Origin of the sequence: Limosilactobacillus mucosae (assembly GCF_046939755.1) — a bacterium.
Taxonomy (GTDB): Bacteria; Bacillota; Bacilli; order Lactobacillales; family Lactobacillaceae; genus Limosilactobacillus; species Limosilactobacillus mucosae_A.
The window spans coordinates 57,672-107,907 of record NZ_JBKZAY010000004.1; the positions used below are offsets into that span (position 1 = coordinate 57,672).

Annotated in this window: 46 protein-coding genes and 1 pseudogene (1 of these 47 running past the window's edge); 20 read left to right on the top strand and 27 right to left on the bottom strand. The window is 46.1% G+C overall.

Annotation, left to right across the window (positions count from 1 at the left end; all coding sequences use genetic code 11):
- Window positions 1–5,144, top strand: the end of a protein-coding gene (locus ACLUWI_RS02535; RefSeq protein WP_412146029.1) for a mucin-binding protein. The gene continues 13,420 nt to the left of window position 1, outside the view; the window shows 5,144 of its 18,564 coding nt (coding positions 13,421–18,564); the start codon falls outside the window, past its left edge; its stop codon occupies window positions 5,142–5,144.
- 289 nt (window positions 5,145–5,433) lie between these two features.
- Here ACLUWI_RS02535 and trpA read toward each other — a convergent pair whose 3' ends face one another.
- From trpA to ACLUWI_RS02575, 8 genes are all read right to left on the bottom strand, one after another.
- Window positions 5,434–6,210, bottom strand: a complete 777-nt coding sequence (gene trpA / locus ACLUWI_RS02540) for a tryptophan synthase subunit alpha (protein WP_412146030.1) — start codon at window positions 6,208–6,210, stop codon at window positions 5,434–5,436.
- Window positions 6,203–7,387, bottom strand: a complete 1,185-nt coding sequence (gene trpB, locus ACLUWI_RS02545) for a tryptophan synthase subunit beta (protein WP_412146031.1) — start codon at window positions 7,385–7,387, stop codon at window positions 6,203–6,205. The genes trpA and trpB overlap by 8 nt, the downstream gene beginning before the upstream one ends.
- 25 nt (window positions 7,388–7,412) lie before the next feature.
- Window positions 7,413–8,039: a phosphoribosylanthranilate isomerase gene (locus ACLUWI_RS02550; protein ID WP_412146032.1), complete on the bottom strand. Its 627-nt coding sequence runs from the start codon at window positions 8,037–8,039 to the stop codon at window positions 7,413–7,415.
- A 30-nt stretch (window positions 8,040–8,069) separates the two neighbouring features.
- Window positions 8,070–8,864, bottom strand: coding sequence for an indole-3-glycerol phosphate synthase TrpC (gene trpC / locus ACLUWI_RS02555; protein WP_412146033.1), 795 nt, complete (start codon window positions 8,862–8,864; stop codon window positions 8,070–8,072).
- Window positions 8,861–9,883 carry an anthranilate phosphoribosyltransferase gene (trpD, locus tag ACLUWI_RS02560; protein WP_412146034.1) on the bottom strand — a complete coding sequence of 341 codons (1,023 nt, stop codon included), beginning with the start codon at window positions 9,881–9,883 and terminating at the stop codon, window positions 8,861–8,863. Before trpD ends, trpC begins: the two co-directional genes overlap by 4 nt.
- Window positions 9,876–10,460: an anthranilate synthase component II gene (locus tag ACLUWI_RS02565; protein ID WP_412146035.1), complete on the bottom strand. Its 585-nt coding sequence runs from the start codon at window positions 10,458–10,460 to the stop codon at window positions 9,876–9,878. Before ACLUWI_RS02565 ends, trpD begins: the two co-directional genes overlap by 8 nt.
- Window positions 10,457–11,938: an anthranilate synthase component I family protein gene (locus ACLUWI_RS02570; RefSeq protein WP_412146036.1), complete on the bottom strand. Its 1,482-nt coding sequence runs from the start codon at window positions 11,936–11,938 to the stop codon at window positions 10,457–10,459. The genes ACLUWI_RS02565 and ACLUWI_RS02570 overlap by 4 nt, the downstream gene beginning before the upstream one ends.
- Window positions 11,939–12,076: 138 nt before the next feature.
- Window positions 12,077–12,238, bottom strand: coding sequence for a hypothetical protein (locus ACLUWI_RS02575; RefSeq protein ID WP_412146037.1), 162 nt, complete (start codon window positions 12,236–12,238; stop codon window positions 12,077–12,079).
- A gap of 539 nt (window positions 12,239–12,777) precedes the next feature.
- Here ACLUWI_RS02575 and ACLUWI_RS02580 point away from each other — a divergent pair.
- Entirely contained in the window at window positions 12,778–14,151 is a 1,374-nt protein-coding gene (locus ACLUWI_RS02580; protein ID WP_412146038.1) for a glutamate--cysteine ligase, read from the top strand.
- Between the two features lie 294 nt (window positions 14,152–14,445).
- Here the strand turns inward: ACLUWI_RS02580 and ACLUWI_RS02585 are convergent, their stop codons facing one another.
- From ACLUWI_RS02585 to ACLUWI_RS02595, 3 genes are read right to left on the bottom strand one after another with little or no spacing between them, the layout of a single operon-like run.
- Entirely contained in the window at window positions 14,446–14,952 is a 507-nt protein-coding gene (locus ACLUWI_RS02585) for a YbhB/YbcL family Raf kinase inhibitor-like protein (RefSeq protein WP_412146039.1), read from the bottom strand.
- Window positions 14,953–14,982: 30 nt separating this feature from the next.
- Complete coding sequence (locus ACLUWI_RS02590; RefSeq protein ID WP_412146040.1) at window positions 14,983–15,744, bottom strand: SDR family NAD(P)-dependent oxidoreductase; 762 nt, start codon at window positions 15,742–15,744, stop codon at window positions 14,983–14,985.
- A gap of 1 nt (window position 15,745) precedes the next feature.
- A complete protein-coding gene (locus tag ACLUWI_RS02595) occupies window positions 15,746–16,462 on the bottom strand; it encodes an IclR family transcriptional regulator (RefSeq protein ID WP_412146041.1) in 717 nt (238 codons plus the stop codon).
- A 367-nt stretch (window positions 16,463–16,829) separates the two neighbouring features.
- Here ACLUWI_RS02595 and ACLUWI_RS02600 point away from each other — a divergent pair, with 367 nt between their 5' ends.
- The 3 genes from ACLUWI_RS02600 to ACLUWI_RS02610 are packed head-to-tail and all read left to right on the top strand — an operon-like array spanning window position 16,830 to window position 18,703.
- Complete coding sequence (locus tag ACLUWI_RS02600) at window positions 16,830–17,162, top strand: metal-sulfur cluster assembly factor (RefSeq protein ID WP_412146042.1); 333 nt, start codon at window positions 16,830–16,832, stop codon at window positions 17,160–17,162.
- Complete coding sequence (locus ACLUWI_RS02605; RefSeq protein ID WP_169461744.1) at window positions 17,143–17,379, top strand: DUF1858 domain-containing protein; 237 nt, start codon at window positions 17,143–17,145, stop codon at window positions 17,377–17,379. The genes ACLUWI_RS02600 and ACLUWI_RS02605 overlap by 20 nt, the downstream gene beginning before the upstream one ends.
- The gene (locus ACLUWI_RS02610) at window positions 17,372–18,703 is read left to right on the top strand and encodes a DUF438 domain-containing protein (RefSeq protein WP_412146043.1); all 1,332 of its coding nucleotides are present in this window, start codon (window positions 17,372–17,374) and stop codon (window positions 18,701–18,703) included. Before ACLUWI_RS02605 ends, ACLUWI_RS02610 begins: the two co-directional genes overlap by 8 nt.
- Window positions 18,704–18,804: 101 nt before the next feature.
- Here ACLUWI_RS02610 and ACLUWI_RS02615 read toward each other — a convergent pair whose 3' ends face one another.
- Together ACLUWI_RS02615 and xerS are read right to left on the bottom strand one after the other, a co-directional pair.
- Window positions 18,805–19,788 (bottom strand): asparaginase, encoded by a 984-nt coding sequence (locus tag ACLUWI_RS02615; protein WP_412146044.1) that lies wholly within the window; start codon window positions 19,786–19,788, stop codon window positions 18,805–18,807.
- Window positions 19,789–20,453: 665 nt separating this feature from the next.
- Window positions 20,454–21,536 carry a tyrosine recombinase XerS gene (gene xerS / locus ACLUWI_RS02620; RefSeq protein ID WP_412146045.1) on the bottom strand — a complete coding sequence of 361 codons (1,083 nt, stop codon included), beginning with the start codon at window positions 21,534–21,536 and terminating at the stop codon, window positions 20,454–20,456.
- A gap of 164 nt (window positions 21,537–21,700) precedes the next feature.
- Here xerS and ACLUWI_RS02625 point away from each other — a divergent pair, with 164 nt between their 5' ends.
- Window positions 21,701–23,296: an SEC10/PgrA surface exclusion domain-containing protein gene (locus tag ACLUWI_RS02625; protein ID WP_412146046.1), complete on the top strand. Its 1,596-nt coding sequence runs from the start codon at window positions 21,701–21,703 to the stop codon at window positions 23,294–23,296.
- An 18-nt stretch (window positions 23,297–23,314) separates the two neighbouring features.
- The gene (locus tag ACLUWI_RS02630; protein WP_412146047.1) at window positions 23,315–24,136 is read left to right on the top strand and encodes an HAD-IIB family hydrolase; all 822 of its coding nucleotides are present in this window, start codon (window positions 23,315–23,317) and stop codon (window positions 24,134–24,136) included.
- A gap of 50 nt (window positions 24,137–24,186) precedes the next feature.
- On the opposite strand, the gene ACLUWI_RS02635 is transcribed toward ACLUWI_RS02630, so the two are convergent.
- From ACLUWI_RS02635 to ACLUWI_RS02645, 3 genes are all read right to left on the bottom strand, one after another.
- Window positions 24,187–25,566, bottom strand: a complete 1,380-nt coding sequence (locus tag ACLUWI_RS02635; protein WP_412146048.1) for an aspartate ammonia-lyase — start codon at window positions 25,564–25,566, stop codon at window positions 24,187–24,189.
- A gap of 270 nt (window positions 25,567–25,836) precedes the next feature.
- The gene (locus ACLUWI_RS02640) at window positions 25,837–26,688 is read right to left on the bottom strand and encodes an alpha/beta hydrolase (RefSeq protein WP_412146049.1); all 852 of its coding nucleotides are present in this window, start codon (window positions 26,686–26,688) and stop codon (window positions 25,837–25,839) included.
- Window positions 26,689–26,793: 105 nt separating this feature from the next.
- On the bottom strand, window positions 26,794–27,639 hold the full coding sequence (locus ACLUWI_RS02645; RefSeq protein WP_412146050.1) for a DegV family protein: 846 nt from the start codon (window positions 27,637–27,639) through the stop codon (window positions 26,794–26,796).
- A 176-nt stretch (window positions 27,640–27,815) separates the two neighbouring features.
- On the opposite strand from ACLUWI_RS02645, the gene ACLUWI_RS02650 reads away from it, so the two are divergent.
- Window positions 27,816–28,373 (top strand): DUF1836 domain-containing protein, encoded by a 558-nt coding sequence (locus tag ACLUWI_RS02650; RefSeq protein ID WP_412146051.1) that lies wholly within the window; start codon window positions 27,816–27,818, stop codon window positions 28,371–28,373.
- Between the two features lie 147 nt (window positions 28,374–28,520).
- Here ACLUWI_RS02650 and ACLUWI_RS02655 read toward each other — a convergent pair whose 3' ends face one another.
- The gene (locus tag ACLUWI_RS02655) at window positions 28,521–29,315 is read right to left on the bottom strand and encodes an alpha/beta hydrolase (protein ID WP_412146052.1); all 795 of its coding nucleotides are present in this window, start codon (window positions 29,313–29,315) and stop codon (window positions 28,521–28,523) included.
- A 156-nt stretch (window positions 29,316–29,471) separates the two neighbouring features.
- On the opposite strand from ACLUWI_RS02655, the gene ACLUWI_RS02660 reads away from it, so the two are divergent.
- The 3 genes from ACLUWI_RS02660 (at window position 29,472) to ACLUWI_RS02670 (ending at window position 33,362) form a co-directional block, all read left to right on the top strand.
- Window positions 29,472–30,350: a YitT family protein gene (locus ACLUWI_RS02660; protein ID WP_412146073.1), complete on the top strand. Its 879-nt coding sequence runs from the start codon at window positions 29,472–29,474 to the stop codon at window positions 30,348–30,350.
- Window positions 30,351–30,440: 90 nt separating this feature from the next.
- On the top strand, window positions 30,441–31,394 hold the full coding sequence (locus ACLUWI_RS02665) for an aldo/keto reductase (protein WP_412146053.1): 954 nt from the start codon (window positions 30,441–30,443) through the stop codon (window positions 31,392–31,394).
- Window positions 31,395–31,406: 12 nt separating this feature from the next.
- A complete protein-coding gene (locus ACLUWI_RS02670; protein ID WP_412146054.1) occupies window positions 31,407–33,362 on the top strand; it encodes a GTP-binding protein in 1,956 nt (651 codons plus the stop codon).
- Window positions 33,363–33,783: 421 nt separating this feature from the next.
- Here the strand turns inward: ACLUWI_RS02670 and pepI are convergent, their stop codons facing one another.
- The 3 genes from pepI to ACLUWI_RS02685 form a co-directional block, all read right to left on the bottom strand.
- A complete protein-coding gene (gene pepI, locus ACLUWI_RS02675) occupies window positions 33,784–34,662 on the bottom strand; it encodes a proline iminopeptidase (protein ID WP_412146055.1) in 879 nt (292 codons plus the stop codon).
- Window positions 34,663–34,884: 222 nt separating this feature from the next.
- Entirely contained in the window at window positions 34,885–35,058 is a 174-nt protein-coding gene (locus ACLUWI_RS02680; RefSeq protein WP_412146056.1) for a hypothetical protein, read from the bottom strand.
- A gap of 184 nt (window positions 35,059–35,242) precedes the next feature.
- Window positions 35,243–35,788 (bottom strand): PepSY domain-containing protein, encoded by a 546-nt coding sequence (locus ACLUWI_RS02685; RefSeq protein WP_412146057.1) that lies wholly within the window; start codon window positions 35,786–35,788, stop codon window positions 35,243–35,245.
- Window positions 35,789–36,014: 226 nt separating this feature from the next.
- Here ACLUWI_RS02685 and ACLUWI_RS02690 point away from each other — a divergent pair, with 226 nt between their 5' ends.
- Window positions 36,015–36,941 (top strand): linear amide C-N hydrolase, encoded by a 927-nt coding sequence (locus ACLUWI_RS02690; protein WP_412146058.1) that lies wholly within the window; start codon window positions 36,015–36,017, stop codon window positions 36,939–36,941.
- A 66-nt stretch (window positions 36,942–37,007) separates the two neighbouring features.
- Here the strand turns inward: ACLUWI_RS02690 and ACLUWI_RS02695 are convergent, their stop codons facing one another.
- The gene (locus ACLUWI_RS02695; protein ID WP_412146059.1) at window positions 37,008–37,511 is read right to left on the bottom strand and encodes a hypothetical protein; all 504 of its coding nucleotides are present in this window, start codon (window positions 37,509–37,511) and stop codon (window positions 37,008–37,010) included.
- A 634-nt stretch (window positions 37,512–38,145) separates the two neighbouring features.
- Here ACLUWI_RS02695 and ACLUWI_RS02700 point away from each other — a divergent pair.
- Window positions 38,146–40,155, top strand: coding sequence for a cation:proton antiporter (locus ACLUWI_RS02700; RefSeq protein ID WP_412146060.1), 2,010 nt, complete (start codon window positions 38,146–38,148; stop codon window positions 40,153–40,155).
- Between the two features lie 383 nt (window positions 40,156–40,538).
- Here the strand turns inward: ACLUWI_RS02700 and ACLUWI_RS02705 are convergent, their stop codons facing one another.
- From ACLUWI_RS02705 to ACLUWI_RS02715, 3 genes and pseudogenes are all read right to left on the bottom strand, one after another.
- Complete coding sequence (locus ACLUWI_RS02705; RefSeq protein WP_160248891.1) at window positions 40,539–40,709, bottom strand: hypothetical protein; 171 nt, start codon at window positions 40,707–40,709, stop codon at window positions 40,539–40,541.
- A 189-nt stretch (window positions 40,710–40,898) separates the two neighbouring features.
- Window positions 40,899–41,579, bottom strand: coding sequence for a hypothetical protein (locus ACLUWI_RS02710; protein ID WP_412146061.1), 681 nt, complete (start codon window positions 41,577–41,579; stop codon window positions 40,899–40,901).
- 138 nt (window positions 41,580–41,717) lie between these two features.
- Window positions 41,718–41,891: pseudogene (locus ACLUWI_RS02715) on the bottom strand (glycosyltransferase); the annotation flags it as partial.
- Window positions 41,892–42,062: 171 nt separating this feature from the next.
- Here ACLUWI_RS02715 and ACLUWI_RS02720 point away from each other — a divergent pair.
- The 3 genes from ACLUWI_RS02720 (at window position 42,063) to ACLUWI_RS02730 (ending at window position 46,118) form a co-directional block, all read left to right on the top strand.
- Window positions 42,063–43,193, top strand: coding sequence for a glycerate kinase (locus ACLUWI_RS02720; RefSeq protein ID WP_412146062.1), 1,131 nt, complete (start codon window positions 42,063–42,065; stop codon window positions 43,191–43,193).
- Window positions 43,194–43,431: 238 nt separating this feature from the next.
- Window positions 43,432–44,586, top strand: coding sequence for an ArgE/DapE family deacylase (locus tag ACLUWI_RS02725; protein WP_412146063.1), 1,155 nt, complete (start codon window positions 43,432–43,434; stop codon window positions 44,584–44,586).
- Window positions 44,587–44,600: 14 nt separating this feature from the next.
- Window positions 44,601–46,118 (top strand): YfcC family protein, encoded by a 1,518-nt coding sequence (locus tag ACLUWI_RS02730; RefSeq protein ID WP_412146064.1) that lies wholly within the window; start codon window positions 44,601–44,603, stop codon window positions 46,116–46,118.
- A gap of 97 nt (window positions 46,119–46,215) precedes the next feature.
- On the opposite strand, the gene ACLUWI_RS02735 is transcribed toward ACLUWI_RS02730, so the two are convergent.
- The 3 genes from ACLUWI_RS02735 to ACLUWI_RS02745 are packed head-to-tail and all read right to left on the bottom strand — an operon-like array spanning window position 46,216 to window position 47,337.
- Window positions 46,216–46,446 (bottom strand): hypothetical protein, encoded by a 231-nt coding sequence (locus ACLUWI_RS02735; protein ID WP_412146065.1) that lies wholly within the window; start codon window positions 46,444–46,446, stop codon window positions 46,216–46,218.
- Window positions 46,439–46,867, bottom strand: coding sequence for a hypothetical protein (locus tag ACLUWI_RS02740; protein WP_412146066.1), 429 nt, complete (start codon window positions 46,865–46,867; stop codon window positions 46,439–46,441). Before ACLUWI_RS02740 ends, ACLUWI_RS02735 begins: the two co-directional genes overlap by 8 nt.
- A 23-nt stretch (window positions 46,868–46,890) precedes the next feature.
- On the bottom strand, window positions 46,891–47,337 hold the full coding sequence (locus tag ACLUWI_RS02745) for an ABC transporter ATP-binding protein (RefSeq protein ID WP_412146067.1): 447 nt from the start codon (window positions 47,335–47,337) through the stop codon (window positions 46,891–46,893).
- Between the two features lie 313 nt (window positions 47,338–47,650).
- On the opposite strand from ACLUWI_RS02745, the gene ACLUWI_RS02750 reads away from it, so the two are divergent.
- The 4 genes from ACLUWI_RS02750 to ACLUWI_RS02765 all read left to right on the top strand — a co-directional run bounded on the left by ACLUWI_RS02750 (window position 47,651) and on the right by ACLUWI_RS02765 (window position 50,182).
- Entirely contained in the window at window positions 47,651–49,048 is a 1,398-nt protein-coding gene (locus tag ACLUWI_RS02750) for an APC family permease (protein ID WP_412146068.1), read from the top strand.
- A 361-nt stretch (window positions 49,049–49,409) separates the two neighbouring features.
- The gene (locus ACLUWI_RS02755) at window positions 49,410–49,790 is read left to right on the top strand and encodes a hypothetical protein (protein ID WP_412146069.1); all 381 of its coding nucleotides are present in this window, start codon (window positions 49,410–49,412) and stop codon (window positions 49,788–49,790) included.
- Window positions 49,780–49,959: a hypothetical protein gene (locus tag ACLUWI_RS02760; RefSeq protein WP_412146070.1), complete on the top strand. Its 180-nt coding sequence runs from the start codon at window positions 49,780–49,782 to the stop codon at window positions 49,957–49,959. The genes ACLUWI_RS02755 and ACLUWI_RS02760 overlap by 11 nt, the downstream gene beginning before the upstream one ends.
- Window positions 49,960–49,975: 16 nt before the next feature.
- Window positions 49,976–50,182 (top strand): hypothetical protein, encoded by a 207-nt coding sequence (locus ACLUWI_RS02765; RefSeq protein WP_412146071.1) that lies wholly within the window; start codon window positions 49,976–49,978, stop codon window positions 50,180–50,182.
- Window positions 50,183–50,236: the final 54 nt, after the last annotated feature.

Sequence of the window (50,236 nt, forward strand, 5' to 3'; positions counted from 1 at the left end):
TTGAATATTCTGCCTTTAGCGGTAACAATGTGACGTTTAATCCCGAAACCACTGATGTTGTGGCGGGTTACCACGTTGCCGAAACTGCTAAGACAGTTGGTGGATTAACGGCCACGCCTGATGATCCAAATCCTGACACGACCGTAACCTATCTGCCAAATGGTTCATTACGGTTCACGGATCAAAGCCAGACGTTGAGTTCCGCGCAGCTGCAAAGTATTCAGTACACTACTGATGCCAAGGACCCAAGCAGAGTTACGGTAACGATTCCGCTTTATTCAGGCTATACGGCCAAAATTGGCGATCAAATCATCACGAGCGCCAATAATAAACGGGAAATGACCGTGACAACCGGTGCCGGCTCTGATATGGAAGTTGTCTACACGGCTAATACTCAAAAAGCTCAAGTACAGATCTTTGACGATGACGTGGACTCGAAGACACTATTATGGACTTCGGCATCGGATGATCTAAATGGTTATACTGATGCGCTAATTGACTTTAGCAGCAGTCAAAAACAGTTAGACTACTATCTGAGTCATGGCTACCAGCTTGCCGCTAATGCCAATGACGACCTTGATGGCACGCAGTTTAAGTCTGCATTCTATGACAATGTCGATGGTGTTGACCAAACGTTTGTCGTTCATCTCGCTCACCGCTTGGAGACGGTTGGCGTAACCGACCCATATCAAGCTGGTCAAAAGATCTATGCTGACACGGACGTTACCTGGCCAGCATTAACGTTAACCAAAGATGCCAGCCAGACGATTCATTACCAGGGAATCGATGGGCAAAATCCTGCTGACCATGTTGATCAAGCAGTCGCTGTCTTTACGCGAACGGCAACGATTGATCTGGTAACCGGCACGGTAACTTCATATTCTGAATTTACCGGCCAGCAAACCTTTGAAAAGAACGTTGCGACCCCGGTTGTACCTGGCTATCACGTTGATGAAAAGGATCGGCTGGCAGGTGGATTAACGGCCACGCCTGATGATCCAAATCCTGACACGACCGTAACCTATCTGCCAAATGGCTTTTTGAAGGCTTTGGATGTCTCGGGTCAGGCAATGAAGGGCTTTGTTCCAGTTCAATACACGACTGATCAGACTAATCCAAGCCAGGTCACAGTCATCATTCCAACTTTTGCGGGCTATACGGCCACAATTAATGGAGCTGCCGTTGATCAAGGAATCCAGTATCAGATTGTTAATGCTGATTGGGATACGGAAGTCGTTTATACTGCCAACCTGCAAAAATTGACCGTGGAATTTATCGATCAGACTGATCATCACGATCTCGCTAAGGTTGACCTAACCGGTAAAACCGAGCAAGCAGTTGACTTTAGCGAAGCAGCGAAAAAACTGTCAATTTATTTGACCAAGTATGTGCTCAGCGACAATAATCCAGGTCTTGACCAGGGAAAGTTTAAAGGTGTCGCCTATGATGCGGTTGATACCCAAGATCAGATTATCAAAGTCTATCTTGAGCACGGGCATGAGACAGTCACTGAATCCAAAGCCGTTACTGAAAACATCGCCTATGTCTACCAAAATGCTGACCAGCAAATCGCTTTTAAAAACGCTAAGCAGACGAAGCAGGCAGTTAGAACCGGTATTCGGGATTTAGCAACCAATCAGATAGTCTGGTCAGACAAGATTGAACCAATCATCTTTAATTCGGTTGATTCGCCATTGCTTATCGGCTATCAAGCTCAGATCAAGCAGGTGCCAGTTACTAATGTTACGGTTACCAACGATAATTGGGCCGTTGACTTGGACCAAAATATCAAGGTGGTTTACGAACCAATCGCGCAGACGGCCATTGTCTCGTTTGTCGATCAGGATGACTTAAAGCAGACTTTCCCAACCATTACGATTAACGGATTGTCTGATCAGCTAATTGATTTCAAAGCTGCCCAAGCACAGTTGCAAAACTATTTGGCATCAGGCTACGTCTTGGCTTCTGATGCAGATTTAGCTGACGCGAAATATGATCGGACTGATGATCCTCAATTCTTTACGATCTATTTAAAGCATGGTCAACAACCTGATCAGCGGACCAAGCAGGTTACTGAAACGATCAAGTATGTTTATGCCGACCAGACTCAAGCCGCCTTACCAGTTGTCGAAACGATCACGGCAACCCAGTCTGGCATTAAGGATCTGGTTACTCAGCAGACTGACTGGAACGGTAAAATCACGTTCTCGGCTGATTTTACCGCGGTGACCTCACCACTAATCGAAGGCTACACGCCAGATCAGGCCGTCATTGAACCTAGTCATCCCAACGATCCTGATTGGAATCAGCTGGATATCGTTAAAATCGTAACCTATGCTGCTGACCCACAGAAATTGACCTTTACCATATTTGATCGGACGGCCAATACAAACCTGTCCGTGCCAAATGACCTGCTGACCTCAATTGGCATCAGTGATCACGTTTTGGCAACCGGAACCAGTGATGCCAAACTGTATCAGGCAGCCGCGGCTCGCTATCAGCAGCTGATCAAGACCGTGACTGAATATTTTGCGGCACAAGCATACGGTGACGTTCAGTCTGAGCAATTGCCTGTCGTATTTGATCATGATGACACGACTGATCAGAACGTGGTCATTTCTTTGGCTCATGAAACGGGAACGGTCAGTCACATGGTTGATCAGCAAAAACCAACTGACGATCAAGGCCATCAGCTGCCAGACTCGCTTGATCCGCTTCTCTACAAGGAAGAAAGCTTCTGGGACTATCCAACGTCAACGCGAAAGATCAGCTACAATTTCCAAACCAACGATGCCACTAACGTACCTCAAGTACAGCAGGCGGTCCAAACCGTTACGTACCGGCGAACTGTCAGCTACACGGTTGATCTGGTTACTGGCCAGCTTGTCGGCGAGCCAATCTATGGTGAGCCAGCCTACTATACCAGCTCAACGACCGCAGTTTTTGCCAAGCAAGATCATGGTTCGAATGTGGTTCAGACCAGCGGCGCCAATGACTCGCTTGGCACCAACCAAATTCCTGGCGTTACGGGTGAATTTAACGGTTGGTATGAAGAACTCGCTGATAATAATGGCACTGAAACGGTTCTCTTTGACGGCAGTCGCTGGTATGTGGAAGTCGCTGGTCAAAAACGGTTTGTTTCAGCCGACCAGCTTGGCAAGATTGTCTTTAAGCGCTATCAAAAGGCGCGTGCCGAAATCATTGACGATGATGATAATGGCAAGCAGCTTTTTATCGAAGACTTGATCGGCAAACAGCAGGCAGCGGTTGATTTTCAAACGGCCGCGGCTAAGCTGGATGAGCTGCTTAGTGATGGCTATCAGCTTGCCAACCAAGCAGCTGCAGCGCCAGTTTCATCAAAACTGTTGCAGCGCTTTGGATTGATGCTTTTTGCCAGTCTGCGGGTTAAGACGTCCAGCATAGGACAAAAAGCATTTGGCAGTGCCGCGTATGACACGGACGATACCAACGTTCAAGTATTTACGGTGCATGTCACGCATCAAAAAGAAACTCGGCAGGAAGCAAAGACGATTACCAGAACCATCAATTACCATCAGCCAGACGGGACCGTGATCACGGTTACTCAACCGGCAACGATTACGCGGACCGTTTTATTTGACAAGGTAACCAAACAAGCCACGCCAACTACGGCTTGGACCGTGACTGCACATGCGGAGCAGGAAACGCCACAAATTAACGGTTATACGCCGGATAAGACTAAAGTAGATGTTGCATCGGTTGATGGCACCTCGCAAAATTCCAGTGTCGATGTGGTTTACTACCGCGACCAGCAAAAGGCGATCATCGATTTTGTTGATGATGATCGTGGACAAACGTTATCAACTTTAACCGTGGATGGCAAACTGAATGATTCGATTGACTTCAGCCTGGCCAATCAAGCACTCGAAAGCTATCGCAACCACGGCTATCAATTGGCTTTCAGCGGTAATGATGACTTAAATGACGCTCAGACGGCCTTTAAAGCTGCTAAGTATCATGCAGTAAATGGGGTTCAAAACTATGTGGTTCATTTAACGCATGTCTGGCAAGATGCTACGGAAGACAAAACCATCATTCGGACAATCAACTACCATCTGCCTGACGGTACCTTGAAGACGATTACCCAACCAGCCACAATCAACCGTTCTGTAAAGATCGACAAAGCGGTTGGTACCAAAATTTGCGGAAATTGGTCACAAGCTTCTTGGCCAGCAATTCAAGTGCCTAGTCTAGCCGGATACTCACCAAGCCAAGCCGTGATTTCTGCTGAAACAGTTGATGGAACGAGTATTGATAAGACAGTCGATATCTACTACCAAGGCCATGAACAGACTGCCAGCGTGCGGATTATTGATCTGACGGCTGGCAAGCTATTGACTGAAGAAAAACTGCATGGCTTATCCGGCAAACCAATTAATTTTGCTGAGGTCAATGCTGAATTAACAGCTTATCTAGCAGTTGGCTATATTTTGACACCAGACAATCAAGATATTGACGATCTTGCAATGAAACCGGCTGATTTTGATAGTGATGATCAATCAGACCAGCTGTTTATGGTTTATCTGACGCATCGAATCGATGAAGTGCCGGAAAGCAAACCCGTTACGCGCGTTATTAAATATCGTCAGCCAGATGGGAGCGTTAAGACGGTTCAAGAAACCCACCTCAGCAAGCGGCTCTTACGGATTGACGCGGTAACTGGGCAGAAAGTTGCAAGCGGCGACTGGACCCCAATCAGTTGGCCTGAGATTGTGCCGCCGATTTTTAAGGGCTACACAGCCACGGTCAGCCAGAATATCCCGCAAAATGACGGTACGGTGCTGGTTGAGGTTAGTTATCAAGCAGAACTAAATGATGATCATAACCATGAACAAGATGATCACGATCAAGCCGCTGATCAGCAAAGCAGTCAAGCAGTTGATCAAATTGATCAGCCTGACGCGCATGTTGCGGATTCTGCTGCAGTTAGTTCAAGCTGGTCACGGACTGATAAGCCAGCCACTTCGCAAACAAACAACCAGCGCCTGGTGCAGACCGGTAATCAAGCTACTGGCAAACAAACCGTCTTAGGGGGCCTGTTGCTTGGCTTGGCAGGAATGTTGAGCGGCTTAGGACTTAAAAGAAAGAAACGAGGGGATAAATAACATCATAATAAAAGCGACCACTTCCATTTACGGAAGGTGGTCGTTTTTTGTTCAAGACAATTTTACATAATATATATAAAGTAATATTTTTGATTTCATACAAAGCTGGCCGCTGACAAAAAGGCCGGTTCAAATTAATCAGCTATGGTCGACATGAAACATCACATTTGGCTTTAGCTAGCACGTGACCTTCACTGGCATGCCGCAGCTCATTTAGCCAGAATCTATTTCAATAATTGCCACTGGCGAAACTGAATTTCTTTGCTAAGTACTACTCGATCAATGCCCATCAAAGGTCGCGAATGGCGTCTTTCATTGACCGTACATAGTCGGCAACCGGCTGAACGCAGTCTTGACCGTATTTTTCACACAAGCGGACAATCGCCGAACCTACAATGACGCCATCAGCCTGCTGAGCCATTTTACGGGCCTGAGCTGGCGTGCTGATCCCAAAGCCAACCGCACAGGGAATATCTTGTTCATGCTTAACCAACTTAACCATGGCACTGATATCAGTGGTGATGGTATTACGCACGCCGGTAACCCCTAGTGATGAGACACAGTAAACAAAGCCGGCCGCGTCTTGGGCAATCATTTTTATTCGATCATGTGAGGTGGGCGCGATCATTGAGATCAGTTCAACGCCCAGTTCTTGACCAACTGCGGCAAACTCGGCCTTTTCTTCATAAGGAACGTCAGCCAGGATCAAGCCGTCAATACCAAGATCCGCGGCTTTTTGCAAAAAGCGGCGCGTGCCATAGTGATAGACGACATTGGCATAGGTCATGAAAACCAGGGGGATCTGTGTCTTTTGACGAATCCGCGCGACCATTTCAAAGATCGCATCGGTAAGCGCGCCGGCATGCAAAGCTCTAAGATTGGCCGCTTGAATAACGGGGCCTTCCGCGGTAGGATCCGAAAATGGAATCCCCAGCTCAATCAAGTCAGCACCAGCAGCCTCCATCGCGTAGACCAATTGTTCAGAAATCGCCAATGAAGGATCGCCACAAGTAATAAATGGAATGAATGCCTTGCCATTTGCAAAGGCGTTTTTAATTTTAGTCATAGATCTTCTCTCCTCGATAACGGGCAATTGCAGCAACGTCTTTATCACCACGGCCGGAAAGCGTGACGATGATGATCTGGTCAGGACGCATCTTTGGCGCAAGCTTCATCGCATAGGCAACGGCATGCGCGCTTTCGATGGCAGGGATGATGCCTTCAGTGCGGGACAGGTACTCAAATGCATCAACGGCTTCATCATCAGTGATCGGAACGTATTGCGCTCGACCATTATCGCGCAGCATGGCATGTTCAGGACCAACGCCTGGATAATCCAGTCCAGCTGAGATGGAGTAGACAGGGGCAATCTGACCAAACTTATCTTGGCAGAAATACGACTTCATACCATGAAAAATGCCGCGCGTACCAACTGCCAGCGTGGCCGCTGTCTTTGGCGTATCAATTCCCTTGCCAGCCGCTTCACAGCCAATCAGCTGGACGGATGGATCATTGATAAAGTTGTAGAAGCTGCCAATCGCGTTGGAGCCGCCGCCAACACAGGCAATTACGGCATCCGGCAGGCGGCCCTCGTCTTCAAGAATCTGCTGACGGCTTTCCTTAGAGATCACGGCTTGAAAATCACGCACGATCGTTGGGAAAGGATATGGTCCCATGGCCGAACCCAAGACATAATGCGTATCGTCAATTCTTCTGGTCCATTCGCGCATGGTTTCGGAAACCGCGTCCTTCAGCGTGCCGGTGCCGGACTCAACGGCATGAACCTTAGCCCCCAGCAGTTTCATACGGTAAACGTTTAAAGCCTGGCGCTCACAGTCGACCTTGCCCATGTAGATCTCGCATTCCATCCCCATCAATGCCGCAACCGTCGCGGTAGCAACCCCATGCTGGCCAGCACCGGTTTCGGCAATTACACGGGTCTTGCCCATTTTCTTAGCCAGCAGGCACTGGCCGAGCACGTTGTTGATCTTATGAGCGCCGGTATGATTAAGGTCTTCGCGTTTCAAGTAGATTTTGGCGCCCCCCAGATTCTCAGTCATATGCTTGGCATAGTAGAGCATTGAGGGACGGCCGGCATATTCGTTGAGTAGCTTGGTGAGCTCTTGTTGGAACGCGGGATCGTTTTGATAGTGGCGGTAGGCATTTTCAAGCTCAATTACCGCGTTCATTAAGGTTTCTGAGATATATTGACCACCAAATTCGCCAAATCTTCCTTTTGTCATTTATTTTCCTTCTTTCTAAATCGCTTTAAAAATTCAAGTTATGTCTTCTGACGATCGCAATTACTTTTTTAACCTTGACTGGATCCTTAATTCCTTGCGTCTCAACGCTGCTGCTGAGATCGACGGCGTTTGGATGCAGCGCTTCGATTGCCCGATCCAGATTATCGGCATTCAATCCGCCTGCCAGAATAAACGGCCGCTTGATTGCGACATCGCTGACCAGCTGCCAGTCAAACGGCTGACCGCTGCCAAGCCCCTGATCAAGCAAAATCAAATCGGCTGGCGAATTCAGTGCCACGATCAAGTCTTGGCGCTCGTGAATCAGATAGGCGCGGATCACTGGACGGTGCGTAGCTTGTTGAATTCTGCGCACATCGGCATCAGTTTCGTGACCATGCAGCTGGGCCATGTCGATAACACCATCATTAAGCAGGCGGATAATTTTTTCTGCCGGCGCGTCGACAAATACGCCAACTGATCTGATGCTGGGATTCAACTGACTCGTCAGCAATCGCAGCTGTTCTTCAGTTATAGAACGGTGACTGCGCGGAAAGTCAACGATAAAACCAGCCAGATCAGGTTGATAGCAATTAACCATTGCAATGTCTGCCGATCGTTTCAGTCCGCATATCTTGATTTGGCATCCAGACAATTCAATCAACTCCTTTCAGTGATGATTCAGCTAATCAAGGGGCCCACCATTAAGCTTTTTTAGCATCCGCGCCTTATCAGGACTGCGCATCAAAGTCTCGCCAATTAGGACGCCATTGACGCGATTGTCCTTCAGCTCTTGAATGGCTGCCGCGTTTTTAATGCCGCTTTCAGAAACGAATAAAACGTTATCGGGAACCAGCCCGCGCAATTGAATGCTGGTGTGGGGATCAACCGTGAAGTCGTTCAGATTGCGATTGTTGACGCCGATAATCCGCGCGCCGCTTTTAAGAGCCCTTTGCAGTTCGGATTCATTATGAGCCTCAACCAATGCATCCATACCAAGACTTTGTGCCAGTTGTCGATACTCAGTCAGCTGCTCAACGGAAAGCAGACCTGCAATCAGCAGAATCGCCGCCGCGCCCAATCGCCTTGCCTCATAGATCATATAGGGATCAACGATAAAGTCCTTACGCAGCACTGGAATCGTTACTGTCTGAGCGATCTCTTGCAGATATTGATTCTTACCCTTGAAATAAAATGGTTCCGTCAAACAGGAAATCGCTGCTGCCCCCGCGTTCTGATAGTCAAGCGCGATCTGACGGTAGGGGAAATCTGGCGCGATCATCCCCTTGGAAGGCGAGGCGCGTTTGACTTCGCAGATATAGGCCAGGCTGGCATTCTGCAGTGCCTGATAAAAAGAGGGAACCGGTGAAGTCTGGGCTAAAAGCCGCGCTGACCGAGCAACATCAGCCAGGGGATGCTTCTGCTCAGCGGCAACTACTCGCTGTCTGGCCTTGGCAGCCAATTCATCTAAAATGCTCATGCCAACGCCTCCTGATTGGTTATAGTAATAAACTGCTGGAGCTTTTGAGCGGCCGCGCCACAGTCAATCGTTTGTTCCGCCAGCTTGACGCCTGCTTTGAGATCAGGCGCTGCGCCAGCAATATACAGCGCAGCCCCGGCATTCAGACAGACGGCTTGGCGTTTGGGTCCTTGTTCTTGACCATCTAAAATGGCACGCGTGATTGCCGCGTTTTCTTCCGGAGTACCACCGATCAGATCAGCAGATGTACAGAATGAATAGCCAAAATCAGTCGGCTTGATCACATAATTAGTAAATTGATTGCCATTGATCTCACAGACGGTTGTTGGCGCGCTCAGTGAGATTTCGTCGAGTCCATCCTGGCCAAATACGACCATGCCGCGCTCAACGCCCAGCTGATGCAAAACGTGGGCCAGCGGTTGAACCAGCTTTTCATCAAAAACGCCCATGACCTGGCAGCTGGCACTGGCAGGACTGGTCAGCGGCCCTAGAATGTTAAAGATCGTGCGGATACCGAGCTCTTTGCGAACCGGACCGACAAAACGCATGGCACTGTGATAGCGCTTGGCAAACAGAAAACAGATGTCGGTGTTTTTAAGTACCTGCTCATTTTGCTGAGGCGCCAGATCAATCTTGACGCCCAATGCTTCCAGACAATCGGCCGCGCCAGATTTTGAAGAGGCGGCGCGATTGCCATGTTTGGCAACCGGGACGCCGGCTGCGGCAACGATCAATGATGCCGTCGTTGAGATGTTGAATGAATTGGAGTGATCGCCGCCAGTCCCAACGATCTCAACAACTGGGTGATCGGGATGAATCTTGGTGCCAGCTGCGCGCATTCCTTCTGCTGAAGCCGTAATCTCCGTAACCGTTTCGCCTTTCATTGCCAGCGCAGTCAGATAACTGGCGGTCTGCACGGCTGACGCTTGACCACTCATCAGCTCGTCCATTACTTGACGGGCTTGACTGTAGGTGAGATCTTCTCGGTTGACTAATTTTTTAATTGCCTGTTCAATCATGATTTACTACCTCCAAAAAATTTTTGATTATCTGCAGTCCGTCAGTCGTCATAACGGACTCAGGGTGAAACTGAACGCCAAAAAGCGGCGCGGTAACGTGTTCTACAGCCATGACTTCTTGATTTTCATCATCAGATACTGCCGTCACTTTTAGATCAGGCGGCAGAGTAGCTGCATCGGCGACTAATGAATGATAGCGGGCCGCCTTAAAGGTTGGGGGGAGTCCCTTTAGCAACCGGCTTGCTGACAGCTGACGGATGGGCTCTCGTTTGCCATGCATCAGCTGCTTGGCATAGGTAATCTGGCCGCCCAGTGCCTCACAGATTGCCTGGTGTCCCAAACAGACGCCTAAAATCGGAATCTTGCCGGTAAAATGACGAATCACGGCTAGGCAGATACCGGCATCTGCTGGCCGGCCGGGTCCTGGTGAAAGAACGATTGCTTGAGGATGCATAGCCGCAATCTCCTGAACGTCTTTTTCATCATTGCGGATGACTTTAACGTGTGGATCAACCTTGCCAATTAAATGGTAGAGATTATAAGTAAAGCTGTCGTAGTTATCGATTAAAAGAATCAATTTTCTAAACCTCCTTCAGCTGCCAAAACGGCCAGTTTAACGGCGCGGGCCTTATTTTGGCATTCCTTGAATTCCTGGCGCGGAACCGAGTCGGCAACGATCCCCGCGCCCGACCGAATGCCAAGCTGATTGCCTTGTTTGGATACGAAGCGAATTGCAATGCAGATATCCAGATTGCCGGCAAAATCCAGATAGCCGATCCCGCCGCCATAAACGCCCCGCTGATCCTGCTCCAGTTCTTCAATAATCTGACAAGCGCGGAATTTAGGTGCTCCGGAAAGTGTCCCTGCCGGCAGTACGGCATCCACCACGTCAATCGCGTCATGATCAGGACTAAGCTGACTTTTGATGGTGGACCCCAGATGCATGACTTGAGAGAAATATTGAATCTGCAGGTATTTTTCCAGATGAACAGTGCCAATCCTTGAGACCTTGCCTAAGTCATTACGTCCCAAGTCAACCAGCATGTTGTGCTCAGCCAGTTCCTTTTTATTGGTCTGCAGCTCTTTAGCCATGGCCTGATCCTCAGCTGGTGTATGACCGCGGCGGCGCGTGCCAGCCAATGGAAACGTGCTTAGCTCACGACCATTTACCCGAGCCAGCGTTTCTGGCGAGGCACCCGCCAATTCCAAATCATCACTGGCAAAGTAGAACATATAAGGGGAGGGATTGCTGGCACGCAAAATGCGATAGGTGTCAAACAGACTGCCAGAAGCTTGAGCCTGCAGTGGATTGGAAAGAATCATCTGAAAAATATCGCCTTCATGAATATAGCGTTTAGCGCGTTCGACTTTCCGACAATATTCATCAAGATTAAATCTGGGCGTCAGCGGCGTTTTCAGCTGCAGAGGGGGAAACTCTTTTTTGACGGCACTGGCCAGGTCGTCTCTCATCTGATTGATATTAGCCTGCGCTTGTTGGTATGAATTTTCAAAATCATCGGTCATGACACCGCTGATCAAATAGATTTTCTGCTGATAATGGTCAAAAGCAATCACATCATTAAACAGCATCAGGTCCAGATCTTTAAAGCTGCCATTCCCGGCAAGGCTCAGCTTGGGTTCGCTGTATCTCAGATAGTCGTAGGCAAAGTAGCCGACCAGACCGCCAGTAAATGGTGGCAGTTCTTTCATAACGGGACTGTGATAGTTTTTGATGATCTTTCTTAGCGTATCGCCAGGATGCTTGACTAAAAAGGCATTGGATTTCTCCCCGCCAGCGTATTTTTGTCTGATGGTCATCAAGCCGTTTTGACAGGTGATTTCCATTTGGGGATGGTAGCCTAGAAACGAGTAGCGGCCACGACTGCCATCCTGACTGGCGCTTTCCAGCAGATAGCAATGCTGACTGTGGGCGCATAGCCGCTGCATGGCTGCGACCGGCGTAATCTGATCAGCAAGCATTTCTTGATAGACGGGGATTCGCTGATATTCATGGGTCTGCATGATTTCTTTGATTTTCTTGATTTCTGGCTGCATAGTTTTGATTCTCCTTTGCATGATAGGGTTCTGATCGGGACCAATAAAAAAACTCGTCCCCACCAGAGTCGTGCTCTTGGTCAAGGACGAGCTGTCTGCCCGCGGTGCCACCTTGTGTGACGATTTATCATCGTCCGCTCATTGCAAAACAGATAACGCCTGCTGCTGCGTCGTGGAATACTCAAGCGACTGCTTTTTCACCACGCCCTCAACGGTCCATTTGGCAAGCAGCTGTTCGGTCTGGCTCTCAGTTCCCCAGGCTCCCTGTGCGCGCTTGACTTGCTTTGATCTCCGTCTCATTGGTTTAGGATGAAAACCCAGCAGATACTTGAAAATAAAAAACCGCATTGGCCTGATTGGCTATGCGGTCGCTCTTTGATTGAAGATTGTACCGGCATAGGTCTTCTTTGTTTACAGTGTAAAACGAAGCAAACCTACACCTTTGAAATGTAAGTCTACTTTAACCGATGCCAGCTTTGCCATGATTGACTCATAAATTTCATGTTTACAATCTTCCTTTCGTTTGGTTTTTATCATGATATTTTAATTTCAAGCAGATGTCAATCAAATTTTTTATAATTTTGTTTTAATATTCTGGAATCGTTTTCGCTGGTTGTCTCGGCACAAAACGGACTTTAATTTTTATATACATGGCTTTAAATTATAAAGTCCCCGGTTACCCAACGACAATTACTGTACGACATCCGAGCAGGCGCTTGATTTCAATTCCAAGCTGCCATTATTAAAATAATTAAAGAAAATCGTTAAGACGGTTGAAAAAGATAAGATTTTCGTTATAATAGACCAAATTTAGTTAATAAACGCTGGGAGGCGAGCCAATGTTTAGCAAGATTGGACAGATTATATTTGACAATGAGGCCGTTTTAGAGGCATCCGACTTTAAGATGGGGCTGGAGATCGAGATGCAGCGGGTGGATGAAACCGGTCATCTGAGTCAAGAGCCATATCCCGACACGATTGGCGATGAAAAGGTCAATCCATGGATCACCAATGATTTTTTGGAAACCATGTCAGAGATCGTAACGCCACCGGCTGACAATGCTACTGATGCAATACATTATCTGTACAGCATTAATACTGTTTTAAGAACCGCGCTGTCACCGGGAGAATTGCTCTGGCCATTATCGATGCCACCAATTCTGCCTAAGGATCGTGCCAAGATTCAAATCGCGCACGCTGGTCCCAAAAAAGAGGCCTACTTTAAAGAATGGCTTAAGCACCATAGCATTTCAGAAGGAGCTCCATCGGGCGCGCATATCAACATGAGTATCAATGATGATCTGGTCGAGTTGGTTTATAAGCAGCTACCACAGCGTTTTGAAAACAAGGTCGCTGCCCAGAACTATCTTTATCAGATCATCGTTCAAGGCTTTATGCGCTATCGCTGGTTTTTGACTTATTTATTTGGTGCTAGTCCGATTGCTGAGGCCAACTTTTTTGAAAATGGCGAGCAGCCGTTAAAACGCCCCGTCCGTAGCATTCGTCAGAGCCAAAAGTATGGTTTTGAGAATAAATTCCCCGGCGACTACTCCTCAGTTGAAAACTATGCTAAAAAGGTCATGAACGCGGTTAAGGCTGGCAAGCTGCAGTCAGCGGCCGAATTTCATGGACAGGTTCGCTTTAAGGGCAACAGCGATTTAAACAAGATGGTCAAAGAAGGCGTTGACTACATCGAACTGCGCATGCTGGATCTGGATCCGACCAGTTCCGTGGGGATTCGAACGGGGACTTTGCGCTTTATTCGCCTGTTGGCCGGCTACTTTATTATGAGCCCATCATTAAAGGAGAGCGAGGCTGGTCGCGTGATTGCCCGTGCTGATGAGATGAATGAGCACGTGGCCTTGGAGGACCCGACCGCGCCGTGCGAGTATGCACCAACTGCCAAGGCTTTGATTCGTCATCTGCAGCTGTTTGTCAACCAGATTCAAGCAGGTCCTGAATATCAAGAAATTCTGGATGATCTGGAATATCGGATCAACCATCCTGAAACCACACCAAGCGGTCAGCTGGTCGAAAAAATCAAAAACAATTCCTTGGTTGACTATGCGCTGCACCAAGCACGCAAATACCAAGATGGTGCCATTCAAGCCCTGCGTCCATTCCGCGGCTTTGAGGAAAACAATGGCAACATCAGTGCTGATGAACTAGCCAAGGAACTCTTTGAAGGAACTTGGCGTCTAAATAAGTCATAAATAAAGATAAAGTCGGTTTGGAAATCATGTGATCTTCAAACCGACTTTTTTATATCATTTTAAATTGTTGTTCATTGAATCCAGTCACTGCGCATTATTGAGAAACGAGCTAAATCGTCAATGAGCGTTAAATCACTTATACAAAGGGCCCAAAAAAAGATTATGGTCTATAAAAGCATTCTCAAAAGGAATCCTGATCATTCAGCGAATCGTTGCTGGAGATTGCCAAGACCGTTTATTTTAACCTTGCTGATCTTTTAAAAATCTTCGTAAAGTGTTCAAAGAAATGACTGATTATGGCCGACAGGGAACGTCACATTTTGCTTTAGCCAGAACATGACCTTCGCTGGCATGCAACAGCTCATTCAGCCAAAAACCATCCTTTAAGTCCAGTTCACTATCTAGCGCGTAGACGGTCAAAGTATAGTGATGAATGGTTGCTGGCGGCTGTGGTCCAATATATCCTTTGGCTACGCTAGGATCAGCATTGGCCATGGGACTGGCATTACTGTTTCTGCCTTGAATGAACATATCATTTGACTGACGACTGGCATTAGCCGGTAAATCAGTAATGGAAGCTGGCAAGTTGGCGCCTAGCCAATGAATCCAAACAAAGCCGCATTCAGACACTGCATCAAAATCGACAAACGTCCAGGCAAAGGTTTTAGTTCCTTGCGGTAGATCTTCAATATGGATTGGAAACGATTGGTTGGGGCAGCCAGCGGTTTTAAGTTCAATTGATGCGTGCTTACTGTATTCGTCTGGCAAAAAGCCATTTTTAATGGGAACCGAAATTTTCATTTTACCTTACCTCAACATTATTTTTATATTTTAGTCTTGAACGGGTTGGTTGCTGTATACTTCGTAGCCAGTTGATACTGGCAGATTAACCCCAGTAATTGAAGCTGACTCACCATTAACCAGGAACCAGACAGCTTGAGCGATATCCTGAGGTTCAACGATATGACCAAGGGGACTGGCTTCGTTAAACTTCTTAATTACAGCCGGTGGATTAGCCTGAAACATTGGGGTATTGGTAGGCCCTGGGCAGATATTATTTACACGAATCCCTAGGCGACCATAATCTAGGGCCATTGACCGAACCAGATTTACAACGGCTCCTTTGGCTGCACTGTAGGCCGCCATGTTATAATCACCACGCAGACCAGAGATCGATGCAATATTTACGATCGAACCTGATTTTTGTTGAATCATTTGCGGTACAAACGCTTTCGCCATCAAGAAAATCGATTTTACATCAACATTCATGACCATATCCCAAGTCTCTTCCTTAATTTCATGCAGAGCACCCTCTGCAAAGACGCCCGCATTATTAAGCAGGGCATTGATTTCAGGATATTTGGCATATGCCTGCTGGGCCATAGCCATAACAGAAACGGAATTAGCAACGTCAGTCTGGACAAAAAGAATCCGTTCCTCACCATATTGTTGTACCAGCTGTTGTGCAACTTTTTGTGCTTTTTGCTGCCGGTTCAGATCAGCCATCACAACATTCCAGCCACGTGCCAAAAAAAGTTTAGTTGTGCTGAGTCCCATTCCAGAACCAGCACCAGTAATTACGATCGTTGACATTTTATTCCTCCATCATTATATTGCTGAGTTGTCGACTGTAAGTCTTTAATGAATTCACAATTTGACTAATTTTACGACGGCTCAGATTTTTAATTGGGGCGGAAGTTCCTAAACAGGCAACGGCTTGATTCTGTACACAGATTGGCACGGCCAGACAGCGCAAGCCAATTGCGTTTTCCTCATCATCAAGCGCATAGCCTTTATGACGGATAACGGCAAGATTTTGTTTTAATAAAGCCTCTTCACGAATTGCGTAATTGGTTCCACATTGTTGACTAAGCTGCGGCAGAGGATCTTCGCCAAATGCGATCAGACACTTGCCCATGGCGCTGATATTGACTGGCAATCGTTCGCCAAGCTTGGTCGAATCATCAGGATGCTGTGACCGGGGGACTACTTGAACGATTAAAACCTCATCATCATCAAGTACGCCAACATAGATTGGCAGATTGAATTGACTGACGAATTTCTGCATAATGCCAAAGCTTCGCCAACTGTTCATGATGGGATGATGCAATGGTTGCTTTTTTTGCCAGTTAGCGCGATATTGCGGACCAACTTTTTGCAAAACCTCCAACTCAACCAGCGTTTCTGCCAATCGATATACGGTTGCCTTGGGAAGATCAAGTGCCGTCATAATCTGCTGTAGCGGACTTGGTCCATTTATAGATAGATATTCTAGAATTCGATAGGCTTTAATAACCGTTGTAGATGTCATATTTCTTCCACCTCATATTGAGCATATCAAAATATTAAATGACTACAATTTTTCGTTTATTTTCTCATTATTTGAAACAAAAGCCCAATTAAAAAACGAAAGATCAGCAAACAAAAACGGTGCTGATTTAAACAAACCTGAATCCAGATATTAAGTTAGTTTGGAAATCATGTGATCTTCAAACCGCCTTTTTTTATATCATTTTAAATTGTTGTTCTTTGAATCCAGTCCCTGCGCATTATTGAAAAACAGGATAAATCGTCAATAAGCGTTCGATCAGGACTGAACTTGAGTGGCAAAAAATTAATAAGGAAGTCAGCAAGCCATGCTAAAATAAAGCGCGAAGAAAAGGATTAGGAGGGATGAAATGACCCCAATTGAGCAACAAGTATGGGACGCGTTAACCGCTGTAATTGACCCTGAGCTTGGCGTCAGCATCGTTGACCTCGGCTTAATATATGAAGTTGAGGTTGATGACCAAGGATTTTGCAGTATCAAGATGAGTTTAACGACACCTGGCTGTCCCTTAAGCAGTTTTTTACAAAATGACATCGAAAGGGCCGCTAGAAAAGTGCCAGCCATTCGTGATGCTCGCGTTCAGCTGGTCTGGTATCCAGTCTGGAGTATTGCCAGAATGTCGCCCAAAGCACGCCGTCAGTTAGGAATTGGAGGTAGCCTGCATGACCAGCAAAACCGTTGACTTTAGCCAGCCAGTATATGATCTTGCCCAACAGGATCCTGATTTTGTCGCTATTATGGTCGAAGCCGGCTTTGATAAAATCAAAATTCCAGGGATGCTTGACACGGTCGGCCGGTTCGTCAACATCAATCGGGGCTGTCTAGCGATGAATATTGATAAGCACCTTGTAATCGACACTTTTAAACGACATGGGTATGAGGTGATTAACCATGACTGAACAGCATAATCTCCATCAGCGTCAGCAGCAGCTGGTTAAGATTCTGACTTTTTTAAGCGATGGTGGCAATTTTGATCAGGCCAAGCAGTTATTTGATCAAGAATTTGCCAACGTTGACGTAGCTGAGATTACGGCAGCCGAAAGAGAGCTCATTGCCAATGGTTTGGATCCGCGTGAGATTCAAAAATTATGCAACGTGCATGTAGCACTGTTTAAGGATGCCATCGCGCCGAGCAAGCCAACCGCTGCTTTTGATACTCCTGGACATCCCGTCTACACACTGAAACTGGAAAATAAAATCATTGACTCTTTAATCAATGATGAACTGCTGCCCTGTCTTAAAAAATGGCAGCAAGATGGCGGTGAGAACGAATATCTCAAGCGAATGCAGCAGGCCCTAAAAGATCTGATGACCATCGATCGGCATTATGCCAGAAAAGAAAATACCTTGTTTCCACTAATGGATAAATATGGCATTACGACACCGCCCAAGGTCATGTGGGGCGTTGATGACGACATTCGCGGCTATATCAAAAAAGCCTGTCAGCTGGTCGACCAGCAGCCATTGCCCGATAAATACGTCATTGAGGCAGCCGTAGAAAAAGCCGCTCAGGAAGTATTGGCAATGATCGTTAAAGAAGAAGACATCATGCTGCCCATGTTGGCTGAGGTTGCCACGCCTGCTGACTGGGCCCGCGTACGAGCAGATGAGGATTCGATCGGCTATACGCTGATCTCACCGCCAATCAATTGGCAGCCTACCGAACAGGAGCTTGCTGACGCGGCAAAAAAGCCCACCAACTCCGCACTGGGCCAGCAGTTTAATGAAATCGCCAAACAACTGGCCGCCACTGACGCACAGGTTAACCAAATCACTCAGCCAAATCATCAAAAACCAGCAGCTAACTTGCCAGTTGATCCACAAGCCAGAATCGATCTGGCAACCGGTCAACTGAGTCCGGAAGAATTGATCGCGATCTTTAAGCTGCTTCCAGTTGATTTGACCTTTGTCGACGCGGCTGATCAGGTCCGTTGGTATTCAGATATTCCCGATCGTATCTTTCCCCGGACCAAGAGCGTGATTGGGCGATCCGTCTATAACTGCCATCCTCCCAAGGCCCAGCCCAAGGTTAAGAAAATTCTTACCAGTTTTCATGAGGGGACCAGTGATCGCGAAGAATTCTGGTTTAACCTGCATGGTGAGCGTTTTATCCATCTGGAATACATTGCCGTTCGTCGTAAAGATGGCACCTATCTGGGCTGTCTGGAGGTTGGACAAGACGCGACTTATCTGCGTAGCCTCAAAGATGAGAAGCGCCGTTAAGAAAGCAGCGCTGTATTGGTTAGTGAAAATTTAACATAATATATAAACTGTGAAAATAAAAAACGACTCCTAAATGTAGATAGGGGTCGCTTTTTAGCAGATTAGTATTTAAAAAAGGTCTGCCGAATCGCGGCAATGTCGTTAGTCTGGGTCAGACAAAGCATCAGCAGAATTCTGGCTTTATAAGAGGTGAGGGTGTTGACCCCAATGAAGTGATCGTGCGGGTCAAAAATCGGTTCGTCAAAAACGATTGAATTTGATACCCGTGAGCTGCGCACGACGACCACGCCCTGTTCAGCCAACGCGTCCAGTTTCTGGCGCCAGGCTTGAGAATAGTTGCCGCTTCCGGTTCCAATTACTACCAATCCATCGCAGTCTTGTCCCAGTCGTTCTAAAATCTCAGCCGGGGCCCCAGCGTAATAGACTGCCACGCCAACCTTAGGTAATGCTGAATATTCAAGCTGCGAAAACTTGGAGTGAATCGTGTGTTTTGATACCGGCCGACTGGTAATAAAAACCTCGGCGTCACGCATGTATCCCAGCGCGGCATGATCGTTCAGACTGCTAAAGGCATCGATTTTATAGTTGTTGATCTTGGCAATATCGCGCGCCGAGTAGATCGTACTGGAAAACAGGCAGACCACGCCGCAGTCATAGGTCTGATCATCTGCTGCCAGCGCAACGGCTTGGTAGATGTTGAAGGGACCATCAGCACTGGTAGCAGTTGCCGGCCGCATTGCTCCCGTCAAAACGACCGGCTTGGCAGTATTGACCGTCAAGTTTAGAAAATAGGCGGTTTCTTCAATTGTATCGGTACCATGCGTAACCACAATGCCATCCACGTCATCACGAGCGGCTTGCCGATTGATGGCCTCGCGCAGCTGCAGCCATTTTTGCTCGTCCATTTCATTGGAATCAACGCTCATTAAAGGAATCATTTCAATATTGGCTAATTTTCCCAGTTGGGGCACACTCTTTAAGATATCAGCTACCGCTACCGTTCCTGCCCGATATTCAGTAGTCCGGCCAGCTTCACCACTGCCGGCAATCGTACCACCAGTTGCAATAATCACGATATTCTTCAAAATCTCACATCCTTGTTTGATTAATGGTTTTAATGATACAAGAAAGATATGAAAATTTAAAGCAGATATTTTTTTACATAATATTGTAGACGTTAATTATACTGAGTTGACCGTCTGTCTGATCTTAAATCAGCCTGATTAACAGCTAAAAAACAACAAGCCGATTTTTAAAAATAAGCATATAACAGTCTTACATGATTTTTTGCTGATTAAAAACCTTGATTTAACGGCATTTACGGCGGTTTAGTGTAAGATTCTTTTATCAAAAGTGTCTTACAATTATCGTTTTAACACTAAAAATCAGCCCAAAACAGGGTAAATGCAGAATTTGGCTCTCAGACGCACTGAAATTAATCTGCGTGGGTAGTTGGTCGTTTGAATGCGGCTGAGCGGCGATTTTGTCAATGATAATTTGCCAAAGATTTTAGCAGCTGTTTTAAGTGTTCTGGCCTAAGCTTATTATTGGCAGGGATCATAAGTTATCGATAATGTTGCAGAGAAGGGGGATTTAACTTTGATTGGCTAGCATGCCAAATTGGTAGCTTAAATAAAGAACCGGCTGAATGATAAATATTGGCATCTCAATTAAATGTTACGTTTTAAATATTATGTAAAATTAATACTGATAAAAAGATCTGCCTAGCCATAGCCAGACAGAATCTTGGTTATTCATTTTGCGGCGCTTGGTTTGCCTGCTCGCTGATTTCTCTTAGCGCTGCCTTTTGTTCTTTTTGATCAACGTGCGTATAGAGGTCGGTAGCCGAGGTGCCTTTTTGTCCTAATTGCTGGGAGACCAAAACCTGATCCTTGGTTACGTCATACAGCTCCGAGGCCAAAGTGTGGCGCAGTTTATGCGGGGTCAAGGGATGGCCGAATGCGGTTGAATATTTTTTAACCATTCGTTCAATGGCATTGGCCGTGATTCGCCGCGTTTTTCCTTGGTAAACCGTCAAAAAGAAGGCTTGGTCCTTTTTGGTAGCCCCGTAACGCTGAGCTCGCAGATCACGGTAGTCTTGAACGTATTTGACTGCCCATGGAGCAATTGGCACGCTGTCTTTTTGGCCACCTTTACGGGTAACGTCCAACATCTGCTGCTGCCAGTTGATATCATTAACATTAACATTGGCAGTCTCAGAAACCCGGATCCCAGTCCCTAAGATCAAGGCAACAATGGCAATGTCGCGTTCCTTATTGCGTCGGTATGCAGGCAATGAACGCTTGTCGCAGATCTGGGGATAACGATTTTCAATAAAATCTATGAAATCAAACTTCATCTGACCACGATACATATGCGCGGCCAAGGCATGAGCGCGATAGTTCAAGGTTTTGGTATCATTTAGCGAATTGATCTTGAGCATGACGTTGCGCTCGAAATAAGGCTCGCCATCGTTGTTGTCAGCAGTTACCGTCAAAAACTTAAACAAACTGCGCAAAGCATTGATTGAACGATTAATTGAAGTTGGCGAGTTGACGCGTCCTTGAGCATTGGTGGTGTGGAGCAGATGATCAATATAAAGCATGATGTCATCGCGACGCAGGTGTTCTAAAACTGAAGTGGGAATTTCTCGATTGGACTTGGCGTCAACCAGGCCGCTGGCACGCAGCCAGTCCATGAACCGACGAATCTCGGTCAGATACTGGTAGGTCGTTGTAATGGCATGATTGGTTCCAAGACGGTATTCATTAACGTAATCTGGGAGCCGCGACAGTTCCTCATCGATCAGTTTCAAATACTTATCGGCTTCCATGTGTTTCCTCTTTTCTATTTGTTTCTACTATTATATAGTATCAGATTTGCCAGCAAGAATCTTGCTAAGTTTTGAGCAAGGTTTGACATAAAATGCGGAAATCGGTAAAGTAAATATTGAGATTGGTTTGACCACCAACTTGTTTGATAAGGGAGTAATCTAAGATGAAGAATAAACATTTAAAACAATCGGTCTTAACGGCAGGGGTGATCGCTGGCGCGGCTGTTTTTGGCGGTGGCTGGCAGGAAGCCCATGCCGACACCGTCAACAATTCAACTGCGCAAATTACGACGGCTAATCCGAATACTACGGTTTCAACCACCGATGCGCAATGTGCCGTTGCCAGTGCCCAGGCCGCCGTTTCTCAGGCTCAGCAAAGAGTCAATTCAGCTTCTGCCGCCGTGGTCTCGGCTTCAGCAGCTGTTAATTCGGCTTCAGCAGTTCAAAACAGCGCGGCCAGTGCAGCTAATGCCGCGCAGAGTAATTATGCCATTGCCAGCGCGGCAGCTCAATCACAAATGCCGTCCAGTGCTGAACAGGCCGCCACTTTAAACGGCAGTACGATTGACATCAAAAATGCCAATCTAAGCATGTTTGACAATTCATCATCTGATGCGTCAGCCAATGTTAAAAATCAGATTGGCGAGACCAACGTCACTGAAAACTGGCATTTCAATCAAGCGACCCAGAGATACGAAATGGATCCCAGTCTCAAAGATGCCTTAACCGTCGTACCAACACTGGATGATGAAAGCATGACGCTTGATCCAACCAAACTCACGCTGGCTCAGCAAAGCGAGATCAGCAATTATGTGGCCGCTTTAATCAATCAGATTCGGGCTAAGTTTGGGCTGACTGCTTGGATATACAACGACTTGACCCTGGCCCAGGCATTAGCGATCGTTAATTACGCCTATAATGATCCAAAATGGAATACCAATATAACTCGTGATCATAATCGTGAAATGGTATTTAACAACGTCAATTATGAATACGGTGAGGGAATTGACTCCGTAAAGGCTGATTGGGAAAATATTGGTCTGATGAGTGCTAATGAAAAACAACCTGACGTTATCAGCCGAATCGTTAAGACCATGGGCGATTTAAAGCGCGCTACCACAGTCTCAATTTGGGATATGCTGTTTAACGATGCTCACTCGCAAAACAGTCATGCCAGAATGCTGCTGAGCTCCAACACTGAATACGTTGGCGTGGCAATGGACAACTATGGAGTCTTACATATCTATGGACTGATTCCATCGGCACTGCAAAAGGTCAATGAAACACAGACGGCTTTAGCCAATGCCAATAAAGACGTCGAAACGCAAAAAGGAAACCTGAGCAATGCAGAGAAAGAATTAAACGATGCCGTCGATGCCTTGGACAAAGCACAAGATGCCTTAGAGAAAGCCAATCTGCTGATGGCGATTGAAGCCGTTGCCAAGGATACGACCCAGACATCATCTTCGCAAGACGCTAATTCCAGCACTAAGACGTCAACCAGCAAGTCACAAAAGCAGAACAGCCTTAAAGACGTTACGGTCAAGGCAACCAGTGAGCCAACAAAGGTCAGTCAGGCTAAGCACGGCAACAGCCAGCTTTTAAGCACCTCTAACGCCATTACGACTGCTGAGCCATCAATTCTGGAACGGCTCCTGCCACAGACCGGCAATCGTAATGGTTTTGGCATGACGATTCTGGGAATGCTGATGGGGATGCTGAGTTTTGGTTTCTTAGGTCTGCGTAAGCGTCGTTATTAGTTAAAATGAGCTACTAGATTGAAATGGGGGATTGCCTTGTATCGCTATATCGCAACTGATGTCGATGGCACCATGCTTGACAATCAGCATCAGCTAAATTCCGTCGCTTTGAATATGGCGTTAAGTAAGCTACAGCAGCAGAACGTTTCTTGGATCGTGGCTAGTGGTGACAGCTATCGATTTTTAAAGAAGTGTTTTGCGCCTTGTCCATTGATTGACACGTTTATCTCAATCAATGGCGCACTGATCGTTAAACAGGGGAAGGTTGTTTTTGAAAAAACGCACTCCAAGTCGCAGGTCAATGAGCTGATCAAGGCTGTCAACGCATTGCCAGTCGCGCCAGATGTGATTCTGCTGACAGGGTGGAGTCATACCTGGGGCACCAGGATTTCTGATCTGAACGCCTGGCCGTTTGGCATCAATATCAATTTCGTTGATGATCTAAGTCAGGTTGAGGATAAGATCTATAATGTTAATCCCATCTGGTTGAACGATCAAGTCACGCCTGATCAGATCCGCGGTTTTGCGCAAGACATGATCAGACGATATCCCGTTTATGCGACCTATAGCGGTTTTGGCTGTATGGATGTCTTACCATTAGGCGTTAATAAAGCTGTTGGATTAAAAGAGCTGATTATCAATGACGATCATGATCAGCTAAAGAGTGTCGTAGCCTTTGGTGATTCATCAAACGACCGTCAAATGCTGCAAGAAGCCAGTCTGGGCGTAGCCATGAAAAATGCCAGCCCTGATATTTTAAAGCTTGCCAACCGCGTCACCAGTTATGATAACGATCATGACGGCGTATTACGCGAAGTTCAGTCCATCTTCAATCTATAAAACCAAACAGGCCCAGCATTGCCGCTGAGCCTGTTTTTCATTAAACAACGTTATTTAACAAAGAATGCGGTCGGCGCCAAGGCTTGATCCAATTCAGCCGTTGTTAGTCGATCACCAACCAGTTCACGAATCGGCCGCTGTTCCTGCAAGGCTTTTTTAACCAGATGACTGACGGTTTCGTAGCCTAAAAGCGGTGAAAGGGCAGTAGCGGCTTCCGCGGAAGACTCAACCATCTGCCGACAGCGCTCCACGTTTACGGTAATTCCCATCAAGCAGTTCTCGTTAAGCGTCTGTAGGGCACTATTTAACAGGCGGGCGTCATCAAACAAGTCAAAGAACATCACCGGTTCAAAGGCGTTGAGTTCCAATTGTCCGGCTTCGGCAGCCATAGTGATGGTCGCGTCATGACCGATCACCTGGTAGGCAGTCTGGGTTACGAATTCAGGAATAACCGGGTTGACCTTACCCGGCATAATTGAAGAACCGGCTTGACGCTGTGGCAGATTTAGTTCACCAAGACCGTTTTGTGGACCCGATCCTAATAGACGCAGATCATTGCACATTTTAGAAAGATCAACGGCCAATGACTTGTAGGCGCCCGAAAGCTGAACGTATTCATCAGTGTTCTGCACGCCATCAATCAAATCTTCACAGCCTTTTACCGGCAACAGCGTAGCGTTCTGCAGCTCCGCGATTACGTTTTCGAGATACTCATGCGTGGCAGTCAAACTGGTCCCAATTGCCGTTCCGCCCAATGGCACTGTCAACAGCTGATCGCGGGCAGCTTTAAGGCGTTTGAGGTCACGTTCCAACAGTGAGGCATAGGCATGGAATGAACGGCCAAACGTGGTTGGAATCGCGTCTTCCAATTGAGTACGTCCCATTTTAAGCGTGGTTTGGTATTTTTCAGCCAGCTGTTTGAGCGTCGCAATTACTTTTTTCAGCGTTAGCGACAGACGATCCGTAAGCTGAATCATCGTTAGGTGGCCCGCGGTTGGGTAGGTGTCGTTGGTTGACTGCGACTTGTTGACGTCATCGTTGGGGTTGACCAGCTGGTAGTCGCCTTTTTGTCCATCCAGCAGTTCAATCGCCCGGTTGGCAACGACTTCGTTAACGTTCATGTTGGTACTCGTGCCAGCACCGCCTTGAATCGCGGGGATGGCAAATTCATCTTCATATTCCTCAAAGTGTGCTAACAGATCCTGACAGGCATCGATAATCGCCAGCGGAACACGCTCATCATCCCAGCGGCCTGCTTTTTGGTTAGCTCGTGCACAGGCCAGCTTAACGCGCAGAAAGTTCTTGATCAGTTCCCGATCATTGATGCTGCTGACGGCTGGAAAGTTGCCGCGCGCCCGAACTGTATGAATGCCATAGTAAGCGGTTTGAGGGACACTTTGAATACCAAGTGAATCGTGTTCTTTTCTCATTATTAACACACCTTTCAAAAATCAATCTGCTTTCTCTTTATGGTTTAAGACTTTATCACCAGCCAACTGACATGTAAACCAATTTAGGAGACAAACGAATAATTGCAAGTTTTATTCGATTTTAGTTGTTAAAAAAAGAAAAATCAGCTTGTTTTTATGATTATTTTAATTATTCTTTGAATTTTATACTTGATTTATCGACTTGAATTAAACTAGACCAATTAAAAACAGCACCGTCTTAAAGCCCAGACGATGCTGTTTTGATTTTCATTATTTCCCCCATAAGAAATTGATCAGCAGAGAATCAACCTGTGAGTTGCTGTGTAATTTGCTGTGCTGAGCCCGAGAACCTTTAATTTCATGCTCGGTATACGATTGGGCAACTGGCGACACCAGGTAGCGTAGTGATTTAGATGAGTTGTTTGGTACCGTGCCATCAGAATTCGAGCCATCCTGTAGATTGCCATAGATATTTAGAATCTTGACGCCGGTTGGATAAGTCGTTCGCAGCTTGGTCAGCTCACGATAGAAACGATTGGTCACGGTCGGCTTGCCATCCGCAGCCAGTTTTGACGATGCCTCGTCCTCGCCATTCAAGCCATTGAAGTGTCCGGCAATGTCAACTTGCTTTTGCAGTTTAGGCAGTTGTTGGCTGTGGGGATGATCCAAAAGACAGTACATAATGTCCATATTGCCCATTGAGTGGCCAACCAAATTCATCTTTTTGAAACCCCATTTTTGCTTGGCCGCGCTCAAAACGTTGAAGGCCCACTGACCGTCAGTATGATAGTTGGTTTCCCGCGGGTTTTCATAGTTGACCTCAATAATCGGATTAATGGCGTTGGCCTTGATCTGACCATGAAAAGTAACCTTGCCAGCGCGATCGACATTTGCCCAGATAATCGTATTGGTCGCTCCAGCTCGTTTTGCCGCGTTAGCCATATGTTCTTCAGCATGGCGGCTGCTACCATAACCATGAAAAAAGAAGGTCGGCGTCTTGGATTGAATAAACTGCTGAGCTGCCTGGGCTCGCTGCCACCAGCAAATTCCACTGCCAATTATCGCCAATCCTAAAATCGCCAGTAGCAGCCACCGCCACTTTTTAAAAAGAAATCCGTGCATTTTTAAGTCTCCCAATTTGAATTTCTTCTAGCATAGTGGTTTTTAGACACTAAGTAAAATATCTTTTACTGTTGATAGGATACAGATTTAAGCAAAAAAAGATGATTATTGCTGTTCATGACCCTTGACAAAGCCAATCATCAGACCGCCTTGCTCGGCATAAAAAGTGCACAGTCCACGGCATTTGCCAATTACTACGCTAGCGTTGGGATACTCAGCCAACAGCAGCTGTCGGAACCGTTCGGCAGCCTCTTGATTTTGTACGTGATCGATTCTAACCGCGCCACCTTGATAGCCTTTTTGTTCCATCTGAGTAATCAAAGCCTGAAAGCATTTCTTTGGGCCACGTGCCTTGGTCAGCATTTTGAAGCTACCCTGATCAGCCGTACCGATCACACGCAGATTCATCAAGTGCGCGACCTTAGCCAAGACGGGGCTGATTCGACCGTTTGCCGCCAGATTATCCAGTGAGCCCAACGCAAAGATCAGCTCAACTTGCGATTTAAATTCATTTAAGGACATCACGACCCGCTCAAATGACTGACCACTATTGATCAGCTCGGCCAGTTTTTCGGCCATCAAATGCATTGCCGGTCCAGCCGAAAGCGAGTCAAAAACATGAACCTTAGCACTAGGATGAACTTCAAGATAAATTGCCGCGGCCTGCTGAGCGGTGTTATAGCTGCCCGACATTTTGCCAGTAATCGTCAAGACGTAGATTTCATCAGCATCTCCATAGGCGGCCAGCCACTGAGCTAGATTAGGACATGAAGAAGTGGCCGGCTGACTCGTTTGCTGCAGAGCCGCTGTAAAAGCAGGCAGGTCAAGGGCTTCATCATCAGACCAGATATGCTCTTCAATTGTTAGGGTAAGCGGAACATTAACACATGCAACGCTTTTGATTGATTTTTCCAGCAGATTGGCGCCGGAATCAACTACGATCTTTTTCATTAATAGTTACCTCAATTACATTACCGGTTTTTCAAAAACTCTTTACTTGAAGTTTAGTTGATCCGATTTCCAACGTCAAGTTTTTTAAAAACCGCAAAGAGAATTTTAAATACTATTAGTTTAATTATCAAGATTTTGAGCTATAATACTTTTTGATTGAATTATGAAAGGAAACCATGATGACCAAGAGAGAACAAAAAATGGCCCAAGATCTGATTGATTTTAAACTGCCACGCTATCAAGAGCTACCGGATGTTGGTCTTTATCTCGAACAGACGACCAATTATCTGAATCAGTGTCTTTGTCCATTAGGCGACGTTAAGCTGACCAGCTCTATGATCAGCAACTATGTGAAGCATGGTTTGATCTCACGGCCGCAAAAGAAGCTTTATCAAACAGAGCAGCTGGCTGAGCTGATGTTTATCGCCGTGGCTAAAAACGTCCTGCAGCTGGATAATCTGAAGCTGGCAATTCAGATTCAACACCAGAGCTATGACACGCAAACTGCTTATGACTATTTTTGCGAAGAACTGGAAAACGTCTTAAGATACGTATTCGGGTTGCAGGATGAGCTGGCAGTAGTGGGCCATGATCAAACCGAACAAAAACGCATGCTGCGTAACCTGATTATGACGGTCAGCCACAAAGTCTATCTCGACAAGTATTTTGAAACCTTGTCTGACAGCGAATCAACGCTCCGAGTGCCAAAACAGCCACATCAATCACGACCATGACAATGAAAGAAGCGTTCGATCAGCAGTTCAGGCAATCGTCAAGAAATCACAAATGCCGGATCGGATCCAATTTGGATGATCAAACCCAGCCGTTGTCATTAAAAAAGCGCTGAATCGTCCTTGAGAGGAGTGATTCAGCGCTTTGATCTATTTCCATAAAAACTTGATTACGGTATTCTGTACTTGCGGGTTGTGCATCAGCTGATCATGATCAGTGCGCGTACCCTTGACTTCCTGTTCTTGATAACTCTTGGCTCGCGGCGTTACCAAATATCTTAGCGCACGCGATGAATTGTTGGCAACGGTTCCATCCGAATGATTACTTTGGTTACCGTAAATATTTAAGACAGCGCTTGACTTGGGATAGGTCTTTTTTAAGCCAAGCAGCTCTTGATAAAGCATGTTCATATGATAGGGGCGGCCGTTTTTCATCAGCTTTGAATCGGCGTTTGGCTGAATATGAGTACCATTAAAAGGGCCAGCGACTGCAACCTGTTTGGCAAGGCTTGGCAGCTGACCAGTATCAGCATATTTTGTCAGACAGTTTAACAGGCCCATATTACCAGTACCGATTCCCACCAGGTTCATAGTCTTAAAATGCCACTTAGCCCGTGCTTGTTTAATAACTTGATATGACCATTGTGCCGTTTTGGAATAGCTGCCTTCATGCTTGACAAACTCGACTTCGATTACGGGTGTCGCTTCTTTTGTCAATTGTCCGCTTAGCTTAACTTTTCCTTGAGTACTGACCTTGGCATGCAAAATGCTTAGCTTCACGCCATCTTTTTGCGCGGCTGTAATCAATGGTGTCTCGTCACGCTGACTACCGGTTCGATCATGAAAGATAAACGTTGCTGAAGTCGTGGCGGCGTGTGCTTGAATCGTCAGCATCAACATTCCCAATATGATTCCTAATAACAGGCTCCATTTCTTTTTCTGCATCCCATTGCCTCCCAATTTGATTGCTTTCTATTATATCGTTAAACAGCGTAATTTGACTAATCAGCGTGTTTGCGTCTAGAATTTAGTTATTTAAGCGGCTGCCTAACGAGAGAAGCAGAATTGATCGAACATGAATTAAGAAAGGCGGGTGATGCAATGTTCAAGCAGGCATCGACCAACAAAGTAAGGCTGCTGGATCTGTTGATGATTACGATCGGCTGCGGTATTTATGCACTAGGATTCGTTAAGATCAACATTGCCAATCGATTAGCGGAAGGCGGGGTTACCGGGATCTCTTTGATTATCTATCATCTATTTCATGTTGATCCATCTATTTCGACGCTTTGCATCAACATTCCGCTGATTATCATCGGCTATCGGCTGTTGGGACGGCGCGCTTTGATCTATACCGTGTATGGCACGATCTGGCTTTCAATCTGGATCTGGATTTGGCAGCGCGTGCCATTCACCCTGGATATTCAGCATGATCTGTTTATTTCTGGGGTCTTGGCAGGTCTGATCGGCGGCTTTGGCTCAGGGATCGTCTACCGTTTTGATGGTACGACGGGCGGGTCGGATGTCGTCGCGCGGATGTTTGAAAGGCATCGCGGCGTTCCCATGGGTCGTTCGCTTTTAATCTGTGACGCGATTGTTTTAACGGCCTCGCTTTCCTATATCGATATCCGGAAAATGATGTATACGCTTTTAGCATCCTATGTCTTTTCCAAGGTGGTCAATTTTACGCAGGCCGGCTCTTATCCAGCACAAGGTTTCATCATCATCTCGACCCAAACTGAGGAAATCAGCAATCAAATCATGCGGCAATTGGAGCGGGGCGTGACGCTGCTGAAAAGCGAAGGTGCCTATTCTCATCAGCCAGGCCAAGCCCTCTATTGCGTAGTAGCCTCTGAAGAAGTCGTCACCTTAAAACGCCTGATTAATGATATCGATCCGCATGCCTTTATTACCACGTTTGACATTGCCAGCGTGGAAGGCGAGGGCTTTACCTATGATCTGCCCAACCAGCCGCATTAACCATATTCTCCTAGAACTGGCGCGAGTTTTAGGAGATTTTTTTGTTTTGGTTTATACTGATCATATCAACAATAAAGAAGGCGTTAAATTATGCAGACGATTAAAATTGGCGCAACAAATTGGGAAGTCTCAAACGTTGCCTTAGGGATCATGCGGATGGGGACACTGCCCGTTGCTGATGCTGTTAAGACGCTTCAGACCGCGCATGAAGCCGGTATCAACTTTATCGATTCGGCTGACATCTATGGTCGTGATCCCAAGCTTGGCCGCGGCTCATCCGAAATTCATTTTGGCCAGGCACTCAAGCAAAGTGGGCTGCGACGAGATGATTTCTACATTCAATCCAAGGCTGGGCTGTTTGCTGATGAAACGGGCCGCATTACGCGCTATGACTCTTCTAAAAAGCATCTGCTGACTGCCGTAGATGGCATCTTAGCGCGGATGGGCATTGACTATCTGGACTCGTTCTTGATTCATCGGCCTGATCCATTGATGGAACCTGAAGAAGTAGCCGCGGCTTTTGATGAGCTGCAAAAAGCCGGCAAAGTAAGGCACTTTGGCGTTTCCAACTTCAACCCGCAACAGATTGAATTGCTACAGCATGCCTGCTCACAGCGGCTGTTGGTTGACCAGCTGCAGTTTTCGATCATGCACACGGGGATGATTGATTTTGGCCTGCATACCAATATGACTGATCAAGCCTCGCTCAATCATGATGGGGGACTGTTGGAATACGCGCGGCGCAAGCAAATGACGATTCAAACCTGGTCGCCGTTTCAATATGGTACATTTGCGGGAACCTTTATCGACAATGAGGAGTTCCATGAATTAAATGTGGTGTTAAAGCGTCTGGCCGATAAGTATCATGTTTCTAAAAATGCGATCGCAGTTGCTTGGATTCTCAAACATCCCGCAAAAATGCAAGTGCTTTTGGGGACGATGAATCCGCAGCATATTATTGATAGTGCTCAAGGCAGCGAGATAACCTTGACCAACCAGGAATGGTACGATATCTATCTGGCAGCTGGCAACTCACTACCATAAAGGAGGATTGAATTGAGCAAACAGATTACGATTGGTATGATCGCGCATGTTGATGCCGGTAAAACAACGCTGTCTGAGGCCCTGCTTTATCAGACGGGAATCATTCGCCGTCTGGGACGTGTTGACAATGGGGATGCATTCCTGGATTCCGATCAGCTTGAAAAAAAGCGTGGCATTACGATTTTTTCCCACCAGGCCAAGCTTGAGTATGACGACCTGTCCATCACGCTGCTGGATACCCCTGGCCACGTTGATTTTGCTGCGCAGACTGAACAGGCACTGCGGGTTTTGGACTATGCGGTTTTGGTGATTTCGGCAACCGATGGCGTTAAAGGCTATACCAGAACGCTTTGGCAGCTGTTGGCTGAAAACCGCGTCCCGACTTTTATCTTTGTCAATAAAATGGATGCTGATACGGCTGATGGTAAGAAGATCCTCAGTCAGCTGCAGACCGAGCTTGCGTCAGGCTGTTTTGCGCTGACGGACTTTAATGGTGAGCTTAAATTATTTGACCATGAAGAACTGGCCATGCAAGATGACGATGCATTGTTAGAATACCTGGATCAAGGTCAGCTTTCAGATGAGCGTATTCGGCAGATGATTCAGCAACGGCAGCTTTTTCCCTGCTGTTTTGGCTCAGCATTAAAGCTGCAAGGGATTGATGCCTTGCTGGCTTCACTTGCCCAGTGGACGCAGCCTCGTGAATTTCCCAGCGAGTTTGCGGCCCGTGTGTTTAAAATCTCGCATGATGAACGGGGCGAGCGCTTAACCTGGGTGCGGGTGCTGGGTGGCAGTCTCAAGGCAAAGACCGCCATTTTACCGGATCAAAAGGCCAATCAGCTGCGTGTATACAACGGCAGTAAGTTTACCATCGTCAATCAGGTCTCAGCAGGCGCTGTCTGTGCCATTGCCGGGCCGATGACAACCTATCCAGGACAAGGGCTAGGGAACCTTAAAGACGATACGCAGACACTCATGCAGCCCGTTTTGAGTTATGCGGTTGATCCGAAAGAAAATGACGTTCATCAATGCTTAAAGGCCATGCAGACGCTGGCTGATGAGGATCCACTGCTGCATGTGGTCTGGGATGAACAGCTGCAGGAGATTCGCGTTCAGATCATGGGAACCGTGCAGCTGGAAATTATGCAGCAACTGCTCTTAGAACGATTTGGCATGGATGTTGACTTCATTAAAGGCGGTATTTTGTATCGTGAGACCATCACCGCGCCAATTGAGGGAGTCGGTCACTTTGAGCCATTGCGGCACTATGCTGAAGCGCATCTCTTATTAGAGCCGGCCAAGCGGGGAACCGGGATCCGCTATACCAGTCAATGCAGTGTCGATGTGCTGAATAAAAATTGGCAGCATCAGATCATTACCAGTCTCGAGCAGGCCAGTCCCAAGGGCGTTTTGATTGGCGCTCCGCTGACCGATGTCAAGGTAACGCTGGTTGGTGGCCGCGCGCACGTCAAACATACTGAGGGTGGGGACTTCCGTCAGGCTGCCAGTCGCGCGCTAAGGCAAGGATTGATGACTTTAAAAGCCCAGCATCAATGTCAGCTTTTGGAGCCGTGGTATCGTTTCCGGCTGATGGTCCCAAGTACTCAGGTTGGTCGTGCGCTTAACGACTTGCAGCGCATGCATGGCGAGGTTGACCCGCTTGATGATCAGATGACTGACAGCGTTTTACTGACTGGTCTGGCGCCAGTTGCCCAAATGAGCGACTATGCCACGGTGCTGCGCGGCTATACGCATGGACAAGGACAGCTGGAGTGTCTGCCAGCTGGCTATCGACCATGTCATAATGCTGACGAGATCATTCAGCAGGCGGACTATCTGCCGACTGCCGATCTGGCCAATACGCCGGATTCGGTTTTCTGCGCGCATGGTGCCGGCTACCCGGTCAAATGGGATCAGGTCCCGCAAACCATGCATTGCGACTATTACTGCGACTTTATGCACGGTTGATTGATCTATTATCTTAAAAAAGGCCTCAGCAATTACGCCGGGGCCTTTCTGCTTATTTATGATAATGATACTTTAGTTGGATGATTTGAATAGCCGTTTCAGTGGTTTAATTATAACGTTTGTGTACACAAAATAGTACACCTTTTATAATCATTATCATAGTTTTCAGCGACCACTGCAGCTAAGCCATCAATCTTCAACGATTTCATTTTAACTATCAAAAAGATCTCCTATATGAGTTTCCTCAAGTATAGGAGGTCTGCGTGGTGGTTGGAATACGTGTTGTTGTGGTGGTGTTCTTGCATAGAAACGACAGCCACTGATAAATAAAAAGCTCTCTGCCTGGGCCATTTGCCTGAGCAGGGAGCTTTGTCATCTTTGAAACGTACCAGCATGTGGCGGTCTGCCTGCTTGAACTGGTTTAGTCGTGCTGATCCAGCCAATCCTGCAGTACTGCTTGATATTCCAAAGGCTTTTCGACAAACGACATATGCCGCGTGCCGTCAAACAGATGCCATTGCAAATTGGGCAGGGCATCGGCCATCGTCTTGGCAACCAATGGCGTACAAAGGTCGTTGGTGCCACTGGTAATTAAGGTTGGCACGTATAGATTGCGCAGCTTATCAGTATAGTCATAGTCTTTGAGATTACCGGTCGGCGTAAACTCATTGGGTCCCCAGGCCGTTTGATAGGCCAGTTCGCCAACGTTTTTCTCACGCCACAGATATTCAGGAGCATTCTCATCAGGTGCTGCTGCCGCGTGCAGTTCCATAAACCGGGCATTGACCCGCTGGTAGGCATCACCAGTGAAATCGTTGGCAGCTTCGGCTTGAGCAATGACTTCCTGATCTTCCTTACTCATAAAACTGATCAAACGGTGCTGTTCTTGTCCCCATAATTGGGCATCAGAAAGGGTGCTTGAAAGAATCAGACTTTTAATTCCAGCTGGCATTTCATCACAAAGATACATGATTGCCAGCATACCGCCCCAAGACTGGCCCAGTAGATGGATCTGATCCAGATGCAGCCGTTCCCGCAGATTCTTTAATTCCCGCAGCCAGGTTTCAGCCTGATAGACCTGGGGATGATCGGGCATCGATGAAAGACCGCAGCCGATCTGATCGTACATGATCAATTGCCGCTGATCACGCTCGGCCAGCTCATCCAAAGCTTCAAAGTAGTTGTGCGTCGAGCCCGGCCCGCCATGCAGCAGCAGTAAAGGCGCCTTGTCGCTAGGCTTGCCAACGATGCGATAATAAGTGCGGTAAGGACCAAATGGGATAAAGCCGTCTTTAATCATTAAGATCACTCTCCAAAACGAATTAACTGTTATTATTCTAAGATTCAATTTCTCCAGTGACAAGCCTCAGTTAAGATTAAACATGTTGAAATACTAGATGCTGTTTGCTGGGTAAAAGCTTAGTCATGTTGTATCAAAATTTGCCGGCAAGCGCTGAAGCCACGACGCCTTGATTGACGTAGCCGTTTTTCTCATAAAAAGGCACACGATCCAATAAACAGATCAGCATGATGTGATGCCACTGGTTTTGGCGAATCTTTCAATGGCCCGCAACAGACTGGAGCCACCACGATAATCTGAATCAACAGCAATCGTTGCCTGATACTGGGCAGCGGTCCCGGGCTTTGAAGTGTAAGATGGCTGGCAGATCTTGGGGATCAACGACAGTAGTTTCAATCATAGCAAAATCCGTAGCTTGGATTAGAAGTCAAATAAACATAGGAAAATAGGACTCTTTAAAATATAAACGCATTAAAACTAAAATTTTAATGCTACTTTCAAAAATAAGGGAGAACAACTCTGCTTAGTTTTAATGTTAAAATGCTCGTCAAGTTTTAAGCAGCTTGACGAGCATTTTTAGTTAATCATCGTTTTCGACACTGATCACCTTTTGATTGATTGCATTGATTTTAACTTCGGTTTTTTGGTGACCATCAACAACGTCAACTTGCCAGATGGTTTGACCATCATCGGTTTCCAGCGTCCATTCGCGGCCTTGACCGGATTTAGCAGCTTTTTCGGCTAACTGATTGGCTTTTTGACGACTAATGACTTGGCTAAGTTTAATTGCCGTTTCGTGGTCATCAGCATCAAGTTTTTCAGATTTGGCAGCGGATAGTTTGCCAGTCTGTGCATCGATCTTGGCTGAATATTCCTTTTGTGAATCAAAGCCGGAAATCTCGTATTGGTAGCGATTCAGATGTTTTTCCAGACTGATTTCACTGATTTTTGTCTTGGCATATTTTTGCTTGAATTTAGCCACAGCTTGTTTTTCATTCAGCTTAATGGTCTGAGCAGCTGCTTGGACAGTTGGCGATGATTCAGATGTTGTGGCAAGCGTGCCGCCTGATACCGTGACAGCCAATAAAACCGCTGCAGCGAGCCGCATCAATTTGTGAGTCGTCATGATTTTTCCTCCTTTAAATATATTATGTAATTAGGTGTCATTGAACGGATGACTACTATCTCTAACTTAATTATACGAAATAGCAATCTACTTTTAAATCATCTTGCCTGGTAAGGAACCAATTAACTAAGCGTTTTCAATAAATTTAACGATTATCAGTCTGCTTACTAGTGATACCAAGCAATTAATGCTAGAATAGCCGTGAAGTTTGAAAGGGCGTGACAACATGTGTACGGCAATCAGTTTTACAACCAGACAGCATCATCGCTTTTTAGGTCGTACAATGGATTTCCCGCCCCGCTCCACGCCCTGGCAGCTGGGGTATCTGCCAATCGATTATCAATGGCAGAGTTTGCCGGAATACGACTCATTTGCCAATGATTATGCAATCTTAGGCGGAATGCGCCAGATCAATGATCACTATCTGATTGGCGATGGCTTGAATTCAGCTGGCTTATGGGCGGCTGAGCTTTATTTTCCTGGCCCGCAGGTTTATTATGATCATCCCCAAAATCATCATTTGAATCTGTCGCCACAGGACTTGATTGGCTGGCTGCTAGGCATGCACGCATCCGTTGCCGAAATTGCCTCAGAATTAGACACAGTGGCATTAAATAGCGTAATCTGGCACGATCATGACATTGTCCATCCTTTCCATTGGCTGTTAAGCGATGATACTGGTACCTATCTGATTGAACCTACACAATATCATTTAACGATTCAGCCCATCCAGCTGGGTGTTTTAACCAACAGTCCCTGTTATGCAAAACAGCGTCAAAAACTGACTGACTATCTAGGAATCGATCAAGACGCCAGCGATACCGAAATAATCATGGCGATTCGCGGCTCCAAAACTCCCCCACCCTTAAAAAGAACACCGACTTCGCGTTTTATCAATGCTGCGGTGAGTCTTTGGCAGTCATCCCCGTTCGACGACAATGATCAAGAGGCATTTAGGCTGTCATCTAAAATTTTAAAGCAAGTTGAAATGAACCATCTGCCTGGACATGACGTTTATACTCATTATCGAGAAGTAGTCGACGCGCATGCACAAACCTGTTATTTTTATGATCTAACCACGCGGCAAAATCTGGTCCATCGTTTACCTGATCTGATGGCGCGTTTCGATCAGCCATCCCTTTTTAAAAGCTAAAAAGCGCCTGGCGTATACTGCCAGACGCTCATATTGACAATGATAAGTTCTTAGAGCTGGTTAGACTTAAATGCTGTACTGACCCATGATTGCCATCTCATCCAGAACCTCGCCGATCGTGGCCTCATGCAGCTTAGCATATCTGGGTGCTCCCATCAGCCCATCATCCAGATAGTAATCAATAATGTTGCGATAGCCTTCCCCTGGCTGAACTAAAGGATTGCGCTCGATCTGAATGCGCGATTCACGGGTCAGTGGCGGATACTGCCCGCGATAGTTTTCATCAAAGATTGCCCGATTCAAATCGTTGATCATTACGTGATAGTTGCAGATCAAACGGTGTTGATTCATTTTGGCCAGGTCTTTTTTGTAAACATGCTTTTCTAGATACTGCAAAGTCTGAAAGGCCACTTTTGGATCCCATTCTCTTACAAAAGACTGGCCTTTGCGTACCTGCTTAATGGCTTTCTTGGTTGCGTCAGTATGCTTACACACTTTTTTGAGTTTCTTTTTCGGCAAGACAACGATGATTGATTCTAAAAGCTGCCAATCTGCTCCGGTAAGTGTCACGTAGATCCCTTCTTTACTTAATTTCAATCATAGTCTGATAAAACTTAAAGTATTATAACATGCTCAAAGTCAAATGGGCTTTAAAATAGTTTAATCTATCTTTGATTACGGTCATCAATACTTAGCAAGCCGGCTGTTTTTAATAAAAAAGCGCTCAATCAGTATCCAAACCGATGAGCGCTGGCAGCCATTACCCGAACAGCCGCTTGATTAGTTGTTTAACGTGCTTACTTGGCACGATAATTAGGAATATACACCAGTGAGACATTGGAAGGAGCCTCCTTCCCGCACTAGTCGAGGGTGTCAATCTCGCTTTAGTTGTGCGAAAATATTGTAGCACAGCATAAAAATATGTTACAATTCCAACGTAATTAGGAATATATCGTTGTGCAAGCTGGACCGTCAATCCAGCAAGCCGGCTGGGCGCTCCTTATATAAGGGCGCTCTTTTTTATTGCGGGCCTAAAAAGAAAAACTAAATAACTCAATGGCCTAATTTTAGTTTTGTTTAATCGCAAAATTTTACATAATATAAAATATTGTTAATAAATTCACGGGATAATAAAGTACTTGTTGATGTCCGCAGCTAAGTCTTATCAGTTATAATTAAATAAATTAATATTGGGAGGAACCTTATGACCACTGTCTACATTGTTGGCCTGCTATTGATAACCGTTGTGGCAGCCAACATCATTCATCTGCTCTGGCCGATTTTACCATTGGCGATTTATCAGATTATAGCCGGCATCATGCTGAGCATCTTACCGATCGATACGCATGCGATCGTTTTGGAGCCTGAGATTTTCATGCTGCTGATCATTGCACCACTAATGTTTAATGATGGGCAGAACGTCTCTTTTCGCCAGCTCTCGCAAAACATCCATCAAATTATGTCGATGGCGGTTTGGCTGGCGATTGTCACCGTCATTGTGGTCGGCAGCAGCCTTAAGCTGGCTTTGCCGCAGCATTTCACGTATGCTTTGGCGTTTATGCTGGCAGCCATTATTACACCAACTGATGCTGTCGCGGTAAAATCTCTAACAACCAATGTCGAGATGCCGAAAAATGTTAATGAGACCCTGGAATATGAATCGCTATTCAATGACGCATCTGGATTGGTCTTGTTCAGTCTGGCTACAGGAACGCTAACTTCAGGAGAATTTTCGTTGGGTCACGGCATTTTAACCTTTTTATACGTGTTCTTCGGCGGCATTATTTTTGGGGCATTAATGGGTTGGATGCTGATTGCGCTGCGAACCACGCTAATGCGAACCCACGTCGATATCGGCTCCATCGTCATCCCAATCAACGTCATGACGCCACTAGCAGTCTACTGGCTAGCTGAGGAGCTGCATCTTTCAGGGATTTTGGCAGTCGTGGCGGCTGGCATTGTCCACAGCATCTTATACGATCAGCTTCGTTTGACTTCTTCGCGCGTGCAGAACGCTACAACGACGCTTTGGAATATCATTGCCAGCTTATTAAACGGTTTTGTGTTTGTCCTCTTGGGAGTCATGCTGCCAGAAGTCGTCAGTCAGACACTGGCTCCCACGATTATGAAACTGGCATTATTGGCACTGGGCCTATATCTGACCATGGGACTGATTCGCTTTTTATGGGCGCGCTTTCGACTGGTTGATATGCATTCTGAGAATCCAAATTATGACAGTCTGCTGCTGGCGCTAGGAGGAATTCATGGTACGATTACGTTGGCAATGGCGTTTTCCATCCCTGTGCTAGCCGAAAGCTCACAGCTGGCCACGCGTACTCAATTGATTCTTTTGGCCGCAATTGTCATCTTGATCAGTCTGACGGTTGGCACGCTGGCCTTTCCGCGCCTGCTGCCAGCCAAGACTAAGAACTATACCAACGATGAGTTCCAAGATCAGCTGATCCATACCGTTCAATATGCGATCGATGAGTTAAGCGAGTCGTCTGAAAACAAAAAAGAACAGGCGCTTTTGATTGACCAGCTGAGCAGTCAAATGACACTGACTTTCAAGATCAATCGCAACGTCTATGATCGGCTCGCCAGTCAGGCACGGGGCGTTGAAATGCAGACGTTGGCTGAGCTGCGTGAAAATGGTGTCGTAACTGCTAAAGAAGAGCAGGTCTATGACCGAATGATTGGCCGCGATGCCTTAATGCACAGTCAGCATGGCCTATTTGCCTTTTTGCGAATCTGGCACTACCGGCTGAAATGGAAACGACTGAGTCACAAGTTGCATAAACACCATCCCCAAACGTTTAACGAAATGCAAAAGCTATATAGCAACAAGGCTTTGCAAGATAAGTCCAAAGCGGTTCGGCAACAGTATTTTGACCGTCTAGAATCAATCTTTAGCATGACCATGACCGACGTTAACGAGTTTTTAGATGAGGTACAGACACCAGACAACGTGCATGAGGTTGCCATGGTACGGCGGATGTATCTGAATCGGCAGCAGACACTGGATCGTTTCCATTCTCGTGGCGAGATGGATACCAACGTTTTGCGGACACTTGCCATTAAGGCCTTTCAAGATGAGCACAGCTACGTTCAGCAACAGGCTGCCGCTGGTGTGATTTCCGGTGAGCTGGCCAATGCATTGAATGAGCACATCTCAAACGATCAGCTGGTCTGCATCCAATCGTTTGAAGACTAATTATTTGACGACGTTTGGATATTGCGCTGCAAATATCGATTGCATCCCCTGTTACTCCCCTTTTAAAAAATCAGCCCTACTCAGTAATCTACTGGGCGGGGCTGTTGTATTATGTTCAATTATAGATAGCATAAATTGACATATGCTGATAAAGCTGGGTATAGCTGGTGCTTTCAGCTAGCAAGCCAGCTAGGATCATCTTCTTTTAGCTGAAATTGCAAAACATTTTAAAACCAGTTATAATTATACCGTAAACAAAAAGACTAACGTGCTGGAACACGTTAGCCCATGTCCTTGAAAATCGACAGTGTTTCGCTTTATTTACAGATAAAACTACTTCACCATCTTAGAGCTGCCACTCATAAAGATGGTTTTTCTTTTGGTCAGACGTGAAAATGACTGACCATCCAGCAGCCAGCAATCAGAGAGGCAATCACAATAATTACCACCACTGCTAGAGCTGCATACTGAACACCGATCGGCAGGCCGTGCAGTTCATGTAGAACCGCAGCAAGCCCTTTCAGATCGACGCCATCTTGATGTCGGTTTGACACTTTGAATCCCTTTCATAATGTTGGGAAGTGTCGCCCTCATTGTTTCAACTCCTTCATTGGCATCACTTCCTTTGTAGCGAAGCACTGCCAATGTTCTTAGACCAAAATATTATATCATAACCAAAAACGCCGCTTCAGCATCCTATGTTGATTCGGCGTTTTTTAGTTATTGGACTGATTGTTGGAACGTTATTGATAGTTTCTAACCAGATAGATCAGTGAGGCATCTTTTTGTACTTGACCAGCAATAACCAAAGACGTACCTGCCATTTGGTAATGATCGGTCTTCAAGATTGCAATCGGCTGTTTTTGACTGGTCTGATTGGCAACCCTGATCTGATAGTTGCCTGCTTTTAAGGATCGAGATAGTCGATATGAATCGCCACGTCGCTTTAAATACCAGGTCTGACCATTCTGCTGATCATGCAGCGAAACCTTCAGCGAGCTGTCTTGATGAATCTGAACTGACAAATATTGTCCCTCACCGTTAAGCTTAATCTGCTGTGAAACAATCTGACCCGGTTTTAAATATGTCGGCCGGACATGGTACTGAGTCGAAAGCTGTGAGCGCTGAACACCGCCGATAAACCAAAGTGAAAGCATCAATGAAGACCAGCCTGATACAGTATGACCGATTACATGAACAATCAAAGTGAAAATCCCCATACCAGCTGACAAAAGACAGGTTATCGTTCCTAGCCAAAAAATCAGTCGCAATGGTACGCTGATTAATGACGTAATTCCATTGAGCGCCAAACCAACCATTTTTTTGAACGGATATTTGGTTTCACCAGCCAGCCGTACCGTTCGCTGATAGTATACCTTCCCTGCCTGAAAGCCCAATTGTGGAACCAAACCGCGTAAGAACAAAATTGCGTTCCGAGTACTTCAATAAAGCATGTACTGCCCGATTGCTCATCAGCCGAAAACCAGCACTGTCGGGAATCATGGTCACACCCATCTGATTCATCAATTTATAGAAGCCCTCAGCAGTGTTGCGCGCTTGAATCAAGAGTCAGTCTGGCGATCAATGCGCACCCCGTAGACAATCTCACAGCCATTTTTATATTGCTCAATCATTTCGGGAACCTTGTCGGGATCATCTTGCAGATCAGCATCAATCGTAATCATCACGTCCGCATCCCAGACCGCCGTCGTCATCCTTGCCAACAAAGCTGATTGATGGCCAAAGTTGCGTTATAATCTGGCTTAAATGATCAAGACTAAGCATTATCTCGCTCCTTCTCGTTTTTTATTATCATACGTGGATCGTACTTGATCTGATATAGGATTAAAATGAAACAATTCTGAAGAATCTTCAGAAAGCAAAATATTTAATAAGGAGTATTTAGCATGACCACTTATCTTTTGGCACCAGATTCATTTAAAGAAAGCATGACATCGCGCCAGGTTTGTGAAGCAATGGCTTTCGGCATCAAGCAGGCTGATCCAAATGCCAGCATCATCAGCGTTCCCTTGGCTGATGGCGGTGAAGGAACAACTGATGCTTTAGTCAGTGCAACGCATGGTACTTTTAGACATCTGACGGTCACTGAACCACTAGGCAAATCAACTGCTGCTACTTATGGCATCCTAGGTGATTCACGAACCGCCGTAATTGAAATGGCAATGGCCAGCGGTTTGGAAATAGTACCGATTGATCAGCGCAACCCGTGGCTGACAACGACCTATGGCACCGGCGAATTGATTAAGGATGCGCTTGGTCAGGACATCGACTGCATCATCATTGGGCTGGGCGGTTCCAGTACCAATGATGCCGGTGCGGGGATGGCACAAGCATTGGGCGCGCACCTTTTGGATAGCAGTGGTCAGGAACTGCCGGTTGGAGGCGGCGCATTAAAAGATCTTGCCAGGATTGATGTCAGCGAATTAGATCCGCGGCTAAAACAAGTTGAGATCATCTTAGCCAGTGATGTGACAAATCCTCTGACTGGTCCACAAGGTGCTTCATATGTCTTTGGTCGGCAAAAAGGCGCTGATTCTGCCATGATCAAAAGACTGGACCAGAATTTGCATCATTTTGCTCAAATCGTCAAGCGAGATCTGGGGAAAGATGTTGAAAATCAACCTGGAGCTGGGGCTGCTGGGGGATTAGGTGCCGGATTGATGGCATTTGCTGATGGCAAGATGCAGCGCGGCATTGAGCTTGTCATCAAACTTACTAATTTAGAATCTAAGGTGCAGCAGGCCAACTATATTTTTACGGGCGAAGGCGGCACGGACTTTCAAACGCACTTTGGTAAAGCTCCTTTTGGCGTAGCGCAGTTAGGCAAAAAGTATCATAAGCCAGTCATCTCGTTTGCTGGTTATCTTGGCAACGGTATCGAAAAGCTGTATCCGGATGGCTTTACTGCCTTTTTCAGCATTATGCAAGGTGCCAGTGATCGACAGTCCGCACTGGCTAAAGGACCTGAAAATATGACCAGAACCGTTACCAACGTGGTGCGATTGTTAAAACGATAAATCTTTAACCCGACTTCATCTAGATGTGGTCGGGTTTTTATACGTAAAAACCCTTAATTTATGTTTATTAATGCATTATTCTGAATATAAAACAACAATATTATTTGAATTTAAATCGAAAAAATCGCATAAAATCATTCAATTAGAGCTATATATTTATTTTTATTCAGTATATTGACACGAAAATGATTATCTATTAATATTTTATTAATGAATAATTCAACAAGAGGTGCGTAATATGAATAAGCAGCAAGAAATTGATATATTATCACATTTGATCAGCATCAAATCGGTTAATGATCATGAGGCCGCCGTGGCTGACTACATTGAATCCCTGTTTAAGCCTTACGAAGACCAAGGCGTCAAGATTGAGCGCGTAAGCTATGCACCGGATCGCGACAATCTGATCGTTACAATTGGTGAAGGTGAGCGCATGCTGGGCTTTAGCGGCCATGAAGACGTCGTCGCCCCCGGTGATCTTAGTCAATGGAACTCGGATCCGTTTAAGGCCATGATTAAAGACAATATGCTTTATGGGCGTGGTGCTTCTGACATGAAGAGTGGCCTGGCAGCTTTAATTGCCGCCATGTTGGATATGCTGGAAAACCATCACGTTCCTGGCAAGATTCGTCTGCTGTGCACGGTTGGTGAAGAAACTGGCGAATATGGTGCCGCTCAATTAACCAAGCTGGGCTATGCCGACAATCTGGCTGGGTTGGTAATTGCTGAGCCGGGTAACGATATGCACGAAATCGGCTACACGTCTAAAGGCATTATCGATTACATTGTTACCTCCAAGGGTAAAGGTGCACACAGCTCCCAGCCACAAAAAGGCATCAACGCCATCGACCATCTGATTGACTTTGCCGTTCAGGTTAAGCCGCTGATGGCTAAATTCGACAAGGTCAATCCCGTGCTGGGGCCTCTCACACATGTACAAAGCGTCTTTAATGGTGGCGAACAGATCAACAGCGTGCCTGCCAAAGCAGTTATGAAAGGCAATATTCGAACGATTCCCGAATATCCAAACCAAGTCGTCTTTGACGCACTCAATGGCTTGGTTGATGAACTGAATCAAAGGCCGGGCTATGATCTGACAATTGAATACAGCTTCCCTGAAGACGCAATGCCTGGAGACAAGGATGCCCCGTTGATCAAGCTGATTGAACATGTTCACGATGAACTGTTTGATGGACCAATTGAACCCAAGGGCCAGGCTGGTGCCAGTGATGGGTCTGAGTTCTTGCATGCTAAGGGCGACTTTGCCATTGCCTTGATTGGTCCCGGCAACAATACGCAACACCAGAGCAATGAATGCGTTGATTTAGACGTTTATCATCAATCGATCAAATTCTACCAGCAGCTGGCTGAAGAATTTTTCGCTCAACCATAGAAAGGAGCCTGCTTATGCAACAACAGCCAACCCCTACTAAGAAAAAGCACAAGCTCCCTTCCGCGTTTACGATCCTATTTTTACTGATTGCCTTGATGGCAGTTTTGACATGGATCATTCCGGCAGGGACATATAAAAGCGACAGTGCCGGCAATCTGATCAGCGGCACGTATCACACGGTTGCCCATCACTACCAAGGAATCTGGGACGTCTTTATGGCACCCGTCACGGGGATGATCGGCAATAAGGCAACAACCGGCGCAATCGGGATCGCCCTTTTCATTCTCGTGATTGGTGGATTCTTGGGCGTCGTTAACCAAACCGGCGCCTTAAATGATGGTATCCGGGCCATCGTTCACAACTCCAAGGGTCATGAAAAACGAATGATTGTAATTTTAACGATTATCTTTGCGCTTGGCGGCTCGACTTACGGTATGGGTGAAGAAACAATCGCCTTTTTTCCGCTGCTGGTACCGGTTATGATGGCCGTTGGGTATGATTCACTGGTGGCAGCTGGTGTGATATTGCTAGGCACGCGGGTTGGGGATCTGGCTTCAACGGTCAACCCCTTCTCGACCGGTGTTGCTTCAGCTATGATCAAGATCTCCCCTGGTGAAGGACTGGGATCACGGATCATCTTGCTGGTTATCGTCACGGTGATGACAATCTTCTTTATTCTGCACTATGCCGATAAAATCAAAAAAGATCCAACCAAGTCACTGGTCTGCAATCAACGCAAGGCCGACATGGAATACTTTAACGTTGCTGACCGTAGCGAAGCGCCAACGCCTTTGACCAAAGTCCAAAAACGCGTCTTGTGGATCTTTGCAATTACTTTTTTGATTATGATTATCGGTCTGGTGCCATGGACCAGCATCAATGCCAAATGGACGTTCTTTAATGATTTCAATGATTGGCTGGTCAGCGTGCCGGTGTTGGGCGTATTGATCGGTCAAGACATGACACCACTGGGCAGCTGGTACTTTAACGAAATTACGCTCTTATTCTTATTTATGTCCGTGGTAGTTATGTTTGTGGCCCACATTAAAGAACAAGACTTCATTGACGCCTTCATGAAGGGTATGAGCGATTTATTAAGCGTTGCCATTATCGTTGCCGTAGCTCGCGGGATTCAAGTGATCATGAACGAAGGGATGATTACGGGGACAATTCTGCACTGGGGCGAAGTTGGCTTAAGCGGTATGCCAAAAGCTGCCTTTGCAATTCTGGCCTTTATCTTCTTTGTGATTTTATCTTTCCTAATCCCATCCAGTTCCGGTCTGGCAGCGGCAACCATGGGCATCATGGGGTCGCTGGCTCACTTTGCCAAGGTTGACGGCAGCGTTGTTGTAACCGCCTACCAGGCTGCGACCGGTTTGATTACTGCCGTTACGCCAACCGCGGGGATGCTGGTTGGGGCCTTGGCATTATGCCGGATTCCATTTACGGTTTGGTGGAAGTGGATTGCCAAACTGATTGCCGCCCTGTTTATCGTAGTCTGCATCTTCTTAGGGATTATTGCGGTGCTGTAAAAATTTAAAAAAACCTCAGGTGAGCCGAAACTCACTTGAGGTTTTTTAATTGAATGCATCCCCATTATCTTTATCATCGGCTGCCTGGAGTTGCAATTCAAATACAGCCCCAGGCGGTTGATTTTTTAGATGTTAGGACTTTTTTGATATTGTTGTCGGCAACAACTGTTATTACCGGGCATTTAGCCTTGCTTTGCTGTTGCATGTATTTGACGAAACCAAATCCAATGATTGCGACCACGATTGGGGCAATCATCATCCAATAATAAGCAGGCAACAGCGACTTCTTTTTAAATACCATTCTGGCAACGGAAAGCACTCTACTCATGGCTGTCTACCTCCCCTTTAATCGTTAAGCGAAAAATATAATCCAATGTTGCTGGTAAAAGACGATATCCACGTAATGATGGAAGATGCCTGGCTTGATCAATTGCCTGCTTGACATGCAGTTCAGAATCAAACGTAATTACTTTGCCGGGATAATCATCATCAATGGCCATCATCCCTGGCAATTCCTCAATTAAAAGGTTATCAAAGACGCCTTCCAGGTAGATCTTGGTTTTACCCAAACGTGATCTGATTTCATCAATCGGTCCATACAGTCGCTGATTCCCATTAACAAGCATCAACAACTGATCCGAGACTTCAGCAACGTTTTTCATGTTATGTGAGGAAAAAATGATTGCCGTACCAGCTGCCTTTAGTTTTTTGAACGTTTCAATCAGCAGTTCCACGTTAACCGGGTCCAATCCTGAAAAAGGCTCATCCAAAATCACCAGACGCGGACGATGGCCGTGATTAACTGAACCTTTTGCTGATTACCCTTCGACAGATTTTTAATTCGTGATTTCTCATTTCCCTTTACTGATAATCGATTCATCCATAACGGTAGATCGGCAGCCGCAATTTTTAGATCAAACCCATGCAGACTCGCAAAGTAAAGTACTTGTTCCTTGATCGTCATATCCAGATAAAGGCCCCGTTCCTCGGGCAAAAAACCAATCTGATCCAAAGATTTTTCATCCAGTGGCTGGCCAGCAATGGTAATGGTACCCTGATCCGGCTTTAAAAAATTCATGATCATCTTAAAAGTAGTTGACTTGCCGGCCCCATTTTGTCCAACAATGCCCAAAACCTCACCACGCTTAACGTCAAAGTTAAGATTATTTACAGCCGTGACCTCACCAAAACGTTTGGTTACGTTTTTTACGCTTAACATTTATTCACTCTTATCCTCTAATTTTCATCAATAAATATCTATCATGGTATGACAGATCCGTCATACATTCAATGAAAAAAACTGTAAAACTAGATAAACGCAATACAGTTCGAAAACTAATCACCTTGTTTCTTATCTAAAGTTGCAATCGATTTCAACTTTCATTTCTTTAATAATTTAGATGAATAATTCCTTTGCTTTTCTAATTGATTTTTAATATTTGTGCGACTATCATGTATTTCAATATCACAAACAAAAATCAAAATATCATTGAAAAGAATCGTTTTTCCTTAATCCAAAGGTGGTTGATATTATGAATCTGTTTCGCAAAGAAAGTCTGTCACGGTATATGAAAACAGACGGCCAGATGCCCAAGACCATGAACGCTAAAGATCTGATGGCAATGGGAATCGGTGCCGTTATCGGTAGTGGAATTTTCATCCTGCCGGGAACGGTTGCGGCCAATGATGCTGGTCCAGGCGTGACGCTTTCTTTTTTGGCCGCCGCGGTAGTGTGTGGCTTGGCAGGTATGTGTTATGCGGAGTTTTCGTCTGCCATTCCAGTAGCCGGCAGCGCCTATTCATACGGCAATATCATCTATGGCGAGTTCATCGGCTGGATCATGGGCTGGGCACTGGTTTTGGAATATTTATTGGCAGTAGCCTGCGTCTCGACTGGCTGGGCTGCCTACTTCAACTCGCTGCTGGCCAGTTGCGGCATCAACATCCCCAAAGCGTTGTCTGGTCCGTTTAATCCTGCTGGCGGCACCTACATTAACCTGACAGCGATTCTAAGCGTGCTTTTGATCACCTGGCTGCTTTCATATGGGATGCATGAATCGGTTCGCGTCAACAACATCGCTATTGTGGTTAAGCTTTTAATCATCGTTGCGTTTATTGTGATTGGCATCTTCTTTGTCAAAAAAGCCAACTATCACCCATTCTTGCCATATGGTGCTCATGGTGCATTCAAAGGTGCCACGACCGTCTTCTTTGCCTTTTTGGGTTTTGACTGCATCTCAAGTTCCGCGGCTGAGGTCAAGAACCCGCAAAAGACAATGCCGATTGGAATCATTGGTACACTGCTGATAGCAACGGTTCTCTACATGGGTGTCTCAATCGTTTTGACGGGAATGGTCAACTACAAGCACTTGGATGTTGCCAACCCCGTCGCCTTTGCGCTACAGTCCGTTCATCAAGGCTGGCTGGCCTCATTGCTTTCAATCGGTGCTTTGATTGGGATGGCCACCTGCATGTTTACGGCAATCTACGCCTCGTCACGCCTGATTTACTCACTGAGTCGTGATGGCCTTTTGCCAACCTCGCTACACCAGTTGGACAAAAAGTCGCATACGCCAAAAGTTGCTTTGTGGGCCGTTGCCATTTTAATTGCCATTATGGGTGGTTTCGTATCCTTAGACAGCCTTACCAACCTGGTTAACATTGGGACGCTGCTGGCGTTTACCATGGTTTCGTTTGGGATCATCCCATTGCGCAAGCGTGAAGATATCTTAAATGACGGCGGCTTTAAGGTACCACTGTATCCAGTATTACCGCTGCTTTCCGGGTTTGCCTGCCTGTTTATGATGTCGTTTTTGTCTAAGGAAACCTGGATCGGGGCCGGCATCTGGTTTGCAATCGGCATGGCGCTCTACTTTGGCTACGGCTATCGTCACAGCAATATCAATGATTCAATTGCCTCCCAAGCTTGATTCTTGCGGTACCAAGAAACAGGCAGATCCTGAAAGCTACTATCAATCATATTCAACTTAAAAACGAACGATACTAAAAATACAGGATGCGAACAGATTGGCCAGCATCCTTTTTTATGATTTTTATTATTAAAATTAAATGAATAATATACGATTTAAGTTAGAATTTGTGAGGCTGGGTTGACATCACAAACAATCCGACTAATATTTTAAAGTACTGGTATTGTATTAAAGATTTTATAAAGCTTATATGGAACAAATACATTGGATGCTTTAGGGATTTAAACTATCCAATGGTTACTGGTTAAATAATCTTTAATCTTTGCGGTTATTTTTGGGAATTGAGAGAAGTATTTTAAAAATGAATCATGAAATTAAGCAGATGCTCAAATTCAGCATCAGCGTTGTCTTAATTGAACTAATCTTCGTTAATCTTAGTGGCATCTTTAACCGACCGCCTGCTGAACTGAAAACCAGTTATGCCAGCTGGCGCGTTCATACCAATCGATTGCGGGCCATCCAAATTGACCAATCCTCGGAAAAAGGCGCCTATCCCAAACTTAACGGTCGGCATCTTACTATGGCTGCCTTTCCTAAACAAAACAAGATCTACATTTTAAACAATAAAAAGGTTGTCTATATTCTCAACGCCAGAATCAACCTTGCTGCTGGACAACATCAGCTTTTGGTTGGCGATCTTAGAGGTCTATCGATCTTTCATTACGATACTGATGGCAACTGATGGCAAAGACATTAAGTCCATCAATTGGTTAAGCGTTGGCCAGAATGCCGACATTGAGGCGGAACCTAAGCTGGGCAATCATGTTGACGATACGATTCAAGTTTCCAAAAAAGACGCTATCTGGCTCTACAATAATCTGCCCAAAGACGTCCAGCTGAGAATTTATTGATTGGGGAGTGATTAATTTGAAAGAACTGAAACAACTGGTTAAGCGGCATAACTGGCTCAAGCATTTCGGTGTCTGCAACCTGCTAATGTTTTTATTTTTAGTGCTTTATAATTTCACGACTTATTTGGTTCCTTTGATTCACTTAAGTTTGCCAGCAATTTTAGTTACGATGATTCTGGCTGACGTTTTGTGTATTACTGGCCAAATTATCGCGTTATCTTAAAGTAAATGAAATATTGGATGCCCTCTTTTGCGAGACGCATTTTGTAATTATTAA

Bases quoted from the DNA above. Each gene is read 5' to 3' on its own strand.
- trpA (WP_412146030.1), bottom strand. From the start codon at position 6,210: ATGACTAAAATTAAAAACGCCTTTGCAAATGGCAAGGCATTCATTCCA.
- trpB (WP_412146031.1), bottom strand. From the start codon at position 7,387: ATGACAAAAGGAAGATTTGGCGAATTTGGTGGTCAATATATCTCAGAA.
- trpC (WP_412146033.1), bottom strand. From the start codon at position 8,864: ATGAGCATTTTAGATGAATTGGCTGCCAAGGCCAGACAGCGAGTAGTT.
- trpD (WP_412146034.1), bottom strand. From the start codon at position 9,883: ATGATTGAACAGGCAATTAAAAAATTAGTCAACCGAGAAGATCTCACC.
- ACLUWI_RS02570 (WP_412146036.1), bottom strand. From the start codon at position 11,938: ATGCAGCCAGAAATCAAGAAAATCAAAGAAATCATGCAGACCCATGAA.
- ACLUWI_RS02575 (WP_412146037.1), bottom strand. From the start codon at position 12,238: ATGAGACGGAGATCAAAGCAAGTCAAGCGCGCACAGGGAGCCTGGGGA.
- ACLUWI_RS02580 (WP_412146038.1), top strand. From the start codon at position 12,778: ATGTTTAGCAAGATTGGACAGATTATATTTGACAATGAGGCCGTTTTA.
- ACLUWI_RS02585 (WP_412146039.1), bottom strand. From the start codon at position 14,952: ATGAAAATTTCGGTTCCCATTAAAAATGGCTTTTTGCCAGACGAATAC.
- ACLUWI_RS02590 (WP_412146040.1), bottom strand. From the start codon at position 15,744: ATGTCAACGATCGTAATTACTGGTGCTGGTTCTGGAATGGGACTCAGC.
- ACLUWI_RS02595 (WP_412146041.1), bottom strand. From the start codon at position 16,462: ATGACATCTACAACGGTTATTAAAGCCTATCGAATTCTAGAATATCTA.
- ACLUWI_RS02600 (WP_412146042.1), top strand. From the start codon at position 16,830: ATGACCCCAATTGAGCAACAAGTATGGGACGCGTTAACCGCTGTAATT.
- ACLUWI_RS02605 (WP_169461744.1), top strand. From the start codon at position 17,143: ATGACCAGCAAAACCGTTGACTTTAGCCAGCCAGTATATGATCTTGCC.
- ACLUWI_RS02610 (WP_412146043.1), top strand. From the start codon at position 17,372: ATGACTGAACAGCATAATCTCCATCAGCGTCAGCAGCAGCTGGTTAAG.
- xerS (WP_412146045.1), bottom strand. From the start codon at position 21,536: ATGGAAGCCGATAAGTATTTGAAACTGATCGATGAGGAACTGTCGCGG.
- ACLUWI_RS02625 (WP_412146046.1), top strand. From the start codon at position 21,701: ATGAAGAATAAACATTTAAAACAATCGGTCTTAACGGCAGGGGTGATC.
- ACLUWI_RS02635 (WP_412146048.1), bottom strand. From the start codon at position 25,566: ATGAGAAAAGAACACGATTCACTTGGTATTCAAAGTGTCCCTCAAACC.
- ACLUWI_RS02640 (WP_412146049.1), bottom strand. From the start codon at position 26,688: ATGCACGGATTTCTTTTTAAAAAGTGGCGGTGGCTGCTACTGGCGATT.
- ACLUWI_RS02645 (WP_412146050.1), bottom strand. From the start codon at position 27,639: ATGAAAAAGATCGTAGTTGATTCCGGCGCCAATCTGCTGGAAAAATCA.
- ACLUWI_RS02650 (WP_412146051.1), top strand. From the start codon at position 27,816: ATGATGACCAAGAGAGAACAAAAAATGGCCCAAGATCTGATTGATTTT.
- ACLUWI_RS02655 (WP_412146052.1), bottom strand. From the start codon at position 29,315: ATGCAGAAAAAGAAATGGAGCCTGTTATTAGGAATCATATTGGGAATG.
- ACLUWI_RS02660 (WP_412146073.1), top strand. From the start codon at position 29,472: ATGTTCAAGCAGGCATCGACCAACAAAGTAAGGCTGCTGGATCTGTTG.
- ACLUWI_RS02665 (WP_412146053.1), top strand. From the start codon at position 30,441: ATGCAGACGATTAAAATTGGCGCAACAAATTGGGAAGTCTCAAACGTT.
- pepI (WP_412146055.1), bottom strand. From the start codon at position 34,662: ATGATTAAAGACGGCTTTATCCCATTTGGTCCTTACCGCACTTATTAT.
- ACLUWI_RS02685 (WP_412146057.1), bottom strand. From the start codon at position 35,788: ATGACGACTCACAAATTGATGCGGCTCGCTGCAGCGGTTTTATTGGCT.
- ACLUWI_RS02690 (WP_412146058.1), top strand. From the start codon at position 36,015: ATGTGTACGGCAATCAGTTTTACAACCAGACAGCATCATCGCTTTTTA.
- ACLUWI_RS02700 (WP_412146060.1), top strand. From the start codon at position 38,146: ATGACCACTGTCTACATTGTTGGCCTGCTATTGATAACCGTTGTGGCA.
- ACLUWI_RS02720 (WP_412146062.1), top strand. From the start codon at position 42,063: ATGACCACTTATCTTTTGGCACCAGATTCATTTAAAGAAAGCATGACA.
- ACLUWI_RS02725 (WP_412146063.1), top strand. From the start codon at position 43,432: ATGAATAAGCAGCAAGAAATTGATATATTATCACATTTGATCAGCATC.
- ACLUWI_RS02730 (WP_412146064.1), top strand. From the start codon at position 44,601: ATGCAACAACAGCCAACCCCTACTAAGAAAAAGCACAAGCTCCCTTCC.
- ACLUWI_RS02735 (WP_412146065.1), bottom strand. From the start codon at position 46,446: ATGAGTAGAGTGCTTTCCGTTGCCAGAATGGTATTTAAAAAGAAGTCG.
- ACLUWI_RS02745 (WP_412146067.1), bottom strand. From the start codon at position 47,337: ATGTTAAGCGTAAAAAACGTAACCAAACGTTTTGGTGAGGTCACGGCT.
- ACLUWI_RS02750 (WP_412146068.1), top strand. From the start codon at position 47,651: ATGAATCTGTTTCGCAAAGAAAGTCTGTCACGGTATATGAAAACAGAC.
- ACLUWI_RS02755 (WP_412146069.1), top strand. From the start codon at position 49,410: ATGAATCATGAAATTAAGCAGATGCTCAAATTCAGCATCAGCGTTGTC.
- ACLUWI_RS02760 (WP_412146070.1), top strand. From the start codon at position 49,780: ATGGCAACTGATGGCAAAGACATTAAGTCCATCAATTGGTTAAGCGTT.